Source organism: Leisingera thetidis, assembly GCF_025857195.1.
Classification (GTDB): domain Bacteria; phylum Pseudomonadota; class Alphaproteobacteria; order Rhodobacterales; family Rhodobacteraceae; genus Leisingera; species Leisingera thetidis.
In genome coordinates this window covers 2,358,951-2,413,017 of the sequence record NZ_CP109787.1, presented here as the reverse complement: position 1 = coordinate 2,413,017, position 54,067 = coordinate 2,358,951, and the positions used below count along the sequence as shown (strand labels likewise).

Annotated in this window: 58 protein-coding genes (2 of these 58 only partly in view); 32 read left to right on the top strand and 26 right to left on the bottom strand. The window is 66.9% G+C overall.

Annotated features, from left to right (window positions below; all coding sequences use genetic code 11):
• The 4 genes in view from OKQ63_RS11570 to OKQ63_RS11555 are tightly spaced (at most 9 nt apart) and all read left to right on the top strand, a layout consistent with a single transcriptional unit that may run on beyond the window.
• On the top strand, positions 1-150 hold the 3' end of the coding sequence (locus OKQ63_RS11570) for a VOC family protein (RefSeq protein ID WP_264210230.1). It extends 459 nt beyond the left edge of the window; only the last 150 of its 609 coding nucleotides appear in the window; its start codon lies beyond the left edge, outside the window; the stop codon is at positions 148-150.
• Positions 147-674: a GNAT family N-acetyltransferase gene (locus OKQ63_RS11565; protein WP_264210229.1), complete on the top strand. Its 528-nt coding sequence runs from the start codon at positions 147-149 to the stop codon at positions 672-674. The genes OKQ63_RS11570 and OKQ63_RS11565 overlap by 4 nt, the downstream gene beginning before the upstream one ends.
• Positions 675-683: 9 nt before the next feature.
• Positions 684-1,382: a molecular chaperone DjiA gene (locus tag OKQ63_RS11560; RefSeq protein WP_264210228.1), complete on the top strand. Its 699-nt coding sequence runs from the start codon at positions 684-686 to the stop codon at positions 1,380-1,382.
• Entirely contained in the window at positions 1,363-2,358 is a 996-nt protein-coding gene (locus tag OKQ63_RS11555) for an endonuclease/exonuclease/phosphatase family protein (protein WP_264210227.1), read from the top strand. Before OKQ63_RS11560 ends, OKQ63_RS11555 begins: the two co-directional genes overlap by 20 nt.
• A 27-nt stretch (positions 2,359-2,385) precedes the next feature.
• Here OKQ63_RS11555 and OKQ63_RS11550 read toward each other — a convergent pair whose 3' ends face one another.
• Positions 2,386-3,435 (bottom strand): hypothetical protein, encoded by a 1,050-nt coding sequence (locus OKQ63_RS11550; RefSeq protein ID WP_264210226.1) that lies wholly within the window; start codon positions 3,433-3,435, stop codon positions 2,386-2,388.
• Positions 3,436-3,723: 288 nt separating this feature from the next.
• On the opposite strand from OKQ63_RS11550, the gene OKQ63_RS11545 reads away from it, so the two are divergent.
• Positions 3,724-4,104, top strand: coding sequence for a hypothetical protein (locus tag OKQ63_RS11545; RefSeq protein ID WP_264210225.1), 381 nt, complete (start codon positions 3,724-3,726; stop codon positions 4,102-4,104).
• 15 nt (positions 4,105-4,119) lie between these two features.
• Here OKQ63_RS11545 and OKQ63_RS11540 read toward each other — a convergent pair whose 3' ends face one another.
• The 5 genes from OKQ63_RS11540 to OKQ63_RS11520 all read right to left on the bottom strand — a co-directional run bounded on the left by OKQ63_RS11540 (position 4,120) and on the right by OKQ63_RS11520 (position 10,051).
• On the bottom strand, positions 4,120-5,694 hold the full coding sequence (locus OKQ63_RS11540) for a Ppx/GppA family phosphatase (protein ID WP_264210224.1): 1,575 nt from the start codon (positions 5,692-5,694) through the stop codon (positions 4,120-4,122).
• 52 nt (positions 5,695-5,746) lie between these two features.
• Positions 5,747-6,454 carry a P-loop NTPase family protein gene (locus OKQ63_RS11535; protein ID WP_264210223.1) on the bottom strand — a complete coding sequence of 236 codons (708 nt, stop codon included), beginning with the start codon at positions 6,452-6,454 and terminating at the stop codon, positions 5,747-5,749.
• A 4-nt stretch (positions 6,455-6,458) separates the two neighbouring features.
• The gene (locus tag OKQ63_RS11530; protein WP_264210222.1) at positions 6,459-7,532 is read right to left on the bottom strand and encodes an AI-2E family transporter; all 1,074 of its coding nucleotides are present in this window, start codon (positions 7,530-7,532) and stop codon (positions 6,459-6,461) included.
• A 180-nt stretch (positions 7,533-7,712) separates the two neighbouring features.
• A complete protein-coding gene (locus OKQ63_RS11525; RefSeq protein WP_264210221.1) occupies positions 7,713-8,690 on the bottom strand; it encodes an isopenicillin N synthase family dioxygenase in 978 nt (325 codons plus the stop codon).
• Positions 8,687-10,051, bottom strand: a complete 1,365-nt coding sequence (locus OKQ63_RS11520) for an FAD-dependent oxidoreductase (protein WP_264210220.1) — start codon at positions 10,049-10,051, stop codon at positions 8,687-8,689. The genes OKQ63_RS11525 and OKQ63_RS11520 overlap by 4 nt, the downstream gene beginning before the upstream one ends.
• Before the next feature lie 368 nt (positions 10,052-10,419).
• Here OKQ63_RS11520 and proS point away from each other — a divergent pair, with 368 nt between their 5' ends.
• The 7 genes from proS (at position 10,420) to OKQ63_RS11485 (ending at position 16,353) form a co-directional block, all read left to right on the top strand.
• Positions 10,420-11,775 (top strand): proline--tRNA ligase, encoded by a 1,356-nt coding sequence (gene proS / locus OKQ63_RS11515; RefSeq protein WP_264210219.1) that lies wholly within the window; start codon positions 10,420-10,422, stop codon positions 11,773-11,775.
• Positions 11,776-11,938: 163 nt separating this feature from the next.
• Positions 11,939-12,742: a hypothetical protein gene (locus OKQ63_RS11510; RefSeq protein ID WP_264210218.1), complete on the top strand. Its 804-nt coding sequence runs from the start codon at positions 11,939-11,941 to the stop codon at positions 12,740-12,742.
• A 107-nt stretch (positions 12,743-12,849) separates the two neighbouring features.
• Positions 12,850-13,350: a DUF2937 family protein gene (locus tag OKQ63_RS11505; protein ID WP_264210217.1), complete on the top strand. Its 501-nt coding sequence runs from the start codon at positions 12,850-12,852 to the stop codon at positions 13,348-13,350.
• A gap of 54 nt (positions 13,351-13,404) precedes the next feature.
• Positions 13,405-14,691: a lipoprotein-releasing ABC transporter permease subunit gene (locus OKQ63_RS11500; protein ID WP_264210216.1), complete on the top strand. Its 1,287-nt coding sequence runs from the start codon at positions 13,405-13,407 to the stop codon at positions 14,689-14,691.
• Positions 14,684-15,367, top strand: coding sequence for an ABC transporter ATP-binding protein (locus OKQ63_RS11495; protein ID WP_264210215.1), 684 nt, complete (start codon positions 14,684-14,686; stop codon positions 15,365-15,367). The genes OKQ63_RS11500 and OKQ63_RS11495 overlap by 8 nt, the downstream gene beginning before the upstream one ends.
• Before the next feature lie 210 nt (positions 15,368-15,577).
• Positions 15,578-15,904 (top strand): bactofilin family protein, encoded by a 327-nt coding sequence (locus OKQ63_RS11490; protein ID WP_264210214.1) that lies wholly within the window; start codon positions 15,578-15,580, stop codon positions 15,902-15,904.
• A gap of 113 nt (positions 15,905-16,017) precedes the next feature.
• Positions 16,018-16,353, top strand: a complete 336-nt coding sequence (locus OKQ63_RS11485) for a zinc ribbon domain-containing protein YjdM (protein WP_264210213.1) — start codon at positions 16,018-16,020, stop codon at positions 16,351-16,353.
• Positions 16,354-16,365: 12 nt separating this feature from the next.
• Here the strand turns inward: OKQ63_RS11485 and OKQ63_RS11480 are convergent, their stop codons facing one another.
• The gene (locus tag OKQ63_RS11480; protein ID WP_264210212.1) at positions 16,366-16,800 is read right to left on the bottom strand and encodes a DMT family transporter; all 435 of its coding nucleotides are present in this window, start codon (positions 16,798-16,800) and stop codon (positions 16,366-16,368) included.
• Positions 16,801-17,090: 290 nt separating this feature from the next.
• On the opposite strand from OKQ63_RS11480, the gene OKQ63_RS11475 reads away from it, so the two are divergent.
• Positions 17,091-17,729: a hypothetical protein gene (locus OKQ63_RS11475; RefSeq protein ID WP_264210211.1), complete on the top strand. Its 639-nt coding sequence runs from the start codon at positions 17,091-17,093 to the stop codon at positions 17,727-17,729.
• Positions 17,730-17,739: 10 nt separating this feature from the next.
• On the opposite strand, the gene OKQ63_RS11470 is transcribed toward OKQ63_RS11475, so the two are convergent.
• From OKQ63_RS11470 to OKQ63_RS11460, 3 genes are read right to left on the bottom strand one after another with little or no spacing between them, the layout of a single operon-like run.
• Positions 17,740-18,420, bottom strand: coding sequence for a hypothetical protein (locus OKQ63_RS11470; RefSeq protein ID WP_264210210.1), 681 nt, complete (start codon positions 18,418-18,420; stop codon positions 17,740-17,742).
• 19 nt (positions 18,421-18,439) lie between these two features.
• Entirely contained in the window at positions 18,440-19,096 is a 657-nt protein-coding gene (locus OKQ63_RS11465; protein WP_264210209.1) for a DNA-3-methyladenine glycosylase I, read from the bottom strand.
• A 29-nt stretch (positions 19,097-19,125) separates the two neighbouring features.
• A complete protein-coding gene (locus OKQ63_RS11460; RefSeq protein ID WP_264210208.1) occupies positions 19,126-19,890 on the bottom strand; it encodes a hypothetical protein in 765 nt (254 codons plus the stop codon).
• A gap of 485 nt (positions 19,891-20,375) precedes the next feature.
• Between OKQ63_RS11460 and OKQ63_RS11455 the strand changes: the two genes are divergently transcribed.
• Positions 20,376-20,642 (top strand): hypothetical protein, encoded by a 267-nt coding sequence (locus OKQ63_RS11455; RefSeq protein ID WP_264210207.1) that lies wholly within the window; start codon positions 20,376-20,378, stop codon positions 20,640-20,642.
• A 388-nt stretch (positions 20,643-21,030) separates the two neighbouring features.
• Here OKQ63_RS11455 and OKQ63_RS11450 read toward each other — a convergent pair whose 3' ends face one another.
• Complete coding sequence (locus tag OKQ63_RS11450; protein WP_264210206.1) at positions 21,031-21,585, bottom strand: hypothetical protein; 555 nt, start codon at positions 21,583-21,585, stop codon at positions 21,031-21,033.
• 12 nt (positions 21,586-21,597) lie between these two features.
• Complete coding sequence (parE, locus tag OKQ63_RS11445) at positions 21,598-23,556, bottom strand: DNA topoisomerase IV subunit B (protein ID WP_264210205.1); 1,959 nt, start codon at positions 23,554-23,556, stop codon at positions 21,598-21,600.
• A gap of 234 nt (positions 23,557-23,790) precedes the next feature.
• On the opposite strand from parE, the gene OKQ63_RS11440 reads away from it, so the two are divergent.
• The 3 genes from OKQ63_RS11440 (at position 23,791) to OKQ63_RS11430 (ending at position 26,853) form a co-directional block, all read left to right on the top strand.
• A complete protein-coding gene (locus OKQ63_RS11440) occupies positions 23,791-25,209 on the top strand; it encodes a pyridoxal phosphate-dependent decarboxylase family protein (RefSeq protein ID WP_264210204.1) in 1,419 nt (472 codons plus the stop codon).
• Positions 25,210-25,307: 98 nt separating this feature from the next.
• Positions 25,308-25,943, top strand: a complete 636-nt coding sequence (locus OKQ63_RS11435; protein WP_264210203.1) for a DUF1007 family protein — start codon at positions 25,308-25,310, stop codon at positions 25,941-25,943.
• A 1-nt stretch (position 25,944) separates the two neighbouring features.
• Positions 25,945-26,853: a nickel/cobalt transporter gene (locus OKQ63_RS11430; protein ID WP_264210202.1), complete on the top strand. Its 909-nt coding sequence runs from the start codon at positions 25,945-25,947 to the stop codon at positions 26,851-26,853.
• Between the two features lie 3 nt (positions 26,854-26,856).
• On the opposite strand, the gene OKQ63_RS11425 is transcribed toward OKQ63_RS11430, so the two are convergent.
• Entirely contained in the window at positions 26,857-27,507 is a 651-nt protein-coding gene (locus tag OKQ63_RS11425) for a TIGR02453 family protein (protein WP_264210201.1), read from the bottom strand.
• A 117-nt stretch (positions 27,508-27,624) separates the two neighbouring features.
• On the opposite strand from OKQ63_RS11425, the gene OKQ63_RS11420 reads away from it, so the two are divergent.
• Entirely contained in the window at positions 27,625-29,010 is a 1,386-nt protein-coding gene (locus OKQ63_RS11420; RefSeq protein WP_264210200.1) for an MATE family efflux transporter, read from the top strand.
• Positions 29,011-29,049: 39 nt separating this feature from the next.
• Here the strand turns inward: OKQ63_RS11420 and OKQ63_RS11415 are convergent, their stop codons facing one another.
• Complete coding sequence (locus OKQ63_RS11415; protein WP_264210199.1) at positions 29,050-29,418, bottom strand: DUF1428 domain-containing protein; 369 nt, start codon at positions 29,416-29,418, stop codon at positions 29,050-29,052.
• Between the two features lie 177 nt (positions 29,419-29,595).
• On the opposite strand from OKQ63_RS11415, the gene OKQ63_RS11410 reads away from it, so the two are divergent.
• Together OKQ63_RS11410 and OKQ63_RS11405 are read left to right on the top strand one after the other, a co-directional pair.
• Complete coding sequence (locus OKQ63_RS11410; protein ID WP_264210198.1) at positions 29,596-30,048, top strand: nucleoside deaminase; 453 nt, start codon at positions 29,596-29,598, stop codon at positions 30,046-30,048.
• Positions 30,049-30,378: 330 nt separating this feature from the next.
• Complete coding sequence (locus OKQ63_RS11405; RefSeq protein ID WP_264210197.1) at positions 30,379-30,627, top strand: EF-hand domain-containing protein; 249 nt, start codon at positions 30,379-30,381, stop codon at positions 30,625-30,627.
• Between the two features lie 176 nt (positions 30,628-30,803).
• On the opposite strand, the gene OKQ63_RS11400 is transcribed toward OKQ63_RS11405, so the two are convergent.
• Together OKQ63_RS11400 and OKQ63_RS11395 are read right to left on the bottom strand one after the other, a co-directional pair.
• Positions 30,804-31,166 (bottom strand): PRC-barrel domain-containing protein, encoded by a 363-nt coding sequence (locus tag OKQ63_RS11400; RefSeq protein WP_264210196.1) that lies wholly within the window; start codon positions 31,164-31,166, stop codon positions 30,804-30,806.
• Between the two features lie 98 nt (positions 31,167-31,264).
• Entirely contained in the window at positions 31,265-32,425 is a 1,161-nt protein-coding gene (locus OKQ63_RS11395; RefSeq protein WP_264210195.1) for an MFS transporter, read from the bottom strand.
• A 95-nt stretch (positions 32,426-32,520) separates the two neighbouring features.
• Here OKQ63_RS11395 and OKQ63_RS11390 point away from each other — a divergent pair, with 95 nt between their 5' ends.
• A complete protein-coding gene (locus OKQ63_RS11390; RefSeq protein ID WP_264210194.1) occupies positions 32,521-33,843 on the top strand; it encodes an aminotransferase-like domain-containing protein in 1,323 nt (440 codons plus the stop codon).
• Positions 33,844-34,018: 175 nt separating this feature from the next.
• Positions 34,019-34,801: a hypothetical protein gene (locus OKQ63_RS11385; protein WP_264210193.1), complete on the top strand. Its 783-nt coding sequence runs from the start codon at positions 34,019-34,021 to the stop codon at positions 34,799-34,801.
• Between the two features lie 21 nt (positions 34,802-34,822).
• Here the strand turns inward: OKQ63_RS11385 and OKQ63_RS11380 are convergent, their stop codons facing one another.
• Positions 34,823-35,236, bottom strand: coding sequence for a hypothetical protein (locus tag OKQ63_RS11380; protein ID WP_264210192.1), 414 nt, complete (start codon positions 35,234-35,236; stop codon positions 34,823-34,825).
• Positions 35,237-35,249: 13 nt separating this feature from the next.
• On the bottom strand, positions 35,250-36,452 hold the full coding sequence (locus tag OKQ63_RS11375; protein WP_264213911.1) for a pyridoxal phosphate-dependent aminotransferase: 1,203 nt from the start codon (positions 36,450-36,452) through the stop codon (positions 35,250-35,252).
• Positions 36,453-36,548: 96 nt separating this feature from the next.
• Between OKQ63_RS11375 and OKQ63_RS11370 the strand changes: the two genes are divergently transcribed.
• The 3 genes from OKQ63_RS11370 (at position 36,549) to OKQ63_RS11360 (ending at position 37,799) form a co-directional block, all read left to right on the top strand.
• On the top strand, positions 36,549-36,965 hold the full coding sequence (locus tag OKQ63_RS11370; RefSeq protein WP_264210191.1) for a helix-turn-helix domain-containing protein: 417 nt from the start codon (positions 36,549-36,551) through the stop codon (positions 36,963-36,965).
• Positions 36,962-37,225 carry a succinate dehydrogenase assembly factor 2 gene (locus OKQ63_RS11365; RefSeq protein WP_264210190.1) on the top strand — a complete coding sequence of 88 codons (264 nt, stop codon included), beginning with the start codon at positions 36,962-36,964 and terminating at the stop codon, positions 37,223-37,225. Before OKQ63_RS11370 ends, OKQ63_RS11365 begins: the two co-directional genes overlap by 4 nt.
• A 76-nt stretch (positions 37,226-37,301) precedes the next feature.
• Positions 37,302-37,799, top strand: a complete 498-nt coding sequence (locus OKQ63_RS11360) for a MarR family winged helix-turn-helix transcriptional regulator (RefSeq protein WP_264210189.1) — start codon at positions 37,302-37,304, stop codon at positions 37,797-37,799.
• A gap of 567 nt (positions 37,800-38,366) precedes the next feature.
• Here the strand turns inward: OKQ63_RS11360 and OKQ63_RS11355 are convergent.
• The 3 genes from OKQ63_RS11355 to OKQ63_RS11345 all read right to left on the bottom strand — a co-directional run bounded on the left by OKQ63_RS11355 (position 38,367) and on the right by OKQ63_RS11345 (position 41,215).
• Positions 38,367-38,795 carry a VOC family protein gene (locus OKQ63_RS11355; protein WP_264210188.1) on the bottom strand — a complete coding sequence of 143 codons (429 nt, stop codon included), beginning with the start codon at positions 38,793-38,795 and terminating at the stop codon, positions 38,367-38,369.
• Positions 38,796-38,872: 77 nt separating this feature from the next.
• On the bottom strand, positions 38,873-40,294 hold the full coding sequence (locus OKQ63_RS11350) for a tetratricopeptide repeat protein (RefSeq protein ID WP_264210187.1): 1,422 nt from the start codon (positions 40,292-40,294) through the stop codon (positions 38,873-38,875).
• A gap of 18 nt (positions 40,295-40,312) precedes the next feature.
• Positions 40,313-41,215 (bottom strand): thymidylate synthase, encoded by a 903-nt coding sequence (locus tag OKQ63_RS11345; RefSeq protein WP_264210186.1) that lies wholly within the window; start codon positions 41,213-41,215, stop codon positions 40,313-40,315.
• A gap of 728 nt (positions 41,216-41,943) precedes the next feature.
• Between OKQ63_RS11345 and OKQ63_RS11340 the strand changes: the two genes are divergently transcribed.
• The 4 genes from OKQ63_RS11340 to OKQ63_RS11325 all read left to right on the top strand — a co-directional run bounded on the left by OKQ63_RS11340 (position 41,944) and on the right by OKQ63_RS11325 (position 45,488).
• Positions 41,944-42,840, top strand: coding sequence for a thymidylate synthase (locus tag OKQ63_RS11340; protein ID WP_264210185.1), 897 nt, complete (start codon positions 41,944-41,946; stop codon positions 42,838-42,840).
• 334 nt (positions 42,841-43,174) lie between these two features.
• Complete coding sequence (locus OKQ63_RS11335) at positions 43,175-44,431, top strand: Zn-dependent hydrolase (protein ID WP_264210184.1); 1,257 nt, start codon at positions 43,175-43,177, stop codon at positions 44,429-44,431.
• Positions 44,428-45,228 (top strand): carbon-nitrogen hydrolase family protein, encoded by an 801-nt coding sequence (locus tag OKQ63_RS11330; RefSeq protein ID WP_264210183.1) that lies wholly within the window; start codon positions 44,428-44,430, stop codon positions 45,226-45,228. The genes OKQ63_RS11335 and OKQ63_RS11330 overlap by 4 nt, the downstream gene beginning before the upstream one ends.
• Before the next feature lie 11 nt (positions 45,229-45,239).
• Positions 45,240-45,488 carry a hypothetical protein gene (locus OKQ63_RS11325; protein WP_264210182.1) on the top strand — a complete coding sequence of 83 codons (249 nt, stop codon included), beginning with the start codon at positions 45,240-45,242 and terminating at the stop codon, positions 45,486-45,488.
• 2 nt (positions 45,489-45,490) lie between these two features.
• Here OKQ63_RS11325 and OKQ63_RS11320 read toward each other — a convergent pair whose 3' ends face one another.
• Genes OKQ63_RS11320 through OKQ63_RS11310 form a run of 3 tightly spaced genes read right to left on the bottom strand, consistent with a single transcriptional unit; the run spans position 45,491 to position 48,495 of the window.
• Positions 45,491-46,369 (bottom strand): helix-turn-helix transcriptional regulator, encoded by an 879-nt coding sequence (locus OKQ63_RS11320; RefSeq protein ID WP_264210181.1) that lies wholly within the window; start codon positions 46,367-46,369, stop codon positions 45,491-45,493.
• Between the two features lie 15 nt (positions 46,370-46,384).
• Entirely contained in the window at positions 46,385-47,479 is a 1,095-nt protein-coding gene (locus tag OKQ63_RS11315) for an agmatine deiminase family protein (RefSeq protein WP_264210180.1), read from the bottom strand.
• A complete protein-coding gene (locus tag OKQ63_RS11310; RefSeq protein WP_264210179.1) occupies positions 47,476-48,495 on the bottom strand; it encodes an agmatine deiminase family protein in 1,020 nt (339 codons plus the stop codon). Before OKQ63_RS11310 ends, OKQ63_RS11315 begins: the two co-directional genes overlap by 4 nt.
• 100 nt (positions 48,496-48,595) lie before the next feature.
• Here OKQ63_RS11310 and OKQ63_RS11305 point away from each other — a divergent pair, with 100 nt between their 5' ends.
• Positions 48,596-49,477: a LysR substrate-binding domain-containing protein gene (locus OKQ63_RS11305; RefSeq protein ID WP_264210178.1), complete on the top strand. Its 882-nt coding sequence runs from the start codon at positions 48,596-48,598 to the stop codon at positions 49,475-49,477.
• Here OKQ63_RS11305 and OKQ63_RS11300 read toward each other — a convergent pair.
• Both OKQ63_RS11300 and OKQ63_RS11295 read right to left on the bottom strand, forming a co-directional pair.
• A complete protein-coding gene (locus tag OKQ63_RS11300) occupies positions 49,474-50,517 on the bottom strand; it encodes an ABC transporter ATP-binding protein (protein ID WP_264210177.1) in 1,044 nt (347 codons plus the stop codon). The two genes, OKQ63_RS11305 and OKQ63_RS11300, sit on opposite strands and share 4 nt — an antisense overlap.
• The gene (locus OKQ63_RS11295; protein WP_264210176.1) at positions 50,514-51,503 is read right to left on the bottom strand and encodes an ABC transporter ATP-binding protein; all 990 of its coding nucleotides are present in this window, start codon (positions 51,501-51,503) and stop codon (positions 50,514-50,516) included. Before OKQ63_RS11295 ends, OKQ63_RS11300 begins: the two co-directional genes overlap by 4 nt.
• Before the next feature lie 213 nt (positions 51,504-51,716).
• Between OKQ63_RS11295 and OKQ63_RS11290 the strand changes: the two genes are divergently transcribed.
• Complete coding sequence (locus OKQ63_RS11290) at positions 51,717-53,369, top strand: ABC transporter substrate-binding protein (RefSeq protein ID WP_264210175.1); 1,653 nt, start codon at positions 51,717-51,719, stop codon at positions 53,367-53,369.
• Between the two features lie 11 nt (positions 53,370-53,380).
• Positions 53,381-54,067 carry the 5' portion of an ABC transporter permease gene (locus OKQ63_RS11285; RefSeq protein ID WP_264210174.1) on the top strand. The gene runs 321 nt beyond the window's last position, so only the first 687 of its 1,008 coding nucleotides appear in the window; its start codon is at positions 53,381-53,383; its stop codon lies off the right edge, out of view.

The following is a 54,067-nucleotide window of genomic DNA, read 5'->3' as shown; positions in this document are numbered from 1 at the left end:
GCCCGGCTGACCCTCAGCCACCCGGAGGCAGCGGCGCTGCAGGCGGCGCTGGACCGCATCCTGGCCGACCCGCGCATCGCAGTGGAGCAGGGGGCGCCCGCAATGATGGCGGAGTTCGCCACCCCGCACGGCAAAAGGCAGCTGAGATGATTATCCGCCCGGCCCGGGCAGAGGATGCCGAAGCGGTCTGCGCCATCGCCAACTGGGTGATCCGCGACACGCTGGCGACCTTCAACAGCCTGGAGAAAACCGTGGCGCAGGTGCGGGATCAGATCGCCGCCGGACGCGGCAGCGGCAGCTACCTGGTGGCGGAGCAGGACGGCGAAATCCTCGGCCACGCGCATTTCTTCCCCTTCCGCCCCGGCCCCGGATACCGGTTCACGGCGGAGCACACCATTCACCTGCTGCCCGCGGCGCAGGGCAAGGGCGCGGGGCGCCGGCTGATGCAGGCGCTGGAGGCGGCGGCGGCAGCGGCCCGGGTTCACGTTCTGATCGCCAGCGTCAGCAGCGCCAATCCCGGCGCCATCGCCTTTCACGCCGCCCTGGGCTATGTGGAAACCGCAAGAATGCCGGAGCTTGGCTGCAAGCACGGCCGCTGGCTGGACACTGTTTTCATGCAGAAAATCCTGACACCCGGTATTCCCGCCCCTGACAGCGCCGGCAAACCCCGCTAGTCTCGCCGCATGTCACTCTGGACCCGCATATCCGACGCGCTGGCCGCGCTTGCCGCAGGCGAAAGCCTGTCGGAAGTGTTCGACCGCCTGCGCGCGCCGCCCGAAAGAACCGTGGCCTTTGCCATTGCCGTGATTGCGCTTGGCGCCAAGATGGCCAAGGCCGACGGCCAGGTCACAAGGGATGAGGTCACCGCCTTCCGCGAGGTGTTCCAGATCGCCCGCGACGACGAGACCGGCGCGGCCCGCGTCTTCAACATGGCGCGCACCGATGTGGCCGGCTACCAGGAATACGCGCGCCGCATCCACAGCATGTTTGCCGACGACCCCGCCACGCTCTGCGACCTGATGGAGGGGCTCTTTCATATCGCCTTGGCGGACGGGTTCTACCACCCCGGCGAGAATGAGTTCCTGGAGGAGGTGAGCCGCATCTTCGGCCAGACGCCGCAGCAGTTCCAGGCGCTGCGGGCGCGCTTCGTGCCGGATGCGCCCAAGGATCCCTTCACGGTGCTGGGCGTCACCCCGGATATGGCCAAGGAGGAGATCCGCAAGCACTGGCGCCAGCTGGTGCGCGACACCCACCCGGATGCGATGATCGCCCGCGGGGTGCCGGAAGAGGCGGTGCGGCTGGCGGAAAAGCGGCTGATCGACATCAACCGCGCCTGGGACGAGATCAACGGATGCGGCGGCAATGCGGCTGGCCACCTATAACATCGAATGGTTCGCCAACCTGTTCGACAGCCAGGACCGCCTGCTGCTGGACGGCGCGCGGTCGGCCCGCCACGGGATTGACCGCTACACCCAGGGGCACGCCATCGCCCATGTGCTGCGCCGCATCGACGCCGATGCGGTGATGGTGATCGAGGCGCCCAACACCGGCCGCCGCCAGCGCACCACCCGGGCCCTGGAACACTTTGCGGCAGAGGCGGGCCTCAGGGCGCGCGAGGCGGTCAGCGGCTTTCCCAACGACACCCAGCAGGAAATCGCGCTGCTCTATGACCCCGACGTGCTGACCGCCCGCCACGATGCCCGCGCCTCGGCGGATGCGCCGCGGTTCGACGGGGTGCTCGCCATCGATCTCGACGTCGATGCGCAGGCCGACCAGGTGCGGTTTTCCAAGCCGCCGCTGGAGCTGGCCGTGCGGACCAGGGGCGGCACCCGACTGCGGATGATCGGCGCGCATCTGAAATCCAAGGCGCCGCACGCGGCGAAAACCCGCGGCGAGATCACCGCCGTTTCCATTGCCAACCGGCGCAAGCAGCTGGCGCAGGCGATCTGGCTGCACCGGCGGGTGGCGGAACACGCGGCAGCGGGCGAGCACGTGGTGCTGCTGGGCGATCTCAACGACGGCCCCGGCCTCGATGAATACGAAGAACTGTTCGGCCGCTCCTCGGTCGAGATCGTGATGGGGGATCTGCTGACCGACCCCCACGCGCACAACCTGCTGCAGCCGCGCGCCACCGTGCTGCCCAGCACCTCGCGGTTCTACAATCCTGAAACCAAACGCTATTTCTGCGCGCTGCTGGACTATGTGATGATTTCCCGCAGCCTGACGGGATTTGATCCGCAGTGGCGGATCTGGCACCCTTTTGACGATGCGGAATGCTACGCCGATGCAGAGACGCGGGAGGCGCTGCTCAAGGCCTCCGACCATTTCCCGGTGACGCTGGACATTGCGCTGGAGTGATCGGGAGGGGACGGCACGGCGGCCAGCTTATTCCGCGATGGTTGTCGAGACGATCACTTCAGCCGCCGCAACGACGCCGATCCTGTCCCATGCTTCTTCAGGAACATCCAATTTTCCGACGTCTTCGACGAAATCGGCATCTTCAGATGCAAAAAGGCGTTCCCTGTATTGCGTCAGGGTTTCTTCAGGCTGGTCGAGCTTTTCCCACAACGACCAAATTCCACTTTTGATGTCTGCCAGGAGGCCAGCCTCTTCGCCCGAAACATAGCTTTCGATCAGCGCTTCCAGCTCAGCCCAGGTTTCGAGGTTGTTTTGGGCCAGCGCATAGTAATCCATAAGAGCGCGGCGGCTTATGAAGGCGGACTGGACAGCAAAGCTTCCTTCCGGACGCAGATGGGCAATGACGGACCGTGTACTGGTGCTGGCTTCCGCATCTCCGGACACTTCCACGGGCAGCCCTCTCGGTGTCAGCTTGGCGCTGGCATCAATCCCGGCTGCAAGATCGCTGTCGATTGCTTGTTGCGTTATCAGCTTGCCGGTGAAGACAGACGAAACCAGCAATCCGGGGCCCATCGGAATACTGGCAGGCGGAAAAAGCGCCTCGCATTCGGCGCTATCTCCGGTAGGAGACATCAATTCACTTGCCCCGCCCAGCGGGTAGGCGAATGAGGTTCTCATCAGGATCGACTGGACGCTTCGGCGGACACTCCTGTTGAACTCTGCCTCGCCGGAAGCGGGAATGCCGTAGAGGCTGGCGCGTCCCCCAAGCCCCAAGGCAACCGCCGATTTCCGGGACAGGGAAACGGCGACGGATTCCGTTCTGTCGTCGAGCTCGATCTCGAGGCCGGGGTAGCATTTGGAACTTTTCAACAGCCGCTGTTCATCCTGAATACGGATGACCTCCCCCACTTCCACGTCGTACCGAAGGTGCAGAGGCATCGCCTTGAAATGAGAAAACGCGGTACGCGCAAAAGACGTCCGAAGCTTTGTCAGTGCCTCGGCTATTTCACTTGCTTGCGCAGCAGCGGCGGAAAAGCTGAGGACCAAAGTCAGCAGGGAAACCCAAAGGGAGCGCATGGAGTGGTCTCCTTGTACAAATCAGCACACCAAGCCAGCATACACCAAATTGTTGTGCCGTAATATCCCAAGGTTGTTTCCCATGCGATGCGCCCTGATTTTTTTCAGGCTCAGCCGGCAGATCTCCTCCGGCGCCGGCGCCGGGGGCACCGTCCGATGCCGGAGCGGCGCCGCTTGCGGAAATCAGAACCTGTCTGCCGCAACCGCCCCCGGAGCAAGCGCCCGCCCGGCGCGGCGCTGTTTGCAATCCCTCTGTTCGCGCGCAACCGGCGCCCCTATATTAGCCCCATGAAACAGTTTCTTCTGCCCGCCGCCCTGACCGCCCTTCTGTCCAGCTCGCTTGCCGCCCAGGACGCGGCGGAGGAGGGCAATGATCCTTCGCTGATGGAACGGGGGGCGGATCTGTTCTGGGAGGGCCTGCGCCAGGAAATGGCACCGGCGCTGGAAGACCTGCAGGACATGATCGGGGAGATCGGCCCCTCAATGGGCGCGTTTCTCAGCGAGATGGGGCCGGCCCTGGCGGAGATCGCCAAGGAGGTCGAGGACTGGAGCGCCTATGAGCTGCCCGAGATCCTGCCCAATGGCGATATCATCATCCGCAGGAAACCCAAGGAGAATGCGCCCGCAGGCAAGGAAGACGAGGCAGAAGAGGGCGTCACCGAGATCTGACGCCTGCCGCCGGCCTCATTCCGGATCCGGCGTCGGCGCAGGCTTGCTGAACTTCAGCTCCACTTCGGCCTCCAGCGCCTTGGCCAGCGATTTCAGCCGGGATTCGGCCACCTCGCCATAAAGCGGCCGCGCCGCATCCGGCAGCTCCGCATGCAGAACCCGCTTGCGCGGCTGCCAGTGCAGCGAGCCGATCTCGCCGTTGCTGGTCACCATTAGCATGGCGCCGAAGCGCATCGCCTTGCCCAGCACCTCGGCCTCGTGCTGGCCCCTTTCGTCCAGCAGACCGTACAGGTGCTCAAAGGAGCTGCCCTGCCGCTTGTTGCTGTAGCGGTGCAACAGCGCCAGCCCCAGGAACACCCGCTCCGAATGCTTGAGCCCGCCCAGGTTGGCGCGGGTGGCATTGTCGAAACAGACCTCGGCGCGGTAGTCGGGATGGGCGCGCCAGCTGACGTCATGCAGCAGGCAGGCCGCCTTGACCAGCCGCCGCTTGCTGTGCCGCGCACCGCTGAACAGCGGGCTGACGAAATCATACAGCGTCTTGCCGAAGCCGGGCACCCGCGCGTCCTTCATCTCAGCAAAGCGCGACGCCTCGATCAGCGGGTCGCGGGCGCGCAGCCGCTGCGGCATCTGCTCGTACAGCAGCCCCTCGCGGATGCCGTAGCTGGACACCGCGATGTCCTTGGGCTTGAAGGTCTTGACCAGCCGGGTCAGCACGTCGATGGCATAGGGCACCAGCGACATCCGGCTGGAGGACACACCGCAGGCGCTGCGCAGCTTGTCCAGGCTGCTGGTCTCGATATAGCGGGCGGTTTCGCGCACGTCCCGGGCGGACATCCGGTATTCATGCAGCACTTTCAAGGGGTAGCCGCGCCGGTGCATGTCGATGCGGGCAATCGCCCGCCAGCTGCCGCCGACCAGGAACAGCCGGTCGCGCTGCGGCCCCATCTCCGTCTTCAGCTGCTCGATCACCGCGCGGATATGCTCCTTGCGGCCCCTGCGGCCGCCCTTGATGTCGCGCAGCTTCAACGGCCCCAGCGGCGAGGTCACCCGGCGGCCGACGGTGTTCTCCTGGATCTCCGCCAGCTCCATCGAGGAGCCGCCGATATCGCAGACCAGACCATAGGCGCCGGGCCAGCCCAACAGCACCCCCTGCGCCGACAGCCGCGCTTCCTCGCGGCCGTCGATGACGTGGACCTTCAGCCCGGTCTCGCGCAGCACCTCGGCGCAGAACTCCGGCCCGTCCTCGGCCTCGCGCACCGCGGCGGTGGCAATCGCCGACAGCGGCGGCAGCCCCATGCCCTGGGCCAGATGCTGGAACCGGCGCAGCGCCGACAGGGCGCGGGCGCGGCCTTCCGGGTTCAGGCGGCCCGATTCCGAGAGACCGGCGCCAAGCGCGCACATGATCTTTTCGTTGTAGAAATAGGCCGGGCTGCGGGCGGCGCCGTCGAACACCACCAGCCGGACCGAGTTGGAGCCGACATCGACCACCCCGACACGGGACAGCGCCCGGGCCCTGGGGTCATCAAAGATCGGGCGGCCGAAGGGGCCCCAATCGGCATTGGCGGCGGCGGGGTCCTGAGTGAGGTTCATGAGGGCTCCGTCTGGCAATCCGCGGTCAGGATGGTCGAAGCGAGGGCGGCGGTCAACCGCTTGCGGATGCGTCATTTTCCAGTGCCTCCTCGCGGATTTCCGACAGCACCCGCACCGCCAGCGGCCGTGACAGGCTGCATTTTTCCGCCAGCGACAGGCGGTCCAGCCGCCCGACGATCTGCGCCGCCGCGGCAAAGGAGCGGTCCATATGGGCCACCAGATAGGGGATCACATCCGGTCTCGGGGTGATCTGGCGGTCGTCGAACAGCTTGGCCAGCACCACCGCCAGCAGCTGGTCGTCCGGCGCCTGCAGCTCGGCATGGGTGGCGGCCTGCACCCGGCTTTGCAGGTCGGGCAGGGTCAGCCCCCACAGATTCGGCGCATCGCGGCCGGTCATCACCAGCGCATGGCCGCCCGCCAGCACCATGTTGTGCAGGTGGAACAGGGCGTCCTGCTGCTCCTTGCGGGCGGCGATTGCCGGCACGTCTTCGACCGCAATGGGGCCCTGCGCCAGATCCGGCACCGCCTCGGCGGCCAGACCGGCGGCGCGGATGATCCGCGCCCCGGTCTGGCTGGCCCAGACGTGCACCAGATGGGTCTTGCCCGCGCCTTTGGGGCCGGTCAGCACCAGCTTGCCGCTGGGCCAGGCAAAGCCGGGATCCAGCAGCGCCACCGCCATCGCGTTGGAAGGGGCGACAAAGAAATCATCCCGCCCCAGCGCCGGTTTCGCCGGGAGGTCAAAGCTCAGCTGCTGTGCCATCGGATTATTCCGCCCCCGCGTCCCGGTGGCTCTGGCCCTGATACAGTCGGCTGTCCAGATACTGTTCGGTCAGGAAGCGGGCGACCACGCCCAGGGCGGCGGCAACGGGCACCGCCACCAGCATGCCGACAAAGCCGAACAGCGCCCCGAACACCGACAGCGCCAGCAGCAGCCAGACCGGATGCAGCCCGACCGAGCCGCCGACCAGCTTGGGGGTGAGGAAATTGCCCTCGGCGACCTGTCCGATGGCAAAGATGATGCCGACCAGCCCGATCGACACCCAGTCGCCCCAGAACTGGAACAGCGCCAGCCCGATCGCCAGCGCGCCGCCGATCAGCGCGCCGAGATAGGGGATGAAGGTGATCAGCCCGGCGATGAAGCCGACCGCCAGGCCGAAATTCAGCCCCACCAGCATCAGCGCCACCGCGTAATAGGTGCCCAGGATCAGGCAGACCGTGCCCATGCCGCGGATGAAGGAGGCCAGCACCGCGTCGATCTCGCGGGCCAGGCGGCGGATCACCGGCTGGTGGTCGCGCGGCAGGAGCGCGTCGATGCGCGCCACCATCCGGTCCCAGTCCAGCAGCAGGTAGACCGCAACCACCGGCACGATGACCAAGAGCACCACCACGTTCAGCAGCGACACCGCGGATCCGGCCGCGGTCTGCAGCAGCTGGCCCGCGCGCGACTGCAGCGTCTGCCCGATCGAGGCGATGGCCTGATGCATGCGGCTGTTTTCCTCGAACACCGAGGGGAAATGCTCGATCGCAAAGGCGCGCGCGTCGCGCGCCAGCTGCGGCAGCACGTTGACCAGGTCGATCATCTGGTAGATCAGCGTCGGCACCACCACCAGCAGCAGCAGCAGGAACACCAGCAGCGCGCCGACGGTGATGGCGGCGGTGGCGGCGGTGCGGCTCAGCCCCCAGGCTTCCAGCCGGTCGGCGATCGGGTCGATCATATAGGCAATCGCGGCGCCCAGGATGAACGGCATCAGCACGCCGCCAAGCGCCCACATGATCACCGCGAACACCACCGCGGCGACGCCCCAGTATTTGAACTGTTTCTTGGCTGGTAGCGCCATGGTCAGACTGCCCGCCCCTGGTCTGTTTGCATCCGGTTGTTGCGGCCAGTCTTCCCCGATGGGCGCAGCCCATGCAAGGGGCAGGGGCAAATCCGCTGTGGGCAAGACGGGGATAAGGCGCAAAAGACCGGGGGCAAGTCAGGGAAATGTCCTGCGCGGCCGCAGGGGCAGGGCGTTCCCTCAGCTGTGCAGCGTCCCCAGCTCCGGGGTGTCCGCATCTGCGTCCTGATCCGGCCAGTTGGTGCGCCAGATCTCGGCCGACCAGTGGCCGCAATGCACGGGCGGGCGGCTGAACCCGTCAACCGGCGGCAGCAGCGGCTTCACCACCACATCGTGGCGCGGCACCGCGAAATACGGGAAGGAATAGCGCTCGCGCCCGGACCTGTTCACCACCCGGTGCGGGGTGGAGACCAGCCGCCCGCCGGACCACAGCTCCAGCATGTCGCCGATGTTGACGACAAAGCCGCCGGGAGGGCAGCCGGGGCTGATCCAGCCGCCGTCACGGGTCTGCACCTCCAAGCCCCCGACCGGGTCCGGCGCGATGATGGTCAGCGCGTCAGTGTCCTTGTGCGGGTGAATGCCAAAACCGTCCTCCTCGGGCGCCTGCGGCGGGTAGTGCAGCAGGCTCATGTTGGTGAGCGGGTTCTCGAACGGCTCCCGGAACGCATCCGGCTCCAGCCCCAGCCCCTCGGCGAGCGCCCCCAGCAGCAGGTGAAACACGCCGTCCAGCTTTGCCCAGTAGTCCAGAATCGCCTTGCGCGCCTGCGGCACCTCGCCGGGCCAGCGGTTGGGGCCGTAAAGAGGGCAGGCGGCGCGGATCGGGTCGTCCGCCGCCACCTCGTGATGCAGCTTGTAGCCCTCGTATTTGTCCGCAGTGCCGGAGCCGTCATTGGGCGTGAAGAAACCCATCGGGATGTAGCCGCGGTAATTCTCCCGCGTAATTGCCTGCTCCCACTTGGATTTCTCCGGCACCGCAAAGATCGCCCGCACCACGGCCCGCACGCTGTCCACCGTCTCCGGCGCCACCCCGGTGCCGGTGATGGACAGGAAGCCGATGTCCTCAGCCGCCGCCAGAATGGCCGCGACAGTCTGCTGCCGCTGCGGATGCCCGGCCTCGCGCAGCGGGGTGATGTCGATGGTGGGAATATTCTGCGTCAATGGATCCGCACCCCCTGGCGTTTCAGCTCACCCTGCACCTGCGCGATGTCCACCGCGTCCAGTTCGCAGCCCGATTTGACCGACAGCGCCGCGGCGATGCCCGCGCCCTGTCCGGCAACTGCGCAGCAGGCCATGTTGCGGGTGGCGGCATGGGCGATCCTGTCGCCGCCGATGGCGCGGCCGGTGACCAGCAGGCCCGAGACCCCCTTGGGCAGCATCGCGCGGTAGGGGATCTGCATGTAACGCCCGGTGGTGGGCAGGATCAGCACGCCGTAGCCGTCGATGAACTCCGGATAGATGCCGATGGTGTCGTCAAAGCGGCCCTGATGCCGTGTCTCGTCCTCGGTGATGTTGTGATGCGCGTCGAGCTTGCGGGTGTCGCGGATGCCGATGGTCATGCCGAAGTTGCGCAGCCGCGCGCCCGCGCAGCCCGGCGTATAGGCGCGCAGCGCGTCGATGGCGTGCATCGCCTGGCGGCGCCCCTCGATCTCGCCGCGGGTCATGCTGTCTGGGTCGGTGCCGTCGATGCCCCCCAGATGCACCAGGTTCATATAGGTCATCTCGCCGGAGTCATGCACCGCGCCCCAGGTGCCGCCGATGGTATTGAGATGCGCCGGGATCACCCCGTCGCGGATCGCCTGGGCAAACGGCTTGGCCAGGAAGGGAGAGAACATATCGTCCTCCTTGCCGCTTGTCTCCACCTGCCATTCGCCGGTCGACCAATTGGCATAGGTCTGGGGATCGGCCTTGACGCCTTCCATGAATTTCTGCTTGTCGACGCCGGCGATATGGAACATCACGCTGGCCGCCTGCATCTGCTCCACCGGGGTTTTCACGCAGGGCGCGCCCATCATATGGGCGATGTCGGCGTCGCCGGTGGCGTCGATCACCCGTTTCGCCAGCACCGCCTCGCGGCCTGCCTTGCTCTCGGCGATGACGCCGGTGATCCGGCTGCCCTCGCGGATGGGGGCCACGAACACCCGGTGCAGCATCGGGTGGATGCCGGCCTCCTCCACCAGCGTGTCGGCCACCAGCTTGAAGCCCTCGCTGTCCAGCTCATAGGACAGCGACTGGCTTTCGGGCACCGCCGCGCCCATCGCCTTGGCGCGCTCCTCGAACTCGCGGCCGACGCCGCCGGCCTCCACGGTTTTCTCGTGCCGGTACCAGGCAAAGCCCTCGACGCCGACGGTGGTGATATTGCCGCCGAAACAGCCGAAGCGGTCCATCAGGGTGACCTCCACCCCCGCCCGCGCCGCCGCCAAGGCTGCCGCCAGCCCGCCGGGGCCGGAGCCGACCACCAGCACGTCTGTTTCATGGATGACCGGAATGTCGCGGGCCGGTTCATGGATGGTTTTGGTCACGTCTCTCTCCCCACGGATTCTTTGAGCCCCGGTGTGTCCGGGGCGTTTCCGCTAACACTTTCGAATCTTGAATGGCTATTCAAGTTCTTTTGCGCCGCGAGGGCACAAAAGCGACATTGCGGGGGCGAAGCGGGTTTCCAGGCCGTGGCGCGCAGCGGCACGGCCCGCGCCTGACCTTCCCCCCGGGAAGGCGCATTCGCGCCCTCCCAAGATCAGGCCCGGGCCTTGTGTTCCGGCGGTTCGGTTTCATCCGGGGGGAAACACAGCAGCTGCGGATTAGAACACTCCTCCACCTCCGCCCTTGCCCGCACCCCTTGCAGCCACTAAACCGGGCGGGAACTCGAACCCACATCACCGATGGAGCCAAGATGCGCCTGTCCCGCTATTTTCTGCCGGTTCTGAAAGAGAACCCCTCGGAAGCCCAGATCGTCAGCCACCGGCTGATGCTGCGCGCCGGGATGATCAAGCAATCCGCCGCCGGGATCTATTCCTGGCTGCCCTTGGGCTTCAAGGTGCTGAAGAAGATCGAAAGCATCGTGCATGACGAGCAGATCCGCGCGGGCCACATCCCGATGCAGATGCCGACCATGCAGTCCGCCGACCTGTGGCGCGAGTCGGGCCGCTATGAGGCCTACGGCCAGGAAATGCTGCGGGTGAAGGACCGGCATGACCGCGACATGCTGTTCACCCCCACCGCCGAAGAGCTGATCACCGACATCTTCCGTGCCCACGTCAGCAGCTACAAGGACCTGCCGCTGACCATGTACCAGATCCAGTGGAAGTTCCGCGACGAGATCCGCCCGCGCTTCGGCGTGATGCGGGGCCGCGAATTCTACATGAAGGACGGCTACAACTTCGACCTGACCAAGGAAGACGCGCTGCACGCCTACAACCGCCACCTGGTCAGCTACCTGCGCACCTATGAGCGGATGGGCCTGCAGGCGATCCCGATGCGCGCCGATTCCGGCCCGATCGGCGGCGACGACACCCATGAATTCCTCGTGCTGGCCGAGACCGGCGAATCCGAGGTGTTCTATGACAGCGCGGTGACCGACCTCACCTTTGGCGACCGCGACATCGACTATGACAATGTCGCGCAGTGCCAGAGCGTGCTGGAGGAGTTCACCTCCAAATACGCCCGTACGGACGAGACCCATGACGAGGCCCTGTTCAACCAGATCCCCGAGGAGCGCCGCCGCGTCGCCCGCGGCATCGAGGTGGGGCAGATCTTCTACTTCGGCACCAAGTATTCCGACGCCATGGGCGCCACCGTGCAGGGGCCGGACGGCAAGAACGTGCCGGTCCACATGGGCTCGCACGGCATCGGTGTTTCGCGCCTGCTGGGCGCCATCATCGAGGCCAGCCACGACGACAAGGGCATCATCTGGCCCGAGGGCGTGACCCCGTTCCACTGCGGCATCGTCAACCTCAAGCAGGGCGATGACGAGGCGGACGCGGCCTGCAGCCAGCTGTACGCTGCACTGACCGCGGCCGGGCTGGACCCGCTGTACGACGACCGCAACGAGCGCGCGGGCGGCAAGTTCGCGACGATGGATCTGATCGGCCTGCCGTGGCGCATCACCGTCGGCCCGCGCGGCCTCAAGAACGGCGTGGTGGAACTCACCTCGCGCCGCACCGGCGAGAGCGAGGAGCTGTCCCCGGAAGAGGCGGTCAAAAAGGTGGCCGCGGTTTACGAGAAGCACCCGACCGGCCGCGGCTTCTGAAGCGCCGGACATCAGGACACGTCAGGAACAGGCCTTCGGGCCTGTTTTTTTACGGGCACAGCGATCCCGTAAAGGGTGCGTTTCCGGAAATTTCTGCAGGCGGGGGTTGACAGGGCTGCCGCCCCGCGGGCCAACATTGGCGTTGCAAACCGGAATATTTTGAATGGTGAGGATTATGCGGGCTCTTTCATTGCTGTTGTTCTTCGGCCTGGCGCAGGCGGCGCAGGCGGAACCGAAGGCCGAATTCAAGCGGACCTTTTTCCCGTTCGGGAAATACCTGGTGCTGAACGATACGGTCTATGTGACCAAGGGCGCGGAAAAGGTCGCGCGCCCGGGCCAGATCGGCCTGCTGACGGGGCGCAGGCGGCTGAGCGGCGCGCTGATCCAGAACGGCTTTGCCAATGTCGGCACCCTGCCGGATGTGGCAGCCGGCAAGGGCTGGATTTTCGAGATCGGCCGCAAGGATCTGGCCCGGGTTTCGGCCAGCGGCACCGTCTCCACCGGCGAGGATATCCAGGGCTTCGGTCTGGAGGGCGACGGCGCGGTTGCCGGCAATTCCCTGACCAGCGAAACTTACAAGGGGGTGCTGCTTTATGCGTCCGACTGGCTGGCCATCGACACCAGGATCCGCAAGATGTGGGAGGAAGGATCGGCCCGGAACTATCTGATAAATGACGATTTCCGGGTGATTGACACCGTGCTGTACGCAACCGGCTACACCGGCGCCGGAGAGCTGCAGCTGGACGGCAGCGCGCAGCTGAACGGGGCGGGCAGCGGCACCGTGGGCGCGGTTGAGGTCACCGCCGCGGGCAATGCCTCCAAGTCCTATACCATCAACCTGTCGGACGAGAGCGTGATCGCCTTTTCCTCGCGGCAGCTGTGCTGGCGGGACGGTAAGTTCGCGGGCACCGCACCCGATGTGATCGGGGAAAGACGGCCCAAGTCCTGCCCCGCCTTCGACGGCTGAGGGCACCGGGAGCGCGCGCTTCCGGCCTGCCGCCGCCGCCAAGCTGCTTGCCTGGCGGCGGCGTTTGGCGTCTGATCGGGGCAAACAGACGGCAGGAGAGAGCAGCCATGCTGGCACGGGTTTTGACATTGGCGGGCGGCACCTGCGGCGGCACCGCCTGTTCGCAGTTTCCGGAATTTTCGCAGCAGTACCTGCAGCGGCTGGGCGGCGCGGTGGACGAGCTGGGCCGCATCGCCGCCGGGTTCGATGCCGACGCCGCCGCGCTGGGGCTGAGCCGGCAGCAGGCGCTGGCCGAATTGGCTGACGGCGGCCGCATGGGCGGACTGCGGGCGCAGACCATGTCGGATGTGCTGTCGCGCTTTGACCGGCTGCAGGGCGATCTGGCCGCGCTGCAGGACCTCGCGCCGCTGCAGCGGGTGCTGAACCTGGCCCGCTTCACCGACCCGGAGGTGGCCGCCGCCGCCTGGGACAGTTTCCGCCCGGCCATTCCGGTCAGCCCTGACGGCCTCGCCTTTGCCGCGGGCGGGGTTCTGGCGGGCCTGCTGGCGGCGGCGCTTCTGCTGACGGTTTTACGCTTGCCGCTCAAGGCGCTGGGCGTGGCGGCTTGACCCTGATCCATGCCCCCCATAGGGTCGCGCCGACCTTCTGGGCAGGATCTTTGCATGGCCACGACACCTCCGCCGTTTTCACGTTTCGAATGGATCATCGCGTGGCGCTACTTGCGCGCCCGCAAGGCCGAGGGCGGGGTCAGCGTGATGACCTGGATCAGCCTCATCGGCATCACCCTTGCGGTGTTTGCGCTGATCGCCACCCTGGCGGTGCGCTCGGGCTTCCGGTCGGAATTTGTCGGCACCATCCTGGGCGCCAACGCCCATGTCACCGTCTATTCCTACGGCGAGGTGAACGAGGCCGGGGTGCTGGACCGGTCGCTGAAGGAGTATCAGGCGCTGGCGGAGACCGTGGCCGCGGTGCCCGGCGTCACCCGCGCGGCGCCGCTGGTCAAGGGCCAGGTGATGGCGAACCTGCGCCAGCGCAACGCCGGCGTCGAGGTGTTCGGCATCTCCGCGCAGGATATCCGGGGCATTCCCGGCGTGGCCCAAAGCGAAGAGGCGCTGGGCGACCTGGGGCGCTTTGAAGAGGGCATCGCCATCGGCTCCGGCGTGGCGCGCGAGCTGGGCGTGTCCGTCGGTGAAAAGATCAAGCTGATCTCCCCGAACGGGGTCAAGACCGCCTTCGGCACCAGCCCGCGGGTCAATGCCTATGAGGTGGTCTATATCTTCACCGCCGGGCGCTGGGACATCGACCGCACCCGCGTCTACCTGCCGTTTGCCGAGGCGCAAGCGTTCTTCAACCGCGAGGGCGCGGCGGACGAGATCGAGGTGATGGTGGAAGATCCTGAAAACGTTGATGCAATGGCCATCACCATCCAGCAGGCGGCGGGCGGCACCGCCGGGGTCTGGACCTGGCGCGATGCCTCCGGCGGCTTTCTGCGCGCACTGGAGGTCGAGGACAACGTGATGTTCATCATCCTGTCGATCCTGGTGCTGATCGCGGCGATGAACATCGTCTCGGGGCTGATCATGCTGGTCAAGAACAAGGGCCGCGACATCGGCATCCTGCGCACCATCGGCCTCAGCGAAGGGTCGGTGATGCGGGTGTTCTTCATCTGCGGCGCCTTCACCGGGGTGCTGGGCACCCTCTGCGGCGTGCTGCTGGGCTGCCTGTTCGCCATCTACATCGATCCGGTCTTTTCCTTTGTGAACTTCATCATGGGCGGCGGTGTCTGGGACCCGTCGATCCGCGGCATCTATGCGCTGCCCGCCGAACTGCGGCTGGGCGACGTGCTGTCGGCGGTGGCGCTGTCGCTGGGGCTGTCGTTTTTCGTGACCATTTTCCCGGCCCGCCGCGCGGCGCGGCTGAACCCGGTGGAGGCGCTGCGCTATGAGTGAGATCACGCTGGAACTGGCAGGCATCGCCAAATCCTACCTCACCGGCACGCCCGGCCAGGTCGACGTGCTGCGCGGCGCGGGCCTGACGCTGCAGGCGGGCGAGGTGGTGGCGCTGGTGGCGCCCTCGGGCGCGGGCAAGTCGACGCTGCTGCACATCGCGGGCCTGCTGGACACGCCGGATGCGGGCACGGTGCGCATCGCGGGCGAGGATGTCACCGGCAAGGGCGACCGCCGCCGCACCCGGGTGCGGCGCCAGGAAGTGGGGTTTGTCTATCAGTTCCACCATCTGCTGCCGGAATTCACCGCGCTGGAAAACATCGTGCTGCCGCAACTGGCCAACGGCGCCTCGCAGAAATCCGCGGCGGCGCGGGCGGCGGAGCTGCTGGGCACCGTCGGGCTGGCGGGCCGCGCCGGTCACCGCCCGGCGGCGCTGTCGGGCGGCGAGCAGCAGCGGGTGGCGTTCTGCCGCGCACTGGCCAACAGCCCGCGGATCCTTCTGGCGGACGAGCCGACGGGCAACCTCGATCCCGGCACCGCGGATCAGGTCTTTGCGGCGCTGATGGAGCTGGTGCGCGGCACCGGGATGTCGGCGCTGATCGCCACCCACAACCTGGAGCTGGCAGCGCGGATGGACCGGCAGGTGAAGCTGCAGGACGGTCTGCTGGCGGCGGTCTGAGCCAACTGCGCCCTGGCGGCGCAGGGCCTCCGGCGGGGTATTCGGGGAAAGACGACAGCGGGCGCCAGCGGCGGTTTGCGCGCGGCGCCGGCGGAACCTTGCCGGGTGCAACAGGGCAGGACTATGGCCGGAGGCGGCGGTTTGCTATCAGGTGTTCAAACCGGGCCGGGCAGGCTAGGCTGGCCGGGAATGCGCAGAAAGGGCTGACACGTGGTGAATTCCGTAATCGAAGAAGATGTGACCGTTGAGGGCAATATCACCTCCAGCAAGGGCAGTGTCGAAGTCCGCGGGCGGGTGGTCGGCGATCTCTCGGCGCAGGCGGTAACGGTGCATGAGGGCGGCACCGTCGACGGCGCCCTGACCGCGCAGTCGGTGACCGTCGAGGGCACCTACAGCGGCAAGATCCAATGCGAGGACCTGCGGCTGGCGGCCAGCTCGCAGGTGCAGGCGGATGTTTCGGCCCAGAGCATGGCGACCGAAAGCGGTGCCCAGCTGCAAGGCAACATCAGGATCAGCGGCAAGGGGACGGGGGCCTGACCCTATCCCTGCCGCCGGCGGTCTGCTGATCTGCGCGGGCGTGCCCGGCCATAGGGCGGGTCCAGGCGATCTTTGGCTGGCCTCCAGCCGGATCAGCGGCTATTGGCGGAGCCATGACTGACACTTTGCCTCCGTGCCCCGAATGCGCCTCTGCCTACACCTACCAGGTGGATGCTTTGCTTATCTGCCCCGAATGCGCGCATGAATGGGGCGTGGCCGCCGGGCCGGAAGCGCAGGTGCGCGACAGCGTCGGCAATGTGCTGAGCGACGGCGATACGGTGACGGTGATCAAGGACCTGAAGCTGAAGGGGACCTCCTCGGTGATCAAGGTCGGCACCAAGGTCCGCGGCATCCGGCTGGTGGAGGGCGACCACGACATCGACTGCAAGGTGCCGGGGGTGGGGCCGATCGGGCTGAAATCGCAGTTTGTCAAGAAGGTGTCCGGCTGAGGCGCCTGCGCTTCAGGCCATCTGGGTGATCCAGACCCCCAGCGCCATCACTGAAATGCCGGCGGCGCGGGTCAGGTTCAGCGGGCTGACCTGGGCGCCGAACAGGCCGAAGTGGTCGATGGCGGCGGCGGAGATCAGCTGGCCGATCAGCACGAAGAACACCGCGTTGCCGACGCCGAAATGCGGCGCGACATAGGTGATCGACAGCACGTAGAAGGCGACCAGAACGCCGGCCAGCAGCAGGTGCTTGGGCGCGGAGGGGATTCTGGCCAGCGCCTGCGGGCCGGCCATCAGCGCATAGAGGACGGTGGCAATCAGCGCGATCAGGAACAGCACCACCGCGGCGGAGGCGGGGGAGCCGATCAGCTTGCCCAGGGCGGCGTTCAGTGCGGCCAGCACCGGGATGCCAAGGCCCGCGGCCAGCATGATGAGGGCGTATTGGGTCATGGTGCGGCTCCTGCAGGTTTCCGCACCGTTTTGACCAAAAGCCGGGGCCCGGCACAAGCGCAACGTTGCGGCGCCGGACGCCGCCGCGGTTTTCTGCCCTGAAAACCCGGTCTTGCCGGGCCGTTCAGCGGCGGAAAGTGTTCACTGCAGCTTGCCGCTCTGCCCGCAGAAGACCGGTGCTGCTGCCGCAAGGGGCAGGGTGTTGGAGATTCTACTTGCGAATGACTCGCAATATCATGTAGGGCAAGCGGGCAACCATTTCCAACCCCTCGCGCAAGTGCTGATCCGCTATGACCCTATCCACGCTTCCCGGCCTGTTTCTTGATGATCCCGCTGAAAGCGCGCGCACCGTTCTGCGGTTCCTGCATTTCATCGGCCTTGCCGCCGGGCTGGGCGGCGCCACGCTGCTGGACCTGCTGCTGCTGCGGTTCTTCGTGCCGGGGCAGGCAAGCGCCGAACGCGTGGCCGGTTTCGAATTCGCGGCCAGGGTGGTCGATGCCGGGTTGAAGCTGCTGTGGCTGACCGGTTTCGGCTTTCTGCTGCTCTATGCGCTGCAGGATCCGCTGCAGCTGCAGAACCCCAAGGTGCATGCCAAGCTGCTGGTGGTGGCGGTGCTGACGCTGAACGGGGCCTTCATTCACATGGTGATCCTGCCGCACCTGCGCCGCCAGGCCGGCAGGCCGCTGTTTCAGGGCATGGGCCGGATGCAGCGGGCGCTGTTCGCGGCCTCCGGCGCGGTCTCGGCGGTGTCCTGGTACACGCCGGTTGCGCTGGGGGTGTTCTCGCAGCTGAACCACGCGGTTCCGGCCACGCTGATCCTGTCGGTCTATCTGCTGCTGATTGCCGCCATGACCGCCGTGATGCTGGCCGTCACCGGGCTGCTGTCGCGGCGGTTCCAGCAGCAGACCGGCGGGGCGGGGCCGGGCTGAACCGCCCCCGTCAGTCGCAGATGCCTTTCAGTTCCGCGTCCTTCCAGGGCAGGTAGACGTCCTGCTCGCGGGAGTGCGGCAGCGGGCGGACCGGCATCGCGGCTTCCAGCATGCGGTGCAGGCGCTTGGTGCGGGCGGCCTGCGGGGCGAGGGCGCGGCAGCAGACGTATTCCTCGATGATGGCGCCCTGCTGCTCATAACCGTAGGCGAGGAACTCCGGCGCGGCGGCCAGGTCGAACAGATAGGGGTCGCGGCGGCTGCCGTGTTCGGCGGCGGCGCGCAAGGGGGTGTAGCCGGTGCGCTTGCGGTTCTGCCATTGCCAGACATGGGTCGCCTCATGCGCCAGCAGCATCGCCTCGACCAGATGCAGCTTGTCCGGATACTCCGGCAGGTAGTTGTCGAGATACCAGTCGCGGACAAAGAAGATCCGGTTGAACAGCGCCACCGCGGCGGGCGAGGAGGTCACCACCTCCTCCTTGACCGGCGGCAGGATGCGTTCGCGGCAGGTCACGCGCGGGCGCACCGTGCGCCGGAAGGTGACCGCCCCGACCGGCGCGCCGCGCACGATCCGCACCCGCCCCGTATCCAGCGAGCTGCCGTGCAGCCCGTCCAGATAGGCGCGTTCGGTCTGCGTCAGCGGGCGGCCGCAGGCGGCCAGGAACAGCAGGGCAAGAAGCAGGAGGCGGATCATCTGCGGGCGGTCCTTCGGATCAGCAGCTCAGCGCCAGCACGCGGCTGATCTGGGTCAGCGGGCGGCCCGATTGCGCCATCCACTTGTTGAAGGCCGCCTGCACCGCCTTGAGCGCGGTTTTGGAGGCGGCGGGCTTGTCGATCACCCCTTCGGCGGTCAGCCGGGCGGTGACGTCCCGGCTGAGGATGAAACTGTCGCGGCCGGCAAAGCGCATCGCGTACTGCCCGGTCATGCCGCCGAGGCGGGCGCCGCGTTTCTTGAGCATGTCCAGAAGCCCGATGAAATCGGTGGAGGGCCAGCCGCCCAGCACCTGACCGGCACCGCCCTCATCGCGCAGCGCCATCAGGAAGGCGGCGTTTGTCCGGACCGTGGCCAGCTTGGCGCCGTTGCGGACCACCCGGGTGTCCTGCAGGATGTCGTCGAACTCTGCCTCCTCCATGAAGGCGCAGCGGCCGGGATCGAAGCGGTGGAAGACTTCCTCGAAGCCGTCCCATTTGGCCTCGATCACCTGCCAGTTGAAGCCCGCCTGGAAGATGCATTTTGTCATCACCGCCAGCCAGCGGTCCTCCGGCAGGTCGGTGGCGTCCGGGCCGGGCGGGCCGAGCTTGGCCTCCAGCGCCGCGGGGCCGCCGTGGCGGTCTGCGGAAATGGCGAAGATCTCGTCAAAGCTGCGCATGGCGGCTCCCCGGTGGCGGTCCGGTCAGGTTAGCGGCGGCGGCGCAGCTCGACAATGGATTTGCCGAGCCGGAAGGGCGCCGCGAAGCTGACCAGGCACAGCGCGATGATCTGCAGCACCAGGATATGGGCATTGTCCTGCAGGTATTCCCATTCCTGCTTGAGCTTGGCGACATGGGCAATGAGGCCGTCATAGGCGCGGGCGATGATCAGGAAGTCGCCGGCAATGGCGGGCACCTTGCGGCGCATGTTGTCCACTGCGGCCTGGGCGGGTGCGTCGAGCGAGGTGAAGACCAGAAACGACGCCGGGTCGAAGGCGCGGGCCTGGGCTTCCATGTCCTTCATCTCGTCCATGTCCGAGCGGGAGGTGCCGAACAGGAAGCTGAGGCCCTGCAGCGGCGCCACCTCATCCGTCACCGCGATGAACAGCGGCAGCTCGGCATTGCCGGCGGTGGAGGCGGAGAGGAATTCGACCTTGTCGCACAAGGTCGCGATATCGGCGTCATAGGCGGGGTCGCAGAACCGCAGGCGGAAGCGGGCGGCGTCGCGGTCGAAGGCGGCGGTGGCGGCATAGGCGATGTCGATCTGGCGCTCCAGCCTGGAGGAGTCGGCGGCGTAGATGCCCGAGACCACCGCCGCCAGCGCGCCGAAACCGCCGAGCACCACCCACACCAGATCCGCCAGTTTCCAGGCCCGGTGGCCTGCGGGCTTGCGGAACAGGAAGAGGGTGCCGGCGGCACCTGCGAGGAAGAACAGCAGCAGCAGCGGCAGCTGGTTGTCAGCGATGAAGCTCATGGCCGGTCTCCTGCGTGGGGGGGGCTGCCTGACCTTAGGAAGGGACAGGGGTTTCAGGCAACCGGCCTCACGCAGGTGTCATGCGGCATGCGCGTTCGGCCCGGCAGGAGGGGCTCCGTCCGGGGTTTGCGCTGTCCGGGGCCGGGGGGCCGCTGTTGCTGCGGCCGTGCCGTGCCGGGTAAGAGAGGGCGGCGCCGCCGGAGGGCGGAGGGCCGGGCAGGGGATCGCAAGCCCCCATGTCCGCTCGAAAGCTCTCGGTTTGCGGAAAACCCCTGCACCCGATGAAGGAGGTGGTCTTGGGGGCTCCCGTATCTCCTGGCGGTGCGGGGTGTCAGTCCGCACCTGTTGTCGCGACGGATTGGAGTATGGCAGGCCCAAGTTAAGGGTGCACAAGCGGGGCGTGCGGTGGTTTGGGGTTCGGCGCAACACTTGCAACCGCTGCGGCAGCAGGGGAGAAAGATGGCACGTATTGGAGAACATCGACGATGACTGATTTGAACAAAGCTTACGCTGATGCGCAACAAGCCATGGCTCTATTGAAATCTGCGGTTCGCACTGTTTTGGAAATGGCACCTGAAGACGGCCTAAAGAACGCGGAAATTGGGCGTGCCCTGGGCATCTATGGTGGGCACGTTGAGCATGTTGGCCACATCTCTAGGACACTATTGGAAATGCTGAAAGAAGAAGGCGTAGCCGTGCAGGATCCGGAAACGAAGATGTGGCAGTTGTGCGGTCAACGCATTAGAGCGTGAAGATTTCGCTATGCCCTCTTGGGGTGTGGCGCGCAGCGGCACGGCCCGCGCCTGATTGGGCTCTGCCCGTTTCGACCTGAAACTGTCCCCCGGACAGTTTCCGGGACGGTCTCAACTCCCCCCGGGAGTTCGAACCGGTCCGCGCAGCGGCAAACGCTCCGGGGGAGCGTTTGAGGTTCGGACGGGCGGAGCCCTTCGCTGATGCCAGTGCCGTGGAATGTGACGGTGGCGGTGTGCCCACTGGGGCGTGGCGCGCAGCGGCACGGCCCGCGCCTGACCTTGGGAAGGCGCATTCGCGCCCTCCCAAGGTCAGGCGCGGGCCTTGTAACTCGGAACTAGAGAGGGGGGCTGAGCGGGAAACAGGAATTGCTCAGAAGAGTTTCGCCGTTTAAGGCAGCATTTCCAGGAAACTGCCAGCCCGATGTGGATCAAGAAAGGCAGTTACTCCAAGCAAGATAGGAAGACTGAAATCCACCAGCAGAATTGTGGCTGCATGTGTGAAGAGAACAAGAAACTCGTACGTTTGCTGCCTGCGCGTACGCACCAATGTGAACGAATGAGCTAATTCGTACTGTTGTCTTTCATGAGCTTCAGTATTGTTTCTCGGCTGTTGATCAAACGGTTCGATAATGTCGACCCACTTACCTTTGAGTTTCGCAGATGCAAGTTTCTCTTGTCGCGATAACAATTCAAGGTGCGTTTTCGACAACGACTCCACGAAAATCGGTCCGGAGCGGATCAAAAACACTGTCAGCAAGAAAAATGAAGCAATTCGCCCAAAGCCAACGAGCTTGATTTGGTCGATCGTCACAGCTGGCCCAAACAGCGAGAAGCTGCCGGAAAATGTGACTACATTGCTGGCGAAAAGAGTCGAGATCGCGACCGCGAGTAGGGCCTTGCGAGTTTTCTTGGCGTCAGAAAAATCAACGAAGTTTGCGAACAAATAGGTTCCCCTTCAAACATCCAGCTCCTCGACGAACTTCGCGTTCTCCTGAATATACTGGAAGCGAAGCTCGGGTTTCTTGCCCATCAGGCGCTCGACCAAATCACCGGTCTCGCCGGGCTCGTCCTCGTCGATGGTGACGCGGATCAATTTCCGGGTGGTGGGGTCCATCGTGGTCTCCTTCAGGTCCTTGGCGTCCATTTCGCCAAGACCCTTGAAGCGGGAGACATCGATCTTGCCCTTGCCGCCGAGGCCCTTTTCCAGCCACTTGTCGCGCTCCGCCTCGTCGAGGCAGTAGACACGGCGCGCGCCTTGCGTCAGGCGGAACAGCGGAGGGCAGGCGAGGTAGAGGTGGCCGCCGTCGATCAAGGGCCGCATCTGGGTGAAGAAGAAGGTCATCAGGAGCGAGGCGATATGGGCGCCGTCGACGTCCGCGTCGGTCATGATGATGATCTTGTCATAGCGCAGATCATCAAGGTTGAACTTGGTGCCGAGGCCGACGCCAAGCGCTTCGCAGAGGTCGTTGATCTCGGCGTTGGAGCCGAGCTTGTTCGACGCCGCCCCCAGCACGTTCAGGATCTTGCCCTTCAGCGGCAAGAGCGCCTGGTTGACCCGGTTGCGCGCGCCCTTGCCGGAACCGCCCGCGGAGTCGCCCTCGACGATGAACAGCTCGGTGCCGGCGCGGTCTTTCGAGGTGCAGTCGGTGAGCTTGCCGGGCAGGCGCAGCTTCTTGGTGGCGGATTTGCGCTGGGTTTCCTTCTCCTGCTTGCGGCGCAGGCGCTCCTCGGCGCGCAGCACCAGGAAGTCGAGGATGGCGCCGGCCGATTTGGTGTCGGCGGCGAGCCAGTTGTCGAAATGGTCGCGGACCGAGTTTTCCACCATCTTGGCGGCGGCCTCGGTCGACAGGCGGTCCTTGGTCTGGCCGACAAAGGCCGGGTCGGCGATGAAGCAGCTGACCAGCGCGCAGCCGCCCGCCATCAGGTCGTCGCGGGTGATATTGCCGGCCTTCTTGTTGCCCACCAGCTCGCCGTAGGCCTTGATGCCCTTGAGGATGGCGGACCAGAAGCCGGCCACATGGGTGCCGCCCTCAGGCGTGGGCACGGTGTTGCAGTAGGACTGGGTGAAGCCGTCGCGCGAGGGCGTCCAGTTGATCGCCCATTCGACATAACCCGGCGCGTTGAATTTCTCGCGGAACTCGACCTTGCCGGCAAACGGCGCGTCGGCGTAGACGGAGGATTTGCCGAGCACCTCCGTCAGGTAGTCCTTGAGGCCGCCGGGGAAGTGGAAGGTGGCCTCGGCCGGGGTCTCATTGTCGTCGATCAGGGTCTTCCAGCGGATCTCGACGCCGGAGAACAGATAGGCCTTGGAGCGCACCAGCTTGAACAGGCGCGCGGGCTTGAAGCGGTGGTGGCCGAAGATCTGCTCATCCGCGTGGAAGGTCACCATGGTGCCGCGGCGGTTGGGGGCGGCGCCGACCTTTTCGACCGGACCCAGCGGCAGGCCGCGGGAGAAGCGCTGTTCGAACAGCTCCTTGTTCTTGGCCACCTGCACCACCAGCGAATCCGACAGCGCGTTCACCACCGAGGAGCCGACGCCGTGCAGGCCGCCCGAGGTCTGGTAGGCCTTGCCGGAGAACTTGCCGCCGGCGTGCAGGGTGCAGAGGATCACCTCGAGCGCGGATTTGTCCGGGAACTTGGGGTGCGGGTCGATCGGGATGCCGCGGCCGTTGTCGGTGACGGTGATCGAGTAGTCCGCATTGAGGGTGACTTCGATGCGGTTGGCATGGCCCGCGACGGCCTCGTCCATCGAGTTGTCGAGGATTTCCGCCACCATGTGGTGCAGCGCCCGCTCATCGGTGCCGCCGATATACATGCCGGGGCGCTGGCGGACCGGTTCGAGGCCTTCCAGAACCTCGATCGAGGAGGCGTCATAGATGTCGGCTGCAGGCGTGCTGAGGAGGTCGTCGGCCATGTGCGGGAACTGCTCTTCCTTGGTGTTGATTGGCAGCCATTATGGCAGGTGTCGGGGCCGGGTGGAAGAGGGACGCAAGGGGTTGTGGATAAGGCGCCGGCGCGGGCGGGCGGCACTAGTTTTCAAAGCTTCGAAGACAAGTTCCGGTTATCCGGGTGCGGTGATATTTTCCGTGCAGTTCAACGTGCTGCGGGCTAAACCGCTGCCAGCGAACGGCAGAAGGAGGGCGCGCGGGTGGCTGACAAAGGGATCAAGACGCAGGATTGGGCGGCGTTCCGGGCGGAGGCGCAGCGGATGCTGGAGGCGGCCCTGGACCAGATGCAAGCGGCGGCGGAGCGGCCCTGGCAGGCGGTGCCGGAGGATATCGACGCGCGCTATGCGGTGACGGCGGAGGCGCGCGGGCCGCGGGAGACGGTGGACCGGATCATCCGCGACGTGCTGCCTTATCACGGCGGCAACACGCATCCGCGGTTCTGGGGCTGGGTGCAGGGGTCGGGGCTGGCCACGGACCTGATCAGCAGCCTGGCGGCGGCGGCGGTCAATGCCAACATGGGCGGGCGCGATCACGGCGCCAACTACATGGAGCGCGCGGTCGTGGACTGGACGCGGGCAAAGATGGGGATGCCGGAGAGCGCCAGCGGCATCCTGGTGACCGGCACCTCGCAGGCGACGGTGATTGCGTTTCAGGCGGCCCGGCTCAGGGTGCTGAAGAACCTGCGCAAACAGGGGCAGGGCGATGCGCGGCTGACCGCCTATGCCGGCGAGGGCGTCCACAATGCGACGCTGAAGGCGGTGGAGCTGCTCGGCATCGGCTCGGAGAACCTGCGCAAGGTGCCCTTGATTGCTGGCCGGATGGATTGTGCGGCGCTGGCGGCCATGGTGGCGGAGGACAGGGCCGCGGGCGCGGTGCCGTTCCTGGCGGTGGGCACCGCGGGGTCGGTGGACCTGGGGCTGTTCGATGATCTGGAGGCGCTGGCCGATGCGGCGGCGGAGCTGGGGCTGTGGCTGCATGTGGACGGGGCTTTCGGGGCCTGGACGCGGATTGCCGCGGAGCCCTACAGGTCGCTGTCCGACGGCATCGGGCGGGCCGACAGCATCGCGCTGGATTTCCACAAGTGGATGTACGTGGGCTATGACTGCGGCATGGCGCTGCTGCGCAACGAGGAGGAGCACCGGGCGGCCTTTGCGGCGCGGCCGTCGTATCTGGAGGGGGCCGAGCGCGGGCTGGCGGGCGGCGAGCCGTGGTTCTGCGATTACGGCATCGACCTCAGCCGCGGCAACCGGGCGCTGAAGGTGTGGACGGCGCTGGAGACCTATGGCGAGGCCGCATTCTCGGAGGCGATCACCGGCAACTGCGAACTGGCAGCATTCATGGCGGCCGAGGTGGAGGCGCAGCCGAAGATGGCGCTGGGGGCGCCGGTGGTCTCCAACGTCTGCGTGTTCACCGCGCGCAGCGATCTGCCGCCCGACGCGCAGTCGGCACTGAACGCGCATATCGCCCAGACCCTGCAGGAAACCGGCGAGGCGGTGTTTTCCACCACCCGGGCGCAGGGCCGCGTGATGCTGCGGGCGGCGATCGTCAACCACCGCAGCCGGGAGGCGGACGTGCAGGCGGCCATCGCGGCGGTGGCGCGGGAGGCGGCGCTGGCCTGACAGGCGGGCGGCTTTCCGGCGTGACCCGGGCGGCAGGGGACCGCCGCTGCCGGGGGCGGGGCTTGCCCGGCGGCGGCGGGCGGCCTACTGATTGGCTCATGACGCGATTTATTCCCTTGCTGGCCGCTGTGCTGCTGGCCCCGCATGGCGCCGCAGCGCATCCGCATATCTTTGTCGATACCGGCCTCAAGGCGGTTGTTTCGGAGGACGGGCAGCTGCTGGCGGTGGAGATCACCTGGGCCTATGACGAGTTCTACTCGCTGCTGATCTTCGAGGACCGGGGGCTGGACGCGGATTTCGACGGCGCGCTGACGGCGGAGGAATTGGCCGGTCTGCAGGGGTTCGACATGCAGTGGACCGAGGGGTTCCTGGGCGATACCTACCTGAGCCGGGCAGGCGAAGCGCTGGCGCTGGGGGCGCCGGAGCATCTGTCGACCGAGGTGGCGGACGGGCGCATCACCACCCGCCACCGGCGGGTTCTGGCGGAGCCGCAGGCGGCGGACGGGGTGGTGATCAAGGCCTATGATCCGACCTATTACACCGCCTACACGCTGACCAGCGGGCTGGAGCTGAGCGGCGGCTGCACGGGCGATGTGACGCCGCCGGATCTGGATGCGGCCTATACCAAGGTGGAAGAACTGCTGTACGCGATGCCGTCGGATCAGGCCGAGGACGCCTATCCCGAGGTGGGCGAGGCCTTTGCCGACACCGTGCGGCTGAGCTGCGGGGCATAAGATGCGGGGGCTTCTGGCCATAGCGGCGCTGGCTGTGGCGGCGCTGGCGGTGTGGCTCTGGGGGTTCGGGGGCGCGGCGGAGGTCGCGGCCTGGGCCGCCGAAGGCCAGCGGCAGGCGCAGAACGCGATGGCGCGGGGGCTGCGCGGCTTGCGGGCCGGCGAGCCGGGGGCGCTGGCGGCGCTGCTGACCCTGTGTTTCGCCTACGGGTTCTTTCATGCGGCCGGGCCGGGCCACGGCAAGCTGGTGATCGGCGGCTATGGCATGGCCAGGCAGGTGGCCCTGCTGCGGCTGGCCGGGCTGGCGGTGGCGTCCTCGCTGGCGCAGGCGGCAACGGCGGTGCTGCTGGTGGCGGGCGGGCTGATGCTGCTGGACTGGGGTCGCGAACAGCTGACCAGCGCCGCCGAGGAGGTGCTGGCGCCGCTGTCCTACGGGCTGATTGCGCTGGTCGGGCTGTGGCTGCTGGCGCGCGGCGCGCGCAGGCTGCTGGGAAGCCGGGCCGGCAGGCAGCGCGCGCTGCACAGCCGCCATCATGAGGATGGAGAGGTCTGCGCCTCCTGCGGGCACCGGCACGGCCCGACGGCAGAGGAAGCGGCCCGGGTGTCCTCGCTGCGCGATGCGCTGGCCATCATCGGCGCGGTGGCGCTGCGGCCCTGCACCGGCGCCGTGTTCCTGCTGCTGCTGACCTGGCGGATGGGGGTGCTGTGGGCCGGGATTGCCGGCGCCTTTGCCATGGGACTGGGCACCGCCACGGTGACGGTGGCCGTGGCCGCCGCGGCGGTGACGCTGCGCAGCGGCGCGTTGGCGCAGATGCAGGGCACCGGCGCGGTGCGGGCGGCGGCGGTGCTGGAGATCCTGGCCGGCGCGGTGGTGGCCGTTCTGGCCGTTCAGATCATGCTGCGGGCGGTGTGAGGCTCACTCGGCAAGGGCGCTGTCCAGCAGGGCGAACATCGGCTCCTGGGTGAGGTAGGCCGACATCAGCGCGCCAAGGGGCGCGGCCTGCTCGCGCGCCGTCATCTCGTGCCAGAAGGTCAGCGACTTGCGCTGCAGCAGGTGCCCGTGCGGATGGGCCTTGGTGTAGGGGGCGGGGACGCGTTTCAGTTCCGGCTCCCTGGCGGCGAAGCCCTTGAGCGCCAGAATGTCCGTCAGCGCCGCGGTCTCGTCGCCGAAGGCGCCGTCGACCGCGGCCCGCCAGCGCGGCAGCTGGGTTTTGCTGAAGCCCATGATGCCGCCGCCGGCCGTGCAGTAATCCGGGGCCAGGCCGAAGAACAGCGCGCAGCCCGCACCGTTCACCGTCCACATCAGGTGCAGATGGGTGTTGTAGGGCGTCTTGTCGCTGGAGAACCGCACATCGCGCTGGGGGCGGAACATCTTGGCCGTGACCTCGGCGCCGGTGCGGCGCGCGATGGTCTGGGCGGCGCTGTCCATCAGCTGCAGGGCGGGGGATTTGAGCTCGGCCTCGTAACGGTCCTTGTGCGCGGTGAACCAGTCCCGGCTGTTGTTCTGTGCCAGCTCCGCCAGAAAGGCGCGGGCGCCGGGGATCAGCTGGGCATAGGCATCGGTCATCGGTCAGGCTCCTGCGGGCAAGGGGGGCAGCCTGTGCAGGATACCACCATAGATATGTGCGGGGGCAAGGAAACTCTGCCCTTGCCGGAGCAGCCGGGCCGCCCTAAGGCTGGCGTCATGAGCACGTCAGCACGCAAACACACCGAAATGACGCCGCGCGGCCATGCCCGGGCGATTGCCGTTCTTGGTCTGCCGCTGATCGGCGGCCATGTGGCGCAGTTTGCCATCGGCCTCACCGATACGGTGATGCTGGGCTGGTACGGGGTGGAGGCGCTGGCGGCGGTGACGCTGGGGTCCACCTATTTCTTCTCGATCTTCCTGCTCGGCTCCGGCTTTGCCTTTGCGGTGATGCCGATGGTGGCGGCGGCGGCGGGGGCCGGGGAAGAGCGGCAGATCCGGCGCTCGACCCGCATGGGGCTGTGGCTGTCGCTGGCCTATGGCGCGCTGGCGGTTCCCCTGCTGTGGTGGTCGGAGCCGATCCTTCTGCTGCTGGGACAGCAGGCTGAAATTGCCCATGCGGCGGCGGAATATCTGCGGATTGCCGGCTGGGCGTTGTTTCCGGCACTGCTGTACATGGTTGCCAAGTCCTATCTGGCGGCGTTGGAGCGCACCCAGATCGTGCTGTGGATGTCGGTGCTGGCGGCCGTGCTGAATGCGCTGGTGAACTATGCGCTGATCTTTGGCAACTGGGGGGCGCCGGAGCTTGGGGTGACCGGAGCGGCGATTGCGTCGCTGGTCACCAACGGGGTCTCTTTTGCCCTGGTGCTGGCCTACGCGCTGAGGGTTCTGCCGGAGCATGAGCTGCTGAAGAACTTCCAGCGGCCCGATTGGGAGATGCTGGGCCGGGTGTTCCGCATGGGGGCGCCGATCGGCCTGACCACCCTGGCGGAAAGCAGCCTGTTTGCGGCCTCCGCGATGATGATGGGCTGGCTGGGAACGGTGCCGCTGGCGGCGCACGGGATTGCGATCTCGCTGGCGGGGCTGACGTTCATGGTGCATCTGGGGCTGTCCAATGCCGCCACCATCCGGGCCGGCAATGCCTATGGCCGCCGCGACCGGGCGCATATGGCGCGGGGCGGCAAGGTGGTGACGGGGATGTCGCTGGCGGTGTCGGTGGCGGGGATCACGCTGTTCCTGACCATCCCCAACCAGCTGATGGCGCTGTTCCTGGATGCGGATGATCCGCAAAAGGACGGGATACTTCTCATCGGCGCGGGCCTTCTGGCGGCGGCGGCGCTGTTTCAGATGATGGACGGCATGCAGGCGGTCGCGCTTGGGCTGCTGCGCGGGGTGCAGGACACCGGCGTGCCGATGGTGATTGCCGTGCTCAGCTACTGGGCGGTCGGGATCCCGGCCTCCTACGTGATGGGGTTTGTGCTGGACTGGGGCGGTGTCGGTGTCTGGATGGGGCTGGTGGCCGGCCTGTCCGTTGCCGGGCTGTTCCTGATGATGCGGTTCTGGGGGCAGTCGATCAAGGCGGTCGGCGCGGCGGCGCACGGCTGAGCCGCGGCGCCGCGCGCATGTCCCGGACCGGGCCGCCGGTTACCCGGCTCCGGTGTCCCGCCCCATGGTGAACAGCGGTGTGAAGGCGCCGAGGATCAGGCGGCGGTGGTCAAAGGGCAGGTCTGCGGGGATGTCAAACCGCTTCTCCGCGGCGAGCCGGGCTTCGGCGGCGTCCATGTCCGCCCTGCTGGCCCAGATCTGCCAGGTGAACACGATCTTTTCGCCGGGCCGGGCAGCAACCGCGCGGCGGAAGTCGGTCTGGCGGCCGTCCGGCACGTTATCCTCCCAGCACTCGGCGATTTCCAGGCAGCCGAGGTCCCGGAGCAGCCTGGCACTGGACTTGGCCCAGGCCGTGTAGGCATCAAGATTCTCTTCGGGGACAGGGATCACGAATCCGGCAATGTACATGGCAGCCTCCCGGGCACCGGCACGGGGAAACACCCGGCCGGGACGAGTGTGGCACGGGAGGGGCTCCGGGCTCCAGCCCGGCGGCGCCGCCAGGCCGCGCAGGGTTGACCCCCCTGCCGCCCGCAGGCAGGATTCCTGAACAGTTTTGCATGCATTCAGAAAAGAGGCCTCTTCCCGATGATGACCGAAAATGACAGACGCCTGCTGCGGATTGCCTATGAGGAAGCCAGGGCAGGTTTCGACGAGGGCGGCTGCCCGATCGGCTCGGTGCTGGCGCGCGGTGGCGAGGTCGTGTCGCAGGGGCGCAATCAGCGGATGCAGAAGGGGGATCCGATTGCCCATGGCGAGATGGACGCCCTGCGCAAGGCCGGGCGGCAGGCGTCCTACCGCGATACCGTGCTTTATACCTCGCTGTCGCCCTGCATGATGTGCAGCGGCACCATCGTCCAGTTCGGCATCCCGCGGGTGGTGATCGGAGACACACTGAATTTCGGCGGCAACGAGGACTTCCTGCGCGCCAGAGGGGTCGAGGTGGTGATTGCCGATGATCCGGACTGCATTGCGCTGATGGAGCGGTTCATCCGCGAAAAGCCGGAGCTGTGGGCCGAGGACATCACCGAGCCGGGCTGAGGCGGGGACTCCGCGGCCCCGGGGCAAGCGGACCGGCGGCAGGCCGCGCTGGCGCCCGCAGCGGTTTGGTTCCCTGCGGCGCTGCTTTCTGCCAAGGCCGGGCGGAAAGCTGCGCGGCGGCGCCGGCAGGCTGCGCGGACAAAGGCCGGTGCGCTGCGCGTGGCGGCAACATGCTCATGAAAAAGGGAAAATCCGGCGCTATTGTGCTGGTGAAACAGCCAGGAGCGGTTTGGGGATGGCAGCGGGCGCGGCGGCGCCATAGCTGTCTCTCACGGTTCGCAGGACACGCCGCGGGCCGCAATGAAACCAAAAATGACTGGAGTATCTCACATGAAAAAGTTTGCCATGACCGCGACCGCAATTGCTGCTCTGATGGCGTCCCCGCTGGCTGCAAAGGAACTGGCGGCCGAGCTTGACGCTGATGGCAACGGGACTTTCTCGCTGGAAGAGCTTCAGCTGGCGTTCCCTGACCTGACCGCGGAAACCTTCACCACGATCGACGCCAACGCGGACGGCGAGGCCGACGCGGCGGAGGTCAGCGCGGCAATCGAAGCCGGTGTGCTGACCCAGGCAGGCTGATCCCGCCAGCGGCAGCGGCCTCCGGCCGGCTGCCACGCTGCCGCCCCTTCTCCCCGGGGGCGGACGCAATTCTTCCCATCCGTGCAGCGTGGCGGCACGGCGGAGGAACAGGCCCCGCTGGCAGCGGGGCCTGTTTCGTTCCGCGGAATGGCGGCGGCGCAGGGCGGAACAGGAGATCAGAACCAGTAGTAGGGCACCTGGTAGTGATCGTAGATGCTTTCCTCGTACTTGCGGTCGCGGCGCCATCCGGCGGGGCGTTCCGGTGCGGCTTTCAGCTGCTCCGGGGTGATGCTGGTGCGGAAGCCATCCAGCCCGGTGTCATAGGACAGGGCGCCCCAGGGAATGGTGAACTGCTGCTCGCCAAGGCCGAGGAAACCGCCGAAGGTCATGATCGCATAGGCAACCTTGCCGGACTGCTTGTCGATCATCAGGTGGTCGATGGTGCCCGCCTTGCTGCGGTTTTCGTCGTAGACCGCGGTGCCGGTCACGTCCTGGGACGAGACAAGGGCGCTGCGGGTTTCGGTTTGACCATGTTGCATGGCTGCACTCCTTCTTGCTGATGCGGGTGTGGAGTCAACGTTCCGGCAGGCCGATTGTTCCGCAAGCCCGCAGCACACGGTTGGCGGAAGCGGCGCGGTCAGGCCGGGGCTGTCTGCCCGGACCGCGCCCGCAGCCTCCAGAGGGCGGCGGCCAGGGCGGAGCCTGCCAGCAGGAAGGCCTGGAAGACCGCCAGCGCAGGCAGCAGGCCGAGCCAGTCCGCCAGCGCGCCGCTGAGGATGACCGGGAGGGAGAAGCCCGCATAGGCATAGACGAACAGCCCGGCGGCAGCGCGGGCGCGGCTGCCGGGCGCGCGCTGCGAAAACTCCGACAGCGCGGACAGGTAGACGAAGCCGTAGCTGGCCGCACTGGTCAGGGCGGTGCCGGACAGGATGAGCAGCAGCGACTGGCTCCAGACGCCGCCGAGCACCAGCAGAAAGCCGAGCGGCACCAGCGCGTAGCCGAGCAGAAGCGCGGCCCGGTTTCCCAGCGCCCGGGCCAGCGGCTGGCACAGGAAGCCGGTGAAGATCGCCAGAAAGATCACCAGCCCGGTGCGGGCGCCCAGCCCCTGCGCCTCCAGCTGCAACGGCAGCACGGCGATGGTCATGCCGGTGGCCGACCAGGCCAGCGCCAGGGCCGTGCCATAAGGCCAGGTCCCCGCGGGAAACACCGGCAGCCGCAGCAGCGGTGCCGCCCTGCGGGTGCCGGCGCGCGGCAGAGCCAGGGCCGCGGCGGCCAGCACCGGCGCCAGCACGAACAGCGCGATGAAGCTGGCGGGCAGGGTGGTCGGCCCCTGCCAGTCCAGGCTGACCCCGGTCGCCAGCGCGCCGCCGCCAAACCCCAGCGATGTGGCCGAGGCGACCAGCAGTGCGGCCTGCCGGGATTTCGCCTCGCCCAGCAGCTCGGCCATGAAGGCGGTGCCTGCAGTGGTGGCGAGGCCGGTTCCGGCCCCCAGCATGACACGGGCCGCAACCAGCGCGGGCCAGGACGGGGCCGCGGCCAGCAGCGCGGTGGCGGCCAGCCCCAGCAGCAGGGCGGCGGCGATCGGCAGGCGGCGGCCGGTCCGGTCCGACAGCCCGCCCAGCAGCAGCAGCACCGGCACCAGCCCGGCGGCATAGGCGGCAAAGGCAAGGGTGACCGCCGCTGCACCGGCGCCGCTGTGCGCGGCATAGACGCTGTAAAGCGGCGCCTGCAGGTTCACCGCATATGTCACCGTGAACAGGGCTGCGGCGAGCAGTGCGGAAGAGATTGGCGTGGTCATGGCGGCCTCCGTGCCATTGGCATTGCCTTTGGTTGACATGAGGCCGGATGTAGTACAATTCTTTTATTGTACTAAGTATAGTGGCAGAAACGGGCATGAGATACACCGATTTGGCGGCGCTGGTCGCAGAGCGGATCAGATCAGGGGCCCTGCCGCCGGGCACCCGGCTGCCGGCCCACCGGCGCTTTGCCGAGGAGCACGGGGTGGCGCTGGCCACCGCCACGCGGGCCTATGGCGAGCTGAAGCGGCAGGGGCTGATCCTGGGCGAGGCGGGCCGGGGCATGTTCGTGCGCGACCCGGCGCTGCCGCTGACGCTGGGTCTGGAGCAGGCCGGGCAGGACGGGCTGATCGATCTGGTCTTCAACATGCCGGGCAGCCAGTCCGATGCCGAGAGGCTGCGGGCGGGGCTGAAGCGGCTGGCGGCCTCGGGCGATCTGGAGGCGATGCTGCGCTACCAGCCGCACGGCGGGCGGCCGCACGAGCGCCGGATCGTCGCGGGCTACCTTGCGCAGCGCCACGAGACCGCCAGCCCCGAGCATCTGTTCCTCACCTGCGGTGCCCAGCACGGGCTGGCGGTGGCCGTGCTGGGGCTGCTGCAGCCGGGCGACGGCGTTGCCACCGGCGGGCTGACCTATCCGGGCTTCAAGCAGGTGGCGGCGCTGCACCGGCTGTCCCTGGCGGCAGTGCCGGGGGACGCGGGGGGGATGGATCCCGGCGCGCTGGAGCGGCTGTGCCGGGACAAGCAGCTGAAGGCGGTCTATCTGATGCCGACGGTCCATAATCCGCTGGGCACGGTGATGGACGAGGCGGCCCGGCGGGACATTGCCGCGGTGGCCCGGCGGCACGGGCTGATCATCATCGAAGACAGTGCCTATGGCTTTCTGGAGCCGGATCCGCCGCCCGGTTTCCTGGATCTGGCGCCGGAGCGGACGGTGCATGTCGGCGGGTTCTCCAAGAACATCGCAACCGGCCTGCGCATCGGCTTTATCGCGGTGCCCGGCGATTGCTGTGCGGCGGTGTCGCGGGTGATCCGGGCCACCACCTGGAACACGCCTGCGCTGGTCTCGGCACTGGTCACCCATTGGATCGAGGACGGGACGGTGCAGGAACTGGAGGCCGAGCGGCGGCTGGCCGGGGCCAGGGGGCAGGCGCTGTGCAGGGAGATCCTGCGGGGTGTTCCCATGCGGTCGCATCCGAACGCCAGCTTTGCCTGGCTGCCGCTGTCCGGCGGCGCGCGGGCGGAACCGGTCATTGCGCGGCTGTCCGGCGAGGGGGTGGCGGTGTCGTCAGCGGCGCCTTACGCGGTTGGCGACGCCGCACCGCAGGCCCTGCGCATCGCCTTTGGCGGGGTCACGGAACAGGAGCTGCGCTTTGGCCTGGAACGGATCCGCGATGCGCTGGCCGCCCCGGCGGGCTAGGGCAGGCGGGACCGGAGCTGTACTTGGGACACTTGCGATTCGCCCGGTCCGGCCCAGGGCGGAGGCGTTGAAAAAAAATCCGGTCCGGCGCCGGAGGTTGTGATTTCGCGCCGTTGCGGCCGCTGTGGTAGGGTGCCCGGGTCTTTCACGGTTTCAAAACAGGGAGCAGCCCGTCATGACGCCGATGGCCGCAGGACCGGAGCGGGGCGGGCAGGCAGCCGGGCTGCTTGCCCTGCTGCTGTTGTGCCTGATGCTGCTGGCGGCCGGAGCGGCGGGCGCGGAGCCGCCGCGGGCCGGGCTGATGTGGAACCGCACCGGGCTGCCCGCGGTGTTTCCGCTGCAGGTGAAAACCCCCGCCGGAAGGGATTATTTCCTGGTGCTGGCCAGCAGCGGCAGCGGTGCCGGGGCGCTGGCGGCCTATGCCGAGGGCGGCGCCTTCTTCAAGGTGCTGGTGCCGCCGGGGCGTTATGTGCTGCGCATTGCCAGCGGCCGCGAGTGGCAGGGCGAGGCAGAGCTGTTCGGCGCGGAAACGGAAGTTCTGGAGCTGCCGCAGCCGCTGGAATTTGCCGTCAGAGGCGCCGGGATCAAGGCCGGCCACTTGATAACCCTGTCGCACGGCGGCCCGGACCGGCGCCTGCGGGCGGCGGCCGAGGGGCAGTTCATCTGCCAGATCGCAAGCCTGGAGGGGCCGGAGCCGGCGCTGCGGCATGCGCAGCCCGGCCGCCGCCCGTTCCGCCTCGGCGGCGATGCGCACGCAAGGGGGATACTGCATCTGAAATGGCGGCTTGGCCTGGGCGGCCCCGAGCCGGGCACTCCGGACGGTCTGTGGCAGCGCCGCCTGTTCGTGCTGGGAAAATCCTATCTGCCGAGGCGCCCGCCGGTGCCGCAACCCGGGGTCGCGCCGCTGCCGGAACCCGGGTTCCGCAGCTATGCCGTGCGGTCGCTGTTTTGCGGCTGATGCGGCCGGGCAGTCCGGTTCTCACGCGTCGCCGCGGGCCTTGATCAGCCGGTCGGCCTTCTTGCGCACCAGCACGCCGCGCAGGTCGTGCATGGCCAGCAGCAGCGCGTCGGTGACCTCCTCGAGCTGCTCGTCGGTGGCCCGGCTGTTGGCCCAGTGGGCGGTGAGGTTCAGGTGGTCGATGGCGCGGTGGAGGTCGTCGATGTCACGCGCCGCGAGGGTGGCGGCGCGGGCGTCCATCCAGGACTTGATCTCGGCAATGTCCTGATCGCTGAGGGCGCGTTGGCCGTGCGGCTTGATCTCGCCGTTGCGGATGTTCACAACGGCGATCTGATCCATCTCGATCCGCCGCTGGCGGTTCTCGGTGTCGACGCGGAAGACAAACGCGCCGTTCTCGCGGACGCGGAAGTAATATTCCGGCAGGTCGGCGCTCATGTCTTGTCTCCTGTCAGGCCAGCGACGCGCAGAAGGACTGGATGCGGCTGCAGGCCTCTTCCAGTGCAGCATCCGAAGTAGCGTAGCTCACCCGGAAGTTGGGCGACAGGCCGAAAGCGGCGCCGAAGACCACGGCGACATCGGCCTCTTCCAGCAGCGCGGTGGCGAAATCCTCATCCGTTTCGATCAGCTTGCCCGCCGGGGTGGTCCTGCCGATCAGACCGGCGATCGAGGGGTAGACGTAGAAGGCGCCTTCGGGGACCGGGCAGGAGATGCCGTCGATCTGGTTCAGCATGCGGACCACCAGGTCGCGGCGGCGCACGAAGATTTCGTTGTTGGGCGCGAGGAACTCCTGGGTGCCGTTCAGCGCCTCCACCGCGGCCCATTGGCTGACCGAACAGGGGTTGGAGGTCGACTGCGACTGCACCTTGCGCATGGCGGCGATCAGTTTCTCCGGGCCTGCGGCATAGCCGATGCGCCAGCCGGTCATCGCATAGGCCTTGGAGACGCCGTTGCAGGTGAGGGTGCGCTCGTACAGCTGCGGCTCCACCTGCGCGGGCGTGCAGAATTCGAAGCCGTCATAGGCCAGGTGTTCGTACATGTCGTCGGTCATCACCCAGACGTGCGGATGGCGCAGCAGCACGTCGGTCAGCGCCTTCAGCTCGTCCCGGCTGTAGCCGGCGCCGGTGGGGTTGGAGGGCGAGTTGAAGATGAACCATTTGGTGTTCGGGGTGATCGCGGCCTCCAGCTGATCGGCGGTCAGCTTGAAATTGGTCTCAAGCGAGGTCTCAGTGATCACCGGCGTGCCGCCCGCCAGCAGCACCATGTCCGGGTAGCTGACCCAGTAGGGGGCGGGGATCACCACCTCGTCGCCGGGGTTCAGCGTCGCCATCAGCGCATTGTAGAGCGTCTGCTTGCCCCCCGTTCCGACCGAGACCTGCGCCGGGGTGTAATCCAGCCCGTGGTCGCGCTTCATCTTGGCGCAGACCGCCTGTTTCAGCTCCGGGATGCCGTCGGGGGCGGTGTATTTGGTCTTGCCCGCGGCGATGGCGGCAACGGCGGCGTCCTTGATGTTCTGCGGCGTGTCGAAGTCCGGCTCGCCGGCGCTAAGGCCGATGACGTTGCGTCCTGCGGCCTTAAGCTCGGCGGCTTTTGCGGTCATTGCGATGGTTGGCGACGGTTTGACGCGAGATAAGGTCTCGGACAGGAAAGACATCGGCTGGGCCCCGGTTTGTATGTTCTTCGGAACTGTCATAGGGTGCCGCCAAACAGCGATCAAGCTGCATTGGCAACTGGAATAGGAGAACTGACGATGACTGAGCAGAACACAGACTGGTATGGCCCGGATGCAGCAACTTTCGGCGACCGTGTGGCCGCCGCGCGGGAAGCGGCCGCCATGAACCAGGCGCAGCTGTCGCGCCGCCTCGGGATCAAGAAAGCCACGCTGACGGCCTGGGAACAGGACCTGTCCGAGCCGCGCGCCAACAAGCTGACCATGCTGGCGGGCGTTCTGAACGTGTCGATGTCCTGGCTGCTGACCGGCGAAGGCGAAGGCATGTCCGCCCCGGCCGAGACCGAGGTGGATCTGGGCGATTTCGCCGGTGTCCTGAAGGAACTGCGCGAACTGCGCACCGAGATGCGCAGCAACGCCGACCGCGCGGCGCGGCTGGAGAAGAAACTGCGCAGCCTGCTGCAGGCCGCGGAAAAGGCCGAAGCGGTCACGGCATGACGCAGCCGGAAAGCCGCGAGGCCCGGCTGAAACGGCTGCAGATGCGGTCAATGCGCCGCGGCATCAAGGAGATGGACATTCTGTTGTCCGCCTATGCCGCGGCCAACCTGGCCGGGATGGATGCGGCGCAGCTCGATCTTTATGACGCGCTGCTGCACGAGAATGATCAGGACCTGTATCAGTGGGTCACCGGCCAGGCGGAGCCGCAGCAGCGGTTCCGCGCGCTGGTGGGTGACATCGCGCAAACCTATCAAAAATAATAAAATCCCGGCTTAACCGATTTTTCGGGAATTGTTGGCATCTTGTCTCAGGAGCAAATTCGAGTCGGAGATGCGAATGAGTATGGAATTGCCAATCGGCCAGGTGGACCGCAAGGGGTTCATGACTGGCTATCTGGAGGCGCTGGCCCTTGTCGAGCGTCTCCACCGTCTGCTGCTGGACGTCATCAAGGACGAGTTCGAACGCGTCGGGGTGCTGGAGATCAATGCGGTCCAGGCGCTGTTGCTGTTCAATATCGGTGACAATGAGGTGACCGCCGGGGAACTGAAGACCCGCGGCTACTATCAGGGCAGCAATGTCAGCTACAATCTGAAGAAGCTGGTCGAAATGGGCTATATGCACCACCAGCGCTGCGAGATCGACCGCCGCTCGGTGCGGGTCCGGCTGACCCAGCGGGGCCGCGAAATCCGCGACATCGTCTCGGGGCTGTTTGCCCGCCATGCCGAAGGGCTGGAGGGAAAAGACGTGATTTCCTCGCAGGGGATCGAGGATATTACCGCCTCGCTCAAGCGGGTGGAGCGTTATTGGTCGGATCAGATTCGTTATATTTACTGAAACGCCGGTTGGGGTGAACCGCCCCGGCAGGCAGCGGGCCGCGCAAGGCCGGGGAAACACCGGCAGTCCGCAGACGGGGCATGAGGGGAAACCGTGCTCCGGCCGTATCAAAGGGCAAAGCGCCGGGACCCGGATCAGGGGCCACGGCAGAAGGTTGCAGAAGCGGCCGCCCTTGCCGACGGAAAGAGTTCCTTGCAGCCGGGGGCTGGCGGGATGCCCGGACAGGGTGTTTTGCAGGGGGATGAGCTATTTTCCGCAAAGTGATAATTGCAGGAACCGGATGGCGGGCGGGTGTGCCGCCGGAGGCCGGCAGCACCGGACAGGCGCTGTGCCGGTATTTTTCGTTTTTGCGGAAACGTTCTGCCGTCAGGCCTGACCGGCAATCCTGCGCAGGCCTGGCTCACAGCCCGCAAGCCAGTGCATTCCAGGCCAGTGCATTCCGGGCCAGTGCTGACTGGCCAGTGCAATCGAGGCCAGTGTAATCCAGGCCGGTGCCAGCCGGATCTCTGCGGAACAAGGCAAGGCGCCCCGGCCGCAGCGGACAGGTCCGGACGGGGCAGACAGCCGTCACCAGTGGCCGGTGTTCTCCATGCTGGCCCAGGGTTCGGCGGGGGCCAGCGCCTCGCCGTTCTGCAGCAGTTCGATCGAGACGTTGTCGGGCGAGCGCACAAAGGCCATATGCCCGTCGCGCGGCGGCCGGTTGATGGTGACGCCATTGTCCATCAGATGCCGGCAGGCGGCATAGATGTCGTCCACCCCATAGGCGAGATGGCCGAAATGGCGGCTGTCATCGGGCAGCGCGTCGTCGCCGTCCCAATTGTATGTCAGTTCCAGCGGGGTCTCCTGCTGCCCCGGGGGCGCCATGAAAACCAGGGTGAAGCGGCCCTGCTCATTGTCCCAGCGGCGGGTTTCCCGGAGGCCGAGGAGTTCGTAGAAGGCCATCGATTTTTCCAGGTCTTTCACCCGGACCATGGTGTGCAGATAGGTAAGCGGCATGGCGGTCTCCTGTTTGCGGTTTCAGCGACTTTAGCGGCGCCGGGCGCAATGGCCAGCGAAAGCCGCCGGGGGCGCCTTCAGAATTTTGATTCAATGCCCAGCGAGACGGAGAATTCGGAGCTGTCGAATTTGCTGAAGTTGGAGCTGCGCCTGCCGGCCCGCAGCCGGAGCATTGGAGCGAAGCCGGCATAGTCGTAGCTGTCGAAAAGCAGATTGAGGTCGGCATAGACCGACTGGTCCTGACGGCCGCCGGGAATGGCGGTGAAGACGCCGTTATGGGCGAACAATTGAGATGGGTAATCAGCCGCGCCGAGGGTCAAGCCGGTGCTGATTTTCGCGGGCCCGACAAGCCTGCCATGGGCATAGCCGATCCTGAAGGTGGCGGTTTCTCCGGTGGCGTAAATGCTTTTTGACCGGGTGTCGCGCAGCGCCAGCGAAAAATCCAGCCGGCTGCCGCTGCCGAGATCGCGCAGCAGCGACGCGCCGAGCCCGAAAACATTGGCATCCAAGGAAACCACGCGCGGGTTCAGCCTGTGTTCCGCGCTGCCGCTGACCGTGAGGCGCATGTGCGGCGACAGGGTCCAGCCCCGTGTGGCGGAAAGCTTTGCCAGGTTGTAGTTCCGTTCACCGCCATACCAGGAGGACGCGCCTGTCAGGGAAATCCGCGCCGTGCCGCCCTGGCCGGCTGCGCCTGCCGAAAAGGCATGGCTGAGGGTGATTTCACCATAGGTCGAGCCGAATTCGGAATTCCGGGGCACAGTGGTGTGGGTAAGGCGGGCCAGTTCGGCGGCTTTCTCCTTGGCGCTGGAGGATAGGGCCACGCGTTGGACATACAGCCGCCCGCTCAGCGAGGTCAGGCTGGTGCTGCTTTGCTGCAGGCGCCGGCCGATCCCGGTGTCGAGGGTGCCGACGAGACCGGACAGAGCCACCGATCGGGGCCCGAATCTGGGTGCCACATGCGAGGACAGGCCGTCGACTTCCTGAGTCGCCGCATCCGAGCCGTTGTTCACGTTGTTCGATGGCTTCAGCCCGCCGCTGAGCCGGAAGGACCAGGGGCTGATCCGCCGCAGCGCCTGGTAGTCCTTGGCGATCAGCGCGTCGGCCTTCTCATCCGGGGCGTGCACCGCGGTGCGGCGCAGCCAGTATTGCGACAGCACCGGGCTGCCGCCCTGAAAGGCCAGTCGGGAGGCGAGCTGGGCCATCTGGTACTTGGTGGCGCTGTCGGGGGCAAAGCGGAAGGCGCGGGCGGCCGACTTGCGGCCCTTGGCCGGCTGGCCTGCCCGGGCATAGGCGGCGGCCTGCAGATGCCAGGCCGCGTGGTTCCTGCGGTCGGCCTGCAGCAGCGCATCCGACAGCCGCAGCGCCAGTTGCGGGTTGCCGGAGTTCAGCGCATGTGCGGCCAGGATGTGCCCCTGCTGCAGCGACAGGTGCACCTGCGGCCTGGTCTGCTCCTGCGCGTGGGGCCGGGCCGTGGCCAGACCCAGCACCAGAAGCGCCAATGCGGCCCTGCGCATGGGTCAGGGGCAGGCTGGATCGGGGCTGGCGCCGTCGCAGGAGCCCAGAACGAAGACGCCGAATTCCTCAATCGGCACGGTGCCGTCGTTCAGCGCTTCGATGTGGGCGGTCGCATGCACGGATCCAGCCACCGAAGCAGCGCCGGCGCCGGAGAACACGCCGCCATATTCCCCGACACCGCCGTGATCGACGGAAGCCTCGCCGGTGAAGGTCCCGTCGGACGCGATGTCCGTCGGGTTGAGGGTCAGGTTTTCAACTTCGGTTCCTGGCTGATCGGTGATCTGGCGGTTGTACACTGTGCCCTTGACCCGGTTGTCGGAGAAGTCGGCATTGATGAACACATCGCCGGTGACCTCGGCCGCCTGGCCTGGCAGGATGGCCGGATTGGTGCCATTTGACGGGTCGATCAGGTCGCCGTTGTCGCCGTCGACGTTCAGCAGTCCGACATAGGTGCCGGCATAGCTGACGATGCCGCCGGGGCCCTGTTCGGTTTCCGGTGCCGAATAGGTGCCGGTGCGGCCATAGGTGGTGCCGCCCTGGAAAAAGCCGAATTGCCCGCCGGTCATGACCACGGTGGCGTAGCCGCCTTCGGTCTCGCGCACATAGGCGGTGGAGTGTTCGGTCAGCTGGTTGTCCTGGACCGTATAGGCCTCATACCCGGCCCGGTCGAGCGCGGGCTTGCGGACATACGTGGCGGAAAAGGGGGTTTCATCCAGGCCGACGCCGGTCACGGTCAGCGATTGATTGGCGGCGTCATAGCTGACGCTGTCCACATCGCCTGCCAGAGCTTCCGGAATCGTTCCGGTGACGTCTGTGGGGTCATCTGTCCCGGTGGTAAACGGGTTGCCCCCGCCGCACGCTGACAGCGCGGACGCTGCCGCGAGCCCTAGCCAATAGCGCCTCATCTGCCTCTACCTCAATATGTTTTTCGTTTTGCGCCACCTTCGGCCGGGGCATGGCAATTGTCAATTGAACCGTGGGGATTTGGGCGCAACCGTGGCGGATAGGCTACCTGCATGTTGTTTTCCGGCCGGGGCCGCGGGGCAGATGTAGTGGGATGCGGCGGGCGCGGAGGGGTTTCTTGATTCTTGGCGCCTGGCATTGCGGCCGGTTTTCCGGGGCGTGAAATTCCGGCAGATGCCGGCGCGCGCTGTGCCGCAGCCGCTGGTCCGTCTGCGCTGCCTTCCGGCAAATCGGAGCGCTGTCAGGAGACCGGGCCGGCAGGCTGAACCATTGCGGCGTGCCGCCGCTCTGCGCCCCGGCTGTTGGATTACCCCTGGGCTGCGCAAGGACGCGGCATCTGTGCGCGATCCTGCACGCGCTGATGCGGCTCCTGCCGGGCGATGCCGGCATCCGCGGCGCAGAGGACAGCGGCGTGGCATCCCGGAGCGGACGGGCGGATGCGGAAGGCGGTCCGGCGCCGGCAGGGTCCCGGGGCGCGGATTTTCCGGCAATGGGGACCGCAGGTCCGGTGGTTTGGTCTTGTTTTCAATCGCTTGCGCTTGGATTTGGATTGATTTCGCTATGGCCGATGAATGCGCTTTAGCCCTCCATGCGTTATGCATTATGATTGCGCAAGACTGCCGCGCAAGTAAGCTGGCAGCGGCAAAAGAACCTGTGTGGAGGCAGAGCAATGCGGCATCCGGAGTACCAGTATCTGGACCTGATGGAACAAGTCCTTGACCGCGGTGATGAGCGGCTTGACAGAACGGGCGTTGGCACGCGCTCGCTTTTTGGTGCCATGGTCCGGTTTGATCTGTCGGATGGATCGGCGCCCATTCTGACGACCAAGCGCGTCTATTGGAAAACCGCAATCAAGGAAATGCTCTGGTTCCTGACCGGCGGAACCAACATCCAGCCGCTTCTGCGGGAAAATGTGCGGATCTGGACCGACTGGCCGCTGGCGGTCTACCGCCGCGAGACCGGAGAGGATGTCACGCAGGAGGACTTCGAGCAGCGGATCGTCGAGGACGACAGCTTCGCGGCCCGTTGGGGCGAGCTCGGCCCGGTGTACGGCAAGCAGTGGCGGCGCTGGATGGGAGCGGACGGCCGCGAACACGACCAGATCGGGACGCTGATCCGCGCGCTGCGGGAGACACCTGCGAGCCGGCGCATGCTCTTCCACGGCTGGAACGTTGCGGACCTGGGAGAGATGGCGCTGCCGCCCTGCCATATGGTGTACCAGTATCATGTAACCTCCGACGGGCGCCTGGATTGCCTGTTGTTCCAAAGATCGGTCGATCTTCTGCTTGGCGCGGCCTTCAACTACGTGGGGGCCACGGCGCTCCAGCTGATGCTTGCGCAGCAGGCGGGCCTTCGCCCCGGCGAGCTGGTTTGGGTCGGCGGTGACGTCCACCTTTACCGCAATCATTTCGATCAAGCGCGCGAGCAGCTGACCCGTGAGCCTCGTGCGTTCCCGAAGATAACGCTGGCCAAGCGCGCGGCGAGCATCGATGACTACCGGATCGAGGATTTCGATGTGGAAGGGTACGACCCCCATCCGCCCATAAAGGCCGACGTCGCAGTGTAGGCCCGCTGCGGCTGCCAGCGCGCGGTGGCCCGCCCGCCGCGAGGGCGGCGTTGCGGATCGCGGGCCCGGCTGTGCATCGGGTCCTTGGGTGCGCCATGGGTCCGGGCCGCAATGCGGGCAGCCTGCAAGCCGCATCCGCCCGCGCCGGCCCTTGCCCGGCGCGTCCAGCTGTTTGCCCATGCAATTCCGAACGCCCCGGCCCTGACCGCGGGGGGGCGGCAGATCCCGCCGGATCCGGCCCGGCATCCTGCCAGTCCCACGGATGGGGGACTGGCGGGATGCCGCATCGGCGGCGACCATGCAGGTCTTTGGCGGAGTTTTGCAGGAGTGTTTCATGGCAGGCTATTCGGTGGATGGAACGCGGCTGTGGTCCCGGCTGATGGACATGGCCGAAATCGGCGCCACGGTGAACGGCGGCTCGCACCGGCTGGCGCTCAGCCAGGATGACGAGGACGGCCGCGAGCTGTTTCTGGCATGGTGCGCGAACCGCGGCTTCACCGCGGTTTTTGACAAGATCGGCAATCTGTTCGTCCGGCGCGCGGGCCGGACTCCGGCAGCGCCTGCGGTTGCCATCGGCAGCCATCTGGACACGCAGCCGATGGGCGGCCGGTTCGACGGCGTGCTGGGGGTTCTGGCCGGGCTGGAAGTGCTGGAGACGCTGGAGGATCTGGGAGTCGCAACGGAAGCGCCGGTGGAGGTCGCCGTGTGGACCAACGAGGAGGGCGCCCGGTTTCAGCCCGCCATGATGGGCTCGGGGGTTCATTGCGGCTTGCATCCGCTGGCCGAGGCACTGGCGGTTGCCGATGCATCCGGCATCCCGGTTGCGCAGGAACTCGAACGGTTCGGCTACGACAGAGGAGTGGAGCCGGGCAGCCATGCAATCGGCAGCTATCTGGAACTTCACATCGAGCAGGGGCCGATCCTTGAGCAGGAGGGAAAGAGCATCGGCGTCGTCACCGGCGGGCAGGCGATCCGCTGGTACTCGCTGGACCTGCGCGGCGATGAGACCCACGCAGGGCCGATGCCCATGGCGATGCGGCGCGATCCGGTGCGGCATCTGGCAGCGGCGGCTGAGCTGGTCTACCGGACCGGGACGGCGGATGCCGATGCCCGCGCAACCATCGGCCGGATCGAAACGCGGCCCGGCTCCATCAACGCAGTGCCGGGAGAGCTGCACCTGTCGGTCGATCTGCGCCATCCGGATGAGAGCGTGCTGGAGCAGATGCATGGCTCGCTGGCCGAGGGGATTGCGCAGTTGAACGATGCGGCGGAGGGCGTGGAGATCAGCCTTGAGCAGATCTGGCACTCGCCCGTGGTGCATTTCGACGCGCAGCTGGCCGCAGCCGTGCGCAGCAGCGCTGCCGCCCGGGGCTATGCGGCCCGGGACATGGTGTCGGGGGCCGGCCATGATGCGTTCCATCTTGCCAAAGCGGTGCCCGCGGCGATGATCTTTGTGCCCTGCCGCGGCGGCATCAGCCACAACGCGCAGGAATTCACGGCGCCGGAGCAGGCCGCGGCGGGTGCAAACGTGCTGCTGGATGTTGCGTTGCAGTTGGCTGGCGCGCCCGTCCCGCCGGGGACAAAGGCATGAAGATCACCATTGCCGACTGGGACCCGCGGCCGGCGGCGCGGGCAGCGCAGGCCGAGGCCCTGGCCGCCCACGCGGCGGCAGAGAGCAGCGATCTTGTGCTGCTGCCGGAAATGCCGCTGAGTCCCTGGCTGGCCCACAGCCCGGAACCGGAGGCGGCGCTGTGGCAGCAGTCCGTTCATGATCATGAGCATGGCCTGGATGAGCTCGGAGGGCTGCTGGGCACCGCTGTGGCGGGGTCGCGTCCGGTTCTGACACCGGATGGCCAGTCCAGAAACCGCGCCTTTCTTTGGCAGGATGGCCGGATCGCTGCGGAGCCGCATGAGAAAGCGGCGCTGCCCGAGGAGGACGGCTATTGGGAGCGCCGCTGGTATGGTGCCGGTGCGCAGCAGAAGGCGCCGCTGGACTGGAACGGGGTTCGGATCGGCTTTGCGATCTGCACCGAGCTTTGGGACTGGGCGCATGCCTGCCGCCTGGCCCGGGCCGGTGCCGAGGTGCTTCTGGTGCCGCGCGCGACGCCGGACCTGGGCAGCGATATCTGGATATCCGGCGCCCGCGCCCTGGCGGTGCGGACCGGCTGCTATGTGCTGTCGTCCAACTTGGCGGGCCCGGCAGCAGCGGGGTTTGCCTTTGAAGGGCGTTCCGTGGCGGTGGACCCGGATGGCGAGCTGCTGGCGGCGGCGGACAGCACACAGCCCTATGCCACGGTTCCGATCGACGCCGGTGCCGCGCAGGCTGCCAAGGCGGCCTATCCGCGGTATGTATTCGACAGGATGGAAAACCAGCGAAGTGCGCTATGAGGAAGTGCGCCATGAGACGGACGGGTTTGATGGCGGCCGGTCCGGGGGGATGGGCCGGCGGTGAAGATTCGGAGATCGTCGACCTGGGCGGCCGCATGGTTCTGCCGGGGGTTCAGGACATTCATCGGCGCGCGGATCTTGTGGTGTTGAGCGGGAATGTCCTGGACACCCCGCTTGAGGACATCGGCAGCGTTGCCATCGAGGCGGCCCTGCTGCAGGGCGAGGCGGTTCTTGACGACGCAGGGCTGTTTGCCGAATGAAATCAGGAGCGCCCGCCGGCCGGTCTGTCGAGATAGGCGAGCGGGTCGCCGGTCGCATTGGCGGGCGCCTTGGTCAAGGCCTCGAGGAACAGCGAGAACAGTTCCCCCTGCGAGGAGATGCCCAGCTTGTTGTGGATGCGCTTGCGGTGCACCTTGACGGTTTCCGGGCTGTTGCCCAGCACGCGGGCGATGGATTTCGAGGAATGCCCCTTCAGGATCAGCTGCGCGATTTCCGCCTCGCGCCCGCTCAGAACCGAGCTTGCAAAACGGTCGAATGATTTCCTCAGGTGCTGCCCCATGCGGCCGCTGCCGGCCAGAGAATCGGGGTCCAGCGCGGGCCAGTGGCGGCGGCAGAGCGCGGCAATGCAGGGCAGCAGCGCGGCCAGTGCGGCCCTTTGATCCGCACCAAGCCGGAAGCCTTCCTCGCGGCTGCCCAGCGAGATCACCACGGCGGCGCCGCTCTCGAAGGCGACGAACACGCTGGTTTCATCGAACAGGCCGGTGTCTGCATAGAAGGTCCGGAAATACTCGGACGCCAGGAAGTCGTCGGGCGCGCATTCGCCAAGCGTGACAACGCTGTCCCCGATCCCCGTCTGGAACAGATTGAAAAAGGGGTCGAGGAAGTAAGCGAAATCCAGGTAGGGCTTGATTGTCGAAGCGCTGTGTTCATCGGACAGGTTGTCGAACAGCTCCACCGGCGGGTGGTCCGGGAAAAAGGCCGCGGCAAAGGTGCTGTCATATCCTGTTGCCGATTGGCAGAGATCTGCGAGGGAGGCCAGGAAGCCCTCCTGCCCAACAAGCTCGATGGCCCGGGCGAGGGCCTCCAGGCGGCCTGATGTTGCGGTTCTGCTGCTGTCTTGCATGTGCGCTGCGTCAAACATTGTGATTCCCGATTATCATACCAAAGAAGCTTTGGCCGCTGTCCGGGCCCCGGCCGGCTGCTGCTGTGTCATGCAGTGAATGCCGCCGCCGGCGTGGCAGATGCCCTGCATGCCCGCTTGCAGGATTTCGCGGCCGGGGAAAGCCTTGGCAAAGATTTCCCGCGCCGCCGTATCGGTTGGTGTCCCGAACGCGGGGATCACCACGCCGCGGTTGGCGATATAGGCGTTGACATAGGACAGCGCCGTGGTGTCCGTTTCAGGTTCGACCATATAAGCCTCGTCGATCAGCCCGATCTCGATCTCGCGGCCATCGGCATCGGTCTGCCCGCGCAGGGCTTTCAGGTTCTCCTGGCAGACCTCGTGGCGCGGGTTGGCCGGGTCCGGGTTGCGCTCGAACAGCAGCTTGCCCGGTGCGGTGAAGGTCAGCATGCCGTCAATGTGGCCGTCGGTGATCCATTCCGCCTCATCGCCGGGCAGCCAGATGACCTTGCGGGCGCCGATGGCATGGAACAGCTCGCGCTCCACGTCCGCTTTGGTCATGCCCGGATTGCGGTTGGGGTTGAGAAAGCAGGTCTCGGTGGTGATGACCGTGCCGCGGCCGTCCGCATGCAAGCCGCCGCCTTCGCCGGTGAGCGGGGACTGAAACAGCGGCAGACCGAGGTGGCGGAGCAGAGCGGCGCCGATGGCGGCGCCGTGTTCATAATCCGGGAACTTCTCCCCCCAGCAGTTGAAGATCAGGCTGGAGCCGATGGTCCGCCCGGTGCCATCGGTCACGAACAGCGGGCCGGTGTCGCGGAACCACAGGTCGTTCTGCGCCAGCGGCACGACGTCGATCTGAGGCGGCAGCAGGCTGCGGGCGTGATCCGCGTGATCCGGGTGCGCGGCTACCCGGACCGGCTCGAAGCAGGCAATCGCAGCGGCAACCCGCACAAAATTCTGCTGAGCAGCAGCCAGGCCGCTGCCCCAGTTGTCCGGGTGAGCGTCCCAGGGCCAGGCCATCCAGCAGGCGGCGTGGGGTGCCGTTTCGATGGGCATGACAAATCCCAGCTCGCCGGGGCTTTTGCCGCTGGCAAGGGCTGCGGTCAGTTCGGTGGATGCGTGCACGTTCATGCTGCGGGCTCCTGCTGGGTGATGCAATGGATGCCGCCGCCGCCGATGGCGATGGCGGGGATCGGCACCTGGGCCACGCGGCGGCCGGGGAAAAGCTCCTGATACACTTCGCGCACCAGCCCGTCCTCGCGGATGCCGTATTCCGGCATCACCACGCCGCCGTTGCAGATGTAGGAATTGACGTAGGAGCGGCAGAACCGCGGATCGTCCGAAACCGCGCTGGCGGCGTCCGGGATCTTGACCAGCGTAATGGCGCGGCCCTGCGCATCGGTCTGGCCCTCCATCGCTTGGATATTGGCCGCATTGATGCCGTGCCAGTCATGGTCCGCAGGGCCTTCCGCCTCGATCAGCACCACGCCCGGCGCAACGAAGGCGGCAATGCCGTCGACATGGCCGTCGGTTTCGGTTTCTTGCGCATTGCCGGGCAGCCATATCACCTTGTCGCCGCCCAGCATCGCCTTCAGCTCCTGCTCGATGCGCGCGCGGCTCCAGCCCGGATTGCGGTTGGCATTGGGAAAGCAGCTTTCGGTGGTCAGGATGGTGCCTTCGCCGTCAACGGACACCCCGCCGCCTTCGGCGATCAGGCCGGAGTGGAAGATCGGCACACCGGAGGCGTTCAGGATTGCATCCGCCGCCGCGTCATCCCCGTCAAACGGCTGGTATTTGCCGCCCCAGGCGTTGAAGCCAAAGGACACGCCCGCCCGTCCGCCCTTGCCGTCGGTCAGGAAGCAGGGGCCGGCGTCGCGCGCCCAGCTGTCGTCGATCGGGCTGGTGAGGATATCGATGTCCGAGCCCAGCAGCGATTTTGCTTCTGCGGCGTCCTCCGGGCGGGCCAGCATGGCCAGCGGCTCGAAGTCGCGGATGGCATGGGCCACGGCGGCATAATTGCGGCGGGTCCCGGCCATGTCCGGCCAGAACCCTTCGCGGGTGGGCCACATCATCCAGGTGCGCTGGTGCGGCGCCCATTCGGCAGGCATGCGGAAGCCCGCGGATTTCGGGGTTTTCTGATCGGACATGGAGGGCTCCATCGTGCAAGAATTGTTGTCCGTGCAGTTTAGATGTGAGCATATGTTATCGACAAACGCGGAATTCGGCGGGAAACGATGAGTAAATTTAATGAATAACCCGTATCGCCCCCTTCCGCCTCTGGGCGCCTTGATCGGGTTCGAGGCGGCGGCCCGGCTCGGCAGCTTTTCCCAGGCGGCGGCGGAGCTGAACATGACGCAATCGGCGGTGTCGCATCAGATCCGGACGCTGGAGACCCATCTGCAGCAGCCGCTGTTCCTGCGCATCAACCGGCGGGTGGAGCTGACCGACGCCGGGCGCGATCTGCTGGTCTCGGCGCAGGACGCGCTGGAGACGGTGCGGCTTGGCGTGCGGCGGCTGGACGCATACTCGAAACCCGGCTCCGTGGTCATCCATATGCCGCCGGTCTTTGGTGCGCTGTGGTTCGCGCCCAGGCTCGTGCGGTTCCGCAGCAGCCATCCGGAGGTGGATCCCTGGCTCTACACCGGCAGCCAGGGCGTTGACCTCGCAGAATCCGAATTCGACATCACCCTGACCGCGGAGGCGCCCTCCGGCGAGGGCTTTGTCTCGGCGCCGTTCTTGCGGGAGGAACGCGTTGCGCTGGCGAGCCCCGGGCTGGCAGCCGGGTTCCGGGAGCGGCTGAGCGAGGCGCCCCTGATCCATGACGAACACCCCGACGACTGGCAGAGCTGGTTCCTGGCCGCCGGGGTCGACCGGGCGGATTGTTCGCGGGGGCTGAACTTCTCCGATACGGCGCTGGCGGTTGATGCGGCAGTGCGCGGTCTGGGGATGTGCCTTTGCGACAGGGGGCTGGCGCAGCCGCTGGTCAGCGAGGGCAGGCTGCAGGTGCTGAGCCCGGTATCCCTGCACGGCGGCGGTCCGTATCACCTTGCAACGCTGGAGCGCAATCTTCAGCGTGCTGCGGTCCGGGCGCTGTGGGACTGGATGCTGATGGACACCGGCAGCTGCTAGCGGCAGGCCAGCGCAGAGCAGGGCGCCGGATGTGCGGCCTCGTCCGGAAAAAAGCAGGCGGACCGGCGCCCGCCGGGCAGCGTTGCAAGCGGCGGTGTTTCGCTCCGGCAGCGGGACGGGCAGCCCTTCTGCGCGTAAAGCCAGCAGCGGGTGTGGAACGGGCAGCCGCTGGGAATGGCGGCGTGAGAGGGGATGTCGCCGGCCAGCACAATCGGGTTGGCCTGCGCCCTGTTGCGGGCCTTGACCCGCGGTGCTGCCGACATCAGGGCGGTTGTGTACGGGTGCGCGGGCGCAGCGGTCATCTCCCGGGACGGGCCGATCTCGACGATCCGGCCCAGGTACATGACCGCGATGCGCTGGCACAGGTGCCGCACCACCGACAGGTCGTGGCTGATGAAAAGCATCGCCATGTCCTGTTCTGCGCGCAGATCGTCCAGCAGGTTCAGGATTTGCGCCTGCACCGAGACATCCAGCGCGCTGACCGGCTCGTCTGCAATGATCACCGGCGGATCATTGGCGATTGCCCGGGCAATGGCGATGCGCTGGCGCTGGCCGCCGCTGAAGTGCTGGGGGCAGCGCGCCGCATGATCCGGGCTCAGCCCCACCCGCTGCAGCAGCGCGCGGACCCGCTGCTCAAGCTCCGGGCGGGAGGCGGTTCCCTGGATCCTGAAGGGTTCGGACAGGGTCTGGCCGATGGTTTTTCTGGGATGCAGCGACGCATAGGGGTCCTGAAACACCATCTGCACCTGCCGCGCCAGTGCGCGCCGGGCGGCGCCGTGCGCCGTATCCACGGGCTGCCCGTTGATCCGGATGCTGCCTGCCGATGTCCCGGTCAGCCCGACGACAGCCTTGCCGAGCGTTGTCTTGCCGCTACCGGATTCGCCGATCAGCCCCATCACCTCGCCCCGCCGGATCCTCAGGGACACATCGCTGAGCGCCCTGAAGCTTGCCGGTTTTTCAAACAGCCGCCGGCTGCCGGCGGTGCGGAATTCGACCGAGAGGTCCTTGATCTCAAGCGCGGGATGCGGGGGCTGGATCATGCGGTTTCCTTTGCCTGGGAGGGGGCGGCATGCAGCAGGCAGGCCACGCGGTGCGCCGGCGGGTGCAATGCAACGGGCTGCGGTTGCGCCAGGGCGCAGTCTTTGGTTGCCGCCGGGCAGCGGTCGCGGAAAGCACAGCCGGACGGCCGCTGCCAGACCGGGGGCGGGGTGCCGGGAATGGACGGCAGCCGGCCGCACGCCCCGTCCAGCGACGGGTGGGCTGCCAGCAGTCCCTGGGTATAGGGGTGCTGCGGGTTTTCCAGAACGGTCCCGGTGGGGCCGCGTTCCACGTCCCGCCCGGAATACAGCACGATCACCTCGTCGGCCATCCCGGCGACCACCCCCAGATCGTGGGTGATCAGCACCAGCGCCATGTTCAGATCGCGCGCAAGCGTCTTCAGCAGCTGCAGGATCTGCGCCTGGATCGTCAGGTCCAGCGCGGTGGTCGGCTCATCCGCGATCAGCAGCTTGGGCTCGAACACAATGGCCATGGCAATCATCACCCGCTGCCGCTGGCCGCCGCTCAGCTGGTGCGGATAGCGGGCCATCATGCCGTCCGGATCCGGCATGCCGACCCGCGCCAGCGCCTCGACCGCCCTGCACCGGGCCTCGGCCCTTGTCAGGCGCCGGTGTGCCTGCAGGCATTCCACGATCTGATCACCGATCCGCATCACCGGGTTCAGGCTGCTCATCGGGTCCTGGAAGATCATCGCGATACCGGTGCCCTGCAGCTTGCGGAACGCCGCCGCGGACAGGTGGGCCAGATCATGCCCTTCGAACAGGATCTGCCCGGACACCCGCAACGGGCCGTTTGCCAGCAGCCCCATGACGGCCATTGCCGCAGTGCTCTTGCCTGAGCCGCTTTCACCGACAATGCCGAGGCATCTGCCCCGGTCCAGGCGCAGAGAAAGACGCTCGACGATTGCGGCCGTGCGGGCACCTGCCTTGAGGCTTACGGTCAGGTCTGTGACATCCAAAAGTGCCATGATGCGCGCAATGTCCTTTTCCGCTGGGGTGCCCCGGCGCTGGGCGCAGGCCGGAGGCGATGGCGGTAACTATAGCCCACCCCGCCCGGCTGGCTGTGCCCCTTAGGTGGTATCGACAGGAACCCGGTTATTTTGGGAGCTTGAGGCAAGGAAACACAACGCGGCTCCCTGACGGTCGAGGCGCGGATTTCCTGGCAACATAGGGAGCTGACCATGACCGATCCGCGAAACCGCCCGACCACTCCGCAATTCCACCTGCCGCGCCGGTCTTTCCTGGCGGGCAGCTGCGCCCTTGCCGCGATGGCGGCACCGGGGGCCAGAGCCTGGGCGGCAGGGACTGCGGCACCGCCCGGTCTTGGCGCCCGGGACCCGGACACCCTGGTGGTGCTGGTGGATGCAACGGTCGAAAACCTGGACCCGGCGACCAATATCGAATGGGCATACGGGCTGCGCCCGGTCTATGAGACGCTGACCGTCCTGGATGGCACCAGGACGCTGCAGGCAGTGCCGGCGCTGGCCGCATCCTGGGAGGCCAGCGAGGACGCCAGCAGCTGGACCTTTACGCTGGCCGAAGGGGCGATGTTCCACGACGGCACCCCCTGCGATGCCGCCGCGGTGAAGAAAGCAGTCACCCGCCTGGTGCTGCACCCCGCCGGTCTGTCCGGTACCTGGCAGCTGGAGGATCCGGACAGCCAGATCGTGGTGCTGGACGCACAGACCATCCGCTTTGACCTGGGCGAACCGCGCCCGTTCTTCGACCGGCAGGTGTCGTCGCAATACGGGTTCTGGATCGCCAGCCCGGCGGCGGCGGAGGCGCATTCCAAGGGCGATGATGACATGGGGTCGGAATACCTGCAGGCCAATCCGGTGGGCACCGGCCCCTATACGCTGGAAAGCCTCAACCCGGGCCAGGACGCAACCTTTGCCGCCAATGCCGCCTATCGCGGCGGCTGGGAGCATCCGCATTTCACCCGGGTGATCACCAAGACCATTCCGGTTTCCGCCACTCGCCGCCAGCTGCTGGAGACCGGGGAAGCCGACATGACGCTGGCGATGGAGCCGGAGGATACGGTGGTTCTGCGCGATGACCCGCGGTTCTCCCTGAGCGACACGCCAACCTTCACCGTGCAGTATGTGGCCTTTGCCACCGACGGAAAACTGGCCGACCCCAAGGCCCGCCAGGCGCTGTGCCATGCCTTTGACCACGACACCTACATCAAGGAGGTGGCGCTTGGGACGGCGGACAAGCCCACCTCGGTCTTCCCGTCGCTGATGCAGGGCATGGACGGCAAGGACCGTCTGCTGCCGTTCGATCCGGACAAGGCCCGCGCCCTTTTGGCCGAGGCAGGCATTGCCGAGGGCACCGAGCTGACGATGGCCTATTACTCCGGCTTCGGCGACATCGAAGGCCAGCTGCTGCAGGCCTGGCTGTCGGAAATCGGGATCGATCTCAAGCTTCAGGAGATGTCCTTCTCCGCCTATCTCGACGTGTTCTTCGGCGAAGGCACAGCCGAGGAGCGCCCGGATCTGTTCTACTTCTCCTGGTGGCCGAATGTGGACCATCCCTACAGTTTTGCCTGGGGGCTGTTCAGCGGCGATGCGGCCACCTTTGACGGCAACACCGGGCGTTATGCCAATGCCGAGGCAACGGCGCTGATCGACGGGCTGCGCAATCAGGTGATGGATGAAGAGATGGCGGCCAGGTTCCGGCGCCTAGCCGATATTCTGACACATGAAGATCCGGCCTGGCTGCCGATCCAGCAGGAACGGTCGCAGTTCGTATCGCGCAGCGACATTGCCGGGCTGGAGAACAACCCGATCTATGTGGCGACGCTCGACATGTACAACCTGTCGCGCACATCCTGAGGGCCGCCGGAATGCTGCGCTTCATTCTCAGACGCACGGCGGCCACTGTGGTGCTGCTGTCCGGGGTCGTGCTGATGACCTTTGCGCTCGCCCGGCTGCTGCCGGGCGATCCCGCGCGCCTGATTGCCGGCGCGCGCGCCGATGCCGAGGCGGTGGCGGCGGTGCGCGGCAGGCTTGGCCTGGATGACCCGGTCACAACGCAGTTCGCGGCCTATGCCGGGAATCTGCTGCAGGGGGATTTCGGACGTTCCGTCGTCACCCGGCGGCCGATCTCCGAAGATATCCTGACCTTCTTTCCGGCCACGCTGGAACTGGTCCTCGCGGCGGGGCTGATCTCATTGGTGCTGGGGGTGCTGCTGGGCACGCTGGCGGCGGTGAAGAGCGGCCGGCCCGCGGATGCCGGCGTGCGCAGCGTGGCGGTTCTGGGCCTGTCGGTGCCCGACTTCTGGATCGCGCTTATCTTCCAGCTGATCTTCTTTGCCAGCCTGGGGCTGGTGCCATTCGGCGGGCGGCTTGGCACCGGGATCGCGGCGCCCGAGTTTGTGACCGGCTTCCTGACCATCGACAGCCTGATTGCGGGCCGGTTCGATCTGTTCGCGGACGCGCTGCACCACATGATCCTGCCGGTTGCAGTGCTGGCGATCCCGTCGATGGCGATCACCATCCGGGTGGTGCGGACCTCGCTGCTGGAGGTGCTG

Coding starts and splice junctions, on each gene's coding strand:
- OKQ63_RS11335 (WP_264210184.1), top strand. CDS start 43,175: ATGGCAGGCTATTCGGTGGATGGAACGCGGCTGTGGTCCCGGCTGATG.
- OKQ63_RS11370 (WP_264210191.1), top strand. CDS start 36,549: ATGACTGAGCAGAACACAGACTGGTATGGCCCGGATGCAGCAACTTTC.
- OKQ63_RS11555 (WP_264210227.1), top strand. CDS start 1,363: ATGCGGCTGGCCACCTATAACATCGAATGGTTCGCCAACCTGTTCGAC.
- OKQ63_RS11475 (WP_264210211.1), top strand. CDS start 17,091: ATGACCCTATCCACGCTTCCCGGCCTGTTTCTTGATGATCCCGCTGAA.
- OKQ63_RS11415 (WP_264210199.1), bottom strand. CDS start 29,418: ATGTACATTGCCGGATTCGTGATCCCTGTCCCCGAAGAGAATCTTGAT.
- OKQ63_RS11330 (WP_264210183.1), top strand. CDS start 44,428: ATGAAGATCACCATTGCCGACTGGGACCCGCGGCCGGCGGCGCGGGCA.
- OKQ63_RS11505 (WP_264210217.1), top strand. CDS start 12,850: ATGCTGGCACGGGTTTTGACATTGGCGGGCGGCACCTGCGGCGGCACC.
- OKQ63_RS11365 (WP_264210190.1), top strand. CDS start 36,962: ATGACGCAGCCGGAAAGCCGCGAGGCCCGGCTGAAACGGCTGCAGATG.
- OKQ63_RS11510 (WP_264210218.1), top strand. CDS start 11,939: ATGGTGAGGATTATGCGGGCTCTTTCATTGCTGTTGTTCTTCGGCCTG.
- OKQ63_RS11480 (WP_264210212.1), bottom strand. CDS start 16,800: ATGACCCAATACGCCCTCATCATGCTGGCCGCGGGCCTTGGCATCCCG.
- OKQ63_RS11395 (WP_264210195.1), bottom strand. CDS start 32,425: ATGACCACGCCAATCTCTTCCGCACTGCTCGCCGCAGCCCTGTTCACG.
- OKQ63_RS11460 (WP_264210208.1), bottom strand. CDS start 19,890: ATGAGCTTCATCGCTGACAACCAGCTGCCGCTGCTGCTGCTGTTCTTC.
- OKQ63_RS11320 (WP_264210181.1), bottom strand. CDS start 46,369: ATGTTTGACGCAGCGCACATGCAAGACAGCAGCAGAACCGCAACATCA.
- OKQ63_RS11565 (WP_264210229.1), top strand. CDS start 147: ATGATTATCCGCCCGGCCCGGGCAGAGGATGCCGAAGCGGTCTGCGCC.
- proS (WP_264210219.1), top strand. CDS start 10,420: ATGCGCCTGTCCCGCTATTTTCTGCCGGTTCTGAAAGAGAACCCCTCG.
- OKQ63_RS11550 (WP_264210226.1), bottom strand. CDS start 3,435: ATGCGCTCCCTTTGGGTTTCCCTGCTGACTTTGGTCCTCAGCTTTTCC.
- OKQ63_RS11435 (WP_264210203.1), top strand. CDS start 25,308: ATGACGCGATTTATTCCCTTGCTGGCCGCTGTGCTGCTGGCCCCGCAT.
- OKQ63_RS11375 (WP_264213911.1), bottom strand. CDS start 36,452: ATGTCTTTCCTGTCCGAGACCTTATCTCGCGTCAAACCGTCGCCAACC.
- OKQ63_RS11465 (WP_264210209.1), bottom strand. CDS start 19,096: ATGCGCAGCTTTGACGAGATCTTCGCCATTTCCGCAGACCGCCACGGC.
- OKQ63_RS11540 (WP_264210224.1), bottom strand. CDS start 5,694: ATGAACCTCACTCAGGACCCCGCCGCCGCCAATGCCGATTGGGGCCCC.
- OKQ63_RS11500 (WP_264210216.1), top strand. CDS start 13,405: ATGGCCACGACACCTCCGCCGTTTTCACGTTTCGAATGGATCATCGCG.
- OKQ63_RS11290 (WP_264210175.1), top strand. CDS start 51,717: ATGACCGATCCGCGAAACCGCCCGACCACTCCGCAATTCCACCTGCCG.
- OKQ63_RS11305 (WP_264210178.1), top strand. CDS start 48,596: ATGAATAACCCGTATCGCCCCCTTCCGCCTCTGGGCGCCTTGATCGGG.
- OKQ63_RS11345 (WP_264210186.1), bottom strand. CDS start 41,215: ATGAGGCGCTATTGGCTAGGGCTCGCGGCAGCGTCCGCGCTGTCAGCG.
- OKQ63_RS11310 (WP_264210179.1), bottom strand. CDS start 48,495: ATGTCCGATCAGAAAACCCCGAAATCCGCGGGCTTCCGCATGCCTGCC.
- OKQ63_RS11485 (WP_264210213.1), top strand. CDS start 16,018: ATGACTGACACTTTGCCTCCGTGCCCCGAATGCGCCTCTGCCTACACC.
- OKQ63_RS11295 (WP_264210176.1), bottom strand. CDS start 51,503: ATGGCACTTTTGGATGTCACAGACCTGACCGTAAGCCTCAAGGCAGGT.
- OKQ63_RS11405 (WP_264210197.1), top strand. CDS start 30,379: ATGAAAAAGTTTGCCATGACCGCGACCGCAATTGCTGCTCTGATGGCG.
- OKQ63_RS11380 (WP_264210192.1), bottom strand. CDS start 35,236: ATGAGCGCCGACCTGCCGGAATATTACTTCCGCGTCCGCGAGAACGGC.
- OKQ63_RS11390 (WP_264210194.1), top strand. CDS start 32,521: ATGAGATACACCGATTTGGCGGCGCTGGTCGCAGAGCGGATCAGATCA.
- OKQ63_RS11470 (WP_264210210.1), bottom strand. CDS start 18,420: ATGATCCGCCTCCTGCTTCTTGCCCTGCTGTTCCTGGCCGCCTGCGGC.
- OKQ63_RS11300 (WP_264210177.1), bottom strand. CDS start 50,517: ATGATCCAGCCCCCGCATCCCGCGCTTGAGATCAAGGACCTCTCGGTC.
- parE (WP_264210205.1), bottom strand. CDS start 23,556: ATGGCCGACGACCTCCTCAGCACGCCTGCAGCCGACATCTATGACGCC.
- OKQ63_RS11340 (WP_264210185.1), top strand. CDS start 41,944: ATGCGGCATCCGGAGTACCAGTATCTGGACCTGATGGAACAAGTCCTT.
- OKQ63_RS11315 (WP_264210180.1), bottom strand. CDS start 47,479: ATGAACGTGCACGCATCCACCGAACTGACCGCAGCCCTTGCCAGCGGC.
- OKQ63_RS11545 (WP_264210225.1), top strand. CDS start 3,724: ATGAAACAGTTTCTTCTGCCCGCCGCCCTGACCGCCCTTCTGTCCAGC.
- OKQ63_RS11410 (WP_264210198.1), top strand. CDS start 29,596: ATGATGACCGAAAATGACAGACGCCTGCTGCGGATTGCCTATGAGGAA.
- OKQ63_RS11455 (WP_264210207.1), top strand. CDS start 20,376: ATGACTGATTTGAACAAAGCTTACGCTGATGCGCAACAAGCCATGGCT.
- OKQ63_RS11420 (WP_264210200.1), top strand. CDS start 27,625: ATGAGCACGTCAGCACGCAAACACACCGAAATGACGCCGCGCGGCCAT.
- OKQ63_RS11530 (WP_264210222.1), bottom strand. CDS start 7,532: ATGGCGCTACCAGCCAAGAAACAGTTCAAATACTGGGGCGTCGCCGCG.
- OKQ63_RS11400 (WP_264210196.1), bottom strand. CDS start 31,166: ATGCAACATGGTCAAACCGAAACCCGCAGCGCCCTTGTCTCGTCCCAG.
- OKQ63_RS11385 (WP_264210193.1), top strand. CDS start 34,019: ATGACGCCGATGGCCGCAGGACCGGAGCGGGGCGGGCAGGCAGCCGGG.
- OKQ63_RS11425 (WP_264210201.1), bottom strand. CDS start 27,507: ATGACCGATGCCTATGCCCAGCTGATCCCCGGCGCCCGCGCCTTTCTG.
- OKQ63_RS11325 (WP_264210182.1), top strand. CDS start 45,240: ATGAGACGGACGGGTTTGATGGCGGCCGGTCCGGGGGGATGGGCCGGC.
- OKQ63_RS11560 (WP_264210228.1), top strand. CDS start 684: ATGTCACTCTGGACCCGCATATCCGACGCGCTGGCCGCGCTTGCCGCA.
- OKQ63_RS11535 (WP_264210223.1), bottom strand. CDS start 6,454: ATGGCACAGCAGCTGAGCTTTGACCTCCCGGCGAAACCGGCGCTGGGG.
- OKQ63_RS11355 (WP_264210188.1), bottom strand. CDS start 38,795: ATGCCGCTTACCTATCTGCACACCATGGTCCGGGTGAAAGACCTGGAA.
- OKQ63_RS11495 (WP_264210215.1), top strand. CDS start 14,684: ATGAGTGAGATCACGCTGGAACTGGCAGGCATCGCCAAATCCTACCTC.
- OKQ63_RS11360 (WP_264210189.1), top strand. CDS start 37,302: ATGAGTATGGAATTGCCAATCGGCCAGGTGGACCGCAAGGGGTTCATG.
- OKQ63_RS11430 (WP_264210202.1), top strand. CDS start 25,945: ATGCGGGGGCTTCTGGCCATAGCGGCGCTGGCTGTGGCGGCGCTGGCG.